The sequence below is a fragment of the uncultured Desulfovibrio sp. genome, assembly GCF_949282365.1.
Lineage (GTDB): Bacteria > Desulfobacterota > Desulfovibrionia > Desulfovibrionales > Desulfovibrionaceae > Desulfovibrio.
This window is the reverse complement of sequence record NZ_CASDOY010000007.1, coordinates 1-57,062: the sequence shown is the minus strand read 5'-3', so window position 1 is coordinate 57,062 and position 57,062 is coordinate 1. Positions and strand designations below refer to the sequence as shown.

Sequence of the window (57,062 nt, the reverse complement as noted above, 5' to 3'; positions counted from 1 at the left end):
ACAGCAACGCGCGACCGAACGGCGGCCCGCAGGGCCGTGCCCGTTGCGACGCAGGAAGCTGCGGGCATCGACAGCAACGCGCGACCGAACGGCGGCCCGGCAGGGCCGTGCCCGTTGCGACGGAGGAAGCTACGGGCATCGACAGCAACGCAAAGGGCTTCCTTCCCTCAAAACAAAACGTCATGCGTCCTGCGCCTAGGCCTGCCCCTGTGCGCGGCCGCGCCGCAGCCGCCGCCAGACAGGCTCCAGGATACCGGGGGCCAGTCTGTAGCTCAGGGGCAGGAAGAGCGCGGCAAAGGCCAGACCGCTGACGGCGCAGGTCAGGCAGGCCTGGGCCACGGACGGCAGGGCCAGCGTGCCCGCCAGGCGCAGCTGTTCCAGCCCGTACTGGGCCGCCCAGGCGGCCGCTCCGCCGGGCAGGGAACAGAGCAGGGCCCGGCCGGACAGGGAGAGCAGGCCCGCGAACGCGCCCGTGCCCTGCCGCCGCGCCCAGATGGCCACCAGCCAGAGCACATAGGCGCTGACGCTCACCGCCGAGGTCAGGGCGATGGCCCACGCGCCCAGGGGCACGGCCCACCAGTAATAGACCGGCAGGGCCAGCAGGGTCATGGCCGTGCCCGTGGTGGCCGGGGTCAGGGTGTCGCCGTCGGCATAGAAGGCGCGCACCAGCACCATGTAGAGGATCCACAGCGGCGTGGCGGCCAGCATGATCTGCAGCAGGGGCGTGCTGGCCACGGTCTCTGCCAGGCCGAAGCGCCCGCCCTGGAAGATGACGGCCATGATGGGCCGGGCGGCCACGCCCATCCAGAGGGCGCAGGGGATGATGAGGCCCACGCTGGCCCGCAGGGCCGCGCTCAGGGTCTGGTCGAAGCGTTCCTTCTCGCCATTGGTCAGCAGGGAGACCAGGAAGGGATAGGAGGCCACGGCGGCCGCCTGTCCCATGAGGCCCACCGGCACCTGCATGATGCGCCGGGCATAGTTGAGCAGGCTCACGGCGCCGTCGCCCGCCAGCGAGCCGAACACGCGCATGAACTGTTCGTCCAGAAAGATGACGGTCTGGCCCAGCATCAGGGGCAGGGCCATGAGCAAAAAGCGCTTGAGCAGCGGATGCCAAAAGACCAGTCCCAGGCGCAGGCCCCCGGCGGCGGCTACCCGGAAGGGCAGCACAAAAGCCCCCAGGGCCGCGCCCACGGTCACGCCCACGCAGTAGCCGGTCATGCCGCCCAGTTCCCATTGGGCGGGCAGATCCATGCCCTGCGTCAGCCAGGGCAGGAGCAGGCCGCCGGCGATGATGCAGCCGTTGTAGATCAGGGGCGCCAGGGCAGGCACGCGGAACTGCCGCCGCATGTAGAGCAGGGCCGTGACGCAGGCCCCGCACAGGAAGAAGACCTGCGCGGGCAGGATGATGCGCATGAAGAAGGCCAGCCGTGCCGTCTGGGCGGCATCGAAGCCCGGGGCCGTGATGCGGGCCAGCTCCTCGGCCCCCAGCATGCCCGCCCCGGTCACCAGCAGCGAGGCCAGCACCATCCAGCAGAAGATGCAGGAGAAAAAGCGCCAGCCGTCGTCCTCGTCCTCCTGGAAGCGCCGGGACAGCAGGGGGATGATGGTGATGGCCATGATGCCGCCGGCCAGCAGGTGGTTGATGATGTCCGGCACCACGAAGGCCGCGAAGTACATGTCAGCCTCGCTGCCCGCGCCGAACTGCCAGGAGATGACCTTGTCGCGCACCAGTCCCATGAGCCGGGAAAGGATGGTGCTGGCGGCCAGGATCAGGGCCGCCGCGCCCATGCGCTGTTTCTGGGAAAAGAAGCTCATGCGCGCCTCCCGCGTCCGGCGGGACGGCGTGTCCCGCGGGCCCCGTCCCGGCGGGCCTGTGCTTTGCCGCGCACGGGACGCTGCCCGTCGCGATCCCGGCCCCGGCGCTGATGCGGCGATCTGTCATGCCGGGCCGGGCCCCTGCCCGTCCGCCCCTGACGGCCGCGCGACACACGTCCGCCGCGACGGGACGCCACGCCCAGTTGCGTGGGCAGCAGGCGGATCTCCAGACGGCCGCTGTGCACTTCGGCCAGCACCACCTCAAGGGACTGGCCCATGCTCCAGCACAGGCCCGAACGCTGTCCCAGCAGGCACTGGCGGCGGGCGTCGAAATCGTACCAGTCGTCGCCCAGATCCTCCACGCGGATCATGCCTTCCACGGGCATCTCGTCCAGTTCCACGAACAGGCCGAAATCATTGACACCGGCCACCACGCCCCGGAAGCGCTCGCCCACGCGGCCCTCAAGGGCCATGCAGGCCAGACGCCGGGCCATCTCGCGCTCGCAGTCCAGGGCGTCCCGCTCGCGCCGGTTGAGCTGGTCGGCCACGCGCAGCAGCTTCTGCCCGGCGGGCAGGGCGCCGCCGTACAGGCCCAGACTGGCCTTGAGCGCCCGGTGCACCAGCAGGTCGGCATAGCGGCGGATGGGCGAGGTGAAATGGCAGTAGGCACGGGACGCCAGACCGAAATGGCCTTCGTTCTCCGGCTGGTAACGGGCCTGCGGCATGGCCCGCAGGCAGAGCCGCCCCACCAGGAACTCGCGCTCCGAGCCCTGCACGTCCCGCAGGATGCCCTGCAGGGCCGGGGCCGCAGGCCGCGCCGGCACCAGTCCGGGGTCGATGGCTTCCAGGGAATCGAACAGGCTCTCCAGCCGCTCGGGATCGGGCTGGGGATGCACGCGGTAGAGGAAGGGCTCCTTCGGGGCCCCGTCCGGGCCGCCGTCGGGCTTCAGGCCGCCCAGATGGCGGGCCACGGCCTCATTGGCCGCGATCATGAATTCCTCGATGAGGCGGTGCGCGTCATGTCGCACCCGGCGGGACACGCGCAGCAGGCGGCCCTTGCCGTCAAAGGCGTATTCCGGTTCCGGCAGGTCGAAATCCAGACTGCCCCGGCGCTGCCGGGCCTCGCGCAGGCAGCGGTAGAGGGCGAAGGCCGTTTCCAGCATCTCCAGCACCTCGGCCCCGCGTTCCTGCGCGGCCAGGGCGGCGCGTGCCTGCCCGTCCCTGTCCAGCAGGCAGGCCTTGACCTGATCGTAGGTCAGACGGGCCGCCGAACGCATGAGCGCCGCCGCGAAGCGCGGTTTGCCCGGCTGCCCGCTGGCGGAAAAGGGGATCTCGGCCAGCATGGCCAGCCTGTCCTCGTGCGGACGCAGGCTGCACAGGCCGTCGCAGAGGGCGGGCGGCAGCATGGGCTCCACCGAGGTGGGGAAATACCAGGAATTGCCGCGCGCCAGGGCCTCCGTATCCAGGGCCGTGCGCGGCCGCACATAATGGCTCACGTCGGCGATGGCCACGCGCAGCAGCCAGCCCCCGCCGGGACGGGCCTCCACCTGCACGGCGTCGTCGAAGTCGCGGGCGTCGGCCCCGTCGATGGTCACCAGGGGCAGGTGGCGCAGGTCCTCGCGCCCGGCCATGTCCGCAGGCCGCGGCGCCGGCGGCAGGGCGTCGGCCTCGGCCTGCGCCCGGGGCGGGAACTCGCGCGGCACCTCATGGTTGAGCTTGACCAGATCCTCCTGCACGGCGATGTCGTCTTCCCGGCCCACGGCCTGCAGCAGGCGCGCCTGCCAGAGATCCGTGGCCAGACGCTTTTCCGGGGCCACCAGGAGCAGGGTCCCGCCTGACGGACGGGGCAGGTCGGCAGGCAGCTCCACGCTGACGTCGAAGGGCATGCGGCTGTCCGCCGGACGGCACAGGGCGCGATGCCCGGTCACATGGATCACATGCACGGGCAGCTCGCGGCAGCCGCGCTCCAGCACCTCCACGATGCGGCCTTCCCGGCTCCTGCCGCGGGCATGCGCGCGCGGCGACAGGACCACGCGCACCATGTCCTGATGCCAGGCATCGCCCGCCTGCAGGGGATGGATGAAGATGTCCGGGCCGCTCACCTGCCCGTTGTCGCCCAGGGGCGTCACGAAGCCGCCCGCGCCGCTGCGCAGGGCCACATAACGGCCGCGCACCTGACGCAGACCGTCGGCACGGGCCCAGAGCCCGCCCTGCAGGTGCACCAGGCGCCCCTCGTCGGCCAGGGCGTGGAGCTGGTCTTCCAGCATCTTGCGGGCCGCGCGCGGCAGGCCCGTGACCCGCAGCAGGGCGTCCAGGCGCAGGGGGCGCTCCTGTTCATGGAAGATCTCCAGCAGAGCGGCGTCGTCCAGTCCGGCCGGAAGATCGAAGTAGTCGTTTTTCTTGCTCATGGATCCCTGCCCGCCGGCAGCGCGGCGGCATGATGGTTGTCAGGCTGTCCCGTCAGTCCTGCATACGGGCCCCGGGCCCGCTTGTCAAAGCCGGCCGCGGGGAGGCCTGCGCACGGACAGGCGGGGACGGGGACGCCGGGAGATCAGGGGCCATACGGAAAGGCCGCGCACGGGGCAGGCGGACGCAAAAGGGGCGGAAGGTCGCCCCTCCGCCCCGCTGTCATATCATCGGGCTGGCCGTCATCCCTGCATGCGACCATCCAGACCCGCCCCTGTCCCTGATGGGCTTCCCCTGCACAAGCAGGGGCGGGCTCCCCGCCTTCCCCCACATGTGCACGTTTTGGGGAAAGAGGGGTGCGGAGAGGCCCCCTTTTTGCCGCCGGCAGCGACCGGAGGCGGCCGCAGGCCGTGCCCGCTGGCGACGCAGGCGCCTTGCAGGCATCGACAGCAGCGCAACGGGCGCCTTCTCCGCCTGTGACCGTATCCTCTCCGCTAGTCGCGGTTGCCGCCGAACAGGCGCAGCAGCATCAGGAAGAGGTTGATGAAGTCCAGATAGAGTTCCAGAGCGCCCAGCAGGGCGCCGCGACGCATGGCCGTGGCGTCGTCCACCGGGGCGTTCATGCCGAAGGCGCGCAGCTTCTGGGTGTCATAGGCGGTGAGGCCGGTGAAGATCAGCACGCCGATGCAGCTGATGACGAAGTCCATCATGCTGTTGGCCAGGAAGATGTTGACGATGGAGGCGATGATGATGCCGATCAGGCCCATCATCAGGAAGCTGCCCATGCCGGTCAGGTCACGCTTGGTCACGGTACCGAACACGGACATGGCCAGGAATGTGCCCGTGGCCGTCAAAAAGGCATTGGCGATGGAGCCGATGGGATAGACCACGAAGATGCTGGACAGGGTCAGGCCGGTCAGGGCCGAATAGACGATGAACACCGCCGTGGCCGTGGTGGCCGACATTTTGTGCACCGCGGCGCTCAGGGCGATGACCAGGCCGAACTGGGCCACGATGAGGGCGATCATGATCACCATATTGCCCAGGATGGTCATTTGCAGGTCCGGGCTGGAGGCCACGGCAAAGGCCGTCACGGCGGTGATGGCCAGACCGGCGGTCATCCACAGGTAGACCTGGCGCATATAGATGGAAACGGCGCTCACAGCGCTTTGCGCAATGGTACGAGCAGTCATGTTTTTCCTCCGGGATTTGTTCGCGCGGCATGCGCGAGCATCTGTTCATTCCTGTTAGCATATAGGGATATGGCGGGCAAAAGCAAGCCCCGCCCCGGCATGGCGGCCCTGGCGGCGGGCGGGCACGGACCGCATGGCAGCCTTGCGGCGGCACTGCCGGTACGGCATGACGGCCGGACGGGCCGGGCCGCGGGACAGCCGCCAGCCCCCGGGCACGGCGGCCGCCCGACCGCCGGTCATGGCCCATCCCGGCGAAACCGCAGGAAAAAACGCCCGCAGGGACCGCCCTGTCCCGCACGGAGCAGGCGGCACCCGTGCTTGCCGCTCCCCCCCGGCCGTGCTACCGTGCGCCTGTCACGCCAGTCCGGCGTGATCCATGCATCAAGGAGAAAACTTCCATGAAGAAATCTGCCCTCTTCGCCCGTCTGCTGCCCGTCCTGCTGCTGGCCTGCGCCCTGCTGGCCGCTCCCCAGGACCTCCGCGCCCAGGGCCCGGACCCCGTCGTCAAACTGGAGACCAGCATGGGCGACATCCTGCTGCGTCTGGACGCCCGCAAGGCGCCCATGACCACGGCCAACTTTCTGGAATACGTCAAGGCCGGTCACTATGACGGCACGGTCTTCCACCGCGTCATCAAGAATTTCATGATCCAGGGCGGCGGCATGACCGCCAGCCTGCGCGAAAAGACCACCCGCGCCCCCATCAAGAACGAAGCCGACAACGGCCTGCGCAACCGCAAGTACACCATCGCCATGGCCCGCACCTCGGACCCGCACTCGGCCACGGCCCAGTTCTTCATCAACGTCAAGGACAACAGCTTCCTCGACCATCGCGGCAAGGACCAGCAGGGCTGGGGCTACGCCGTGTTCGGCAAGGTCATCCGCGGCCAGGACGTGGTGGACCAGATCGCGGCCGTCAAGACCGGCAGCCGCGGCTATTTCGAGGACGTGCCCGTGCAGCCCGTCATCATCAAGCACGCCACTGTCGTGGAATAAAGGGAAGATGCGGGGAGGGGACCTTTTCGGGGCAGATCGCCGAATGGATTGCGACGCAGGCGGGATGCCCTTTTCCCGCAGCTGCCCGAGAGGCGAAAGATGACCGGACTCCTTTCTTGGGTGGTGGGCCATGGGAGCCGCCGCCCTTGCTCTCTCTTCATTGGTCAGCCGGGAAAAGGTTCTCCCCCGTCTCCCGCCCTTCCAAAACTTTTTTCTGATCGGCATGGGAGGTCCCCATCGCCGGATCATGGCCGGAGATACCGGACGCCGGACCTGTTCCATGACAGTCCCGCCCGCAGCCCGACTGCTCTGGAGTCCGGCCTGCCGGGAGCCGTGGCCGTCATGCCTCCCCCGGCAAGCCGAATCCCCCGGCACACCGCGCACAAAAAAAGACGCCGCAGGGCGTCTTTTTTTGTGCGTACCAAAGCGCGTTTGGGGGAAGATGGGAGCTTGGGGGAAGGGCCCCCTTTTCGCGCCGGAGGAAGGGGCCCCTTCCCCCCCAAAAAACAGGATCCCCCGAGCCGCTGCACCGCGAGTCGGCCCTGATGCGCGGGGGGCCCTCCCCCCCAGAAACAGGATCCCCCGAGCCTCAACGCCGGGCCAGCAGCTTCAGGCGGCGCATGGTCAGATGGCAAATGGCCACGGCCAGAGCATCCGAGGTGTCCAGGGCCCAGCCTTCGCCGCGCACGTTGAGCAGGCGGCGCACCATGAAGGCCACCTGTTCCTTTTCCGCGCGTCCGGTCCCCACCACGGACTTCTTGACCAGGGTGGGCTCGTAATCGCTCACCGGCACCTGGTGGGCCGCGCAGGCGGCCACGGCCACGCCGCGCGCCTGCCCCAGCTTGAGCGCGCTGGCCGCATTGCGGGCGGTGAAGACCTGTTCGATGGCGGCCTCCTGCGGGCGGTAGCGGCCCACCACCTCCACCAGCTGCCGGTAGATGACGGCCAGCCGCTGCGAAAATTCCTTTTCGCCGCCGGAGCTGGTGCGGATGATGCCGCAGTCCACCAGGCGCAGCACGCCGGACTGTTCCGCGATGACGCCCCAGCCCGTACGCTGGGAGCCGGGGTCGATGCCCAGGACCACAAGAGGATGTTCTGCCATGCGCCCACCACAAAAAAAGCCCGGCACTCGGGGAATGCCGGGCGAAACAACGCGCATCCGCCGCCCGGAGGGGCGGAGGGCCGCGATTTAGTCCATATCCATGTCTTCGGGGAAGTCGGCGTTGGCGTAGACGTTCTGCACGTCGTCGTTGTCGTCCAGGGCTTCCATGAAGCGGATGACCTTCTGGGCGGCTTCGGCGTCCACCGCCACCAGGTTCTGGGGCACCATGGCCAGTTCGGCGGACTGCATGGTCACGCCGGCGGCTTCCAGGGCGTCGCGCACGGCCGCGAAATCGGCCATGGCGGTCTGCAGGGTCCAGACATCGTCATCGTCGATGACGTCATCGGCGCCGGCTTCCATGGCCACTTCCATCATCTGGTCTTCGGTGTAGGCGGCCTTGTCCACGGTGATGACGCCCTTGCGGTCGAACATCCAGCTCACGCTGCCGTCGGTGCCCAGGCTGCCGCCGTGCTTGGTGAACAGGTGGCGCACTTCGGCCACGGTGCGGTTCTTGTTGTCCGTGGCCACTTCCACCATGATGGCGATACCGGCGGGGCCGTAGCCTTCGTAGAAGCATTCGGTCAGGTCGCCGCCCGCGTCTTCACCGGTGCCCTTGCGGATGGCGGCTTCGATCTTGTCCTTGGGCAGGTTCACGGCCTTGGCAGCGGCAATGGCCGCACGCAGACGAGGGTTGCCCGCAGGATCGCCGCCGTTCTTGGCAGCGATGATGATTTCCTTGGCGGCCTTGGTGAAGACCTTGCCGCGCTTGGCGTCCTGACGGCCCTTGCGGTGCTGGATATTGGCCCATTTGCTGTGCCCAGACATAAAACCTCCCAAACTCGGAGAACGTAAAAGGTGAAAAACGGCGGACAGTCGCGCGGACTGTCCCATCCCTGACAGGCATCCGGGATGCCCCGGCGGCAGGAGCGGCACATCGGGCCTGTGGCCGGCGCGCACGCCCGTACGGACATCGCGCTGCCGCCTGCCCCTGGAGCGGACGGATGCACCGGCGGCACGCCCGCAGAGCGCTGCGGCAGCCGGCTCCCGCTCCGGTCAGGCCCAAAGGGGCGGACGCCTAGCGCGCGTCCGGCTCCTGCCCGGTGCCAGCGGCGGCCGCGGCCGCATCCTGCGCGGCAGGACGCGCCTCGGCCCTGAAGCCCATGCCCACGAAGAAGGTTTCCTTGCTTTCGGCGCGGGAACTCTTGGGCTTGAAGGATTTGACGGCCTTGAAGGCGCGGCGCATGGGCTGGAGCATCTCCTGGATGTCCGGGCCCATGAAAATCTTGACGATGAAGCTGCCACCGGGCTTGAGGTGCAGACGCGCCACTTCCAGGGCCTCGCAGGCCAGCTCGAGCGAACGGGCCTGATCCGTGAACTTGGTCCCGGTGGTGCGGGGCGCCATGTCGCTCATGACCACGTCGAACGGCCCCATCTCGCGCAGGCGCTCTTCGAATGCGGCGGAACGGTCGAAGACGTCCTCCTGCATGAAGGTGACCTGCGGCGGGAAGGCGGTCTCGGTGGTCTGGATGTCGCAGCCCAGCACGAGCCCGCGCGGGCCCACCTTTTCGGCGGCGCCCAGCGACCACGAGCCCGGAGCCGCGCCCAGATCCAGGACGCGCATCCCCTGGCGGAAGAGCTTGAACTTGGCGTCCAGTTCCTTGAGCTTGTACACGGAACGGGCCGGATAATTCTCGCGCTTGGCCTTGAGAAAATAATGGTCTCGATATTCCTTCATGGTGACACCAGCGGGCTTCTATAGCGTTTTTTTTCGCGGGAGCCAAGCCCCGCAGGGGCGGCCCGGCCGATTTTTTTCGTTATGCGGGGGAAAGCGCTCCCGGCGTTGCGGCAACCGGCGGGCAGAAGGCGCGTCCAATCACAGGGATGCGCTATCCGTGCGCGCCAACCGTGAGACGAGCGGCAGGCATCCGGCGCGCAGGGGACCTGCCGGAAAGCCTCCGCAGACGTCGCGAAGGATCTGGCGGATCTGACGGATTTGCGGGTGAAGAAAGGGCACGAGGCCCACGCCGGGACCGCGCGGGCAGTCCCCGCCAGGCCCGGCAGGCACACGGGGCCGGGCCCGGACGCGCCAGCCTGCGTCCGCCCCCGCCCGCAAAAAAGACTTGACCCTGCCCCCTGAATGGCATACATACCACGCTACGCCGCATCGTGGCGTCATGTGGGGAAGTAGCTCAGCTGGGAGAGCATCGCCTTCGCAAGGCGGGGGTCGGGAGTTCAAGTCTCCTCTTCTCCACCACAAGGAATTTAAGGGGTTACGGTTTCAGACCGTGTCCCCTTTTTTGCTATGCAGGACATACGCTATTTGATAACTTGATGCACGGCGTCCTCAAGGCTTTCCTGCTGCCGGCATTGTACTCCACGCCGATGCGCTCTGCCGCCATCCACGGCAGCATCATCTGCCGTGGCCGGGAATACAGCGCCATATCCCCAGAAATCTGCACGGGATGCCAGGGGTGTCTCCCTCCATACGGACAGCGGATGCAGTACTCGGCGCGACATATGCTCCTTTGTCATACCAGCCGGCAAGCCGCGACAAACTCTCCATATCCGCGCTGCAGCACCCATATCTGATCCGGATGAGCAGTGAAACCAGCCCGTAACCAACGGGGACCGCCTGATGACACAGTCTCTGCACAAGGAATATACACCACTCTCCATCGCACGCCAGCTCTATGCCCTGGCCACACCACGGGAACGCCGCCTGTTCTGGTGGCTGTGCCTGCTCAACATCATCATGGGTCTGTTTGAAATCGGTGTGGCGGGCGGCATCTCCCTGCTGGGTGTGGCCATGTCCGCCCCGGAAAGCCTGGCCCGCCTCCCCCTGCTGGAAGAGATCCGCACGGCCCTGCCCTTCGCGCCGGATATCCCCGTGGCCCTGCAGTTCCTGCTGCTGGTTCTGGGCGGCGTGTGCGCGGCCACCCTGCTGAAAAATGCCCTGCTGGGCTATATCACCTGGCTGCAGAACTATTTTTCCCAGCGTATCGCCTGGACCATGGGCAGCGATCTCTTCCGCCGCTTTCTGGCCGCTCCGCACATCTGGCATGCCGGGCAGAACTCGGCGGAGCTGCTGACGATGCTGGGCTGGAAAGGCTATGTTGCCACCTATGCCGCGACCCTGCTGATCCTGTTCACCCAGATGGTCATCGCAGTGTTTCTGCTGGGCGGGGCACTCATCGCCAGCCCCTTGCTTTCCTGTCTGCTCTTTGTGTCTGTCGCCCTGCTGGCCGTAATCATCCAGAAAGGGACCCGATCCCGGATTTATGACCTTTCGAAGGATATTCGTCATTATGACCTGTATAATTCCCGCATTGCCATGCAGGGGCTGCAGGGGCTGCGCGAGATAACCATCTATGAGAAAAAGCAGAATTTCCTGCAGGAATATCAAAAATTCATCGTCGCCTATTCACTGAAAAACAGTTCCCGCAATACCCTGCCCATGCTGCCCCTGTGGGTGCTGGAGGTGGCGGGCATGCTCCTCTTGCTGCTTGTTCTGCTGATCCAGGTGCATCTGGGCAGCAGTGTGGCGGCAGCCACCGGTATGCTTACCCTGCTGGCGGCTGTTTCCTGGCGGCTCCTGCCGGCGGCCAACAAGACTATGAACGCCATCCTGACCTTGCGCTCCTACCAGCCTTCATTGGAAAAACTCCTGGACTTCGTGGCGGAACTTCCCGCGCCGGAGCGCCTGGACGCCCGTGCTGTACGCCACTTCCGGCGTGAGATCAGCCTGCACGATATCAGCTTCATCTATCCCAACGCAGAGCATGCCGCCCTGCAGGATATCTCGCTCACCATCCCCAAGGGGAGCATGGTCGGCCTGATAGGCCTCTCCGGCTCAGGCAAAAGCACGCTGACCTCCCTCATCACGGGCCTGCTGCGCCCCCAGCAGGGACATATCTGCCTTGACGGCGCGGCCTGGGATACCTCCGCCGAACGTCTGAATATCGGCTATGTGCCTCAAAACCTTTATCTGCTGGATGCCACGCTGGCCGAGAATGTGGCCTTCAGCCACTGGGGGGAACCTGTGGACGAAGAGCGGGTACGGGAGTGCTGCCGTATGGCGGCTATGGATTTTGTGGACGAGCTGCCCGAAGGCATCCATACCCCGCTGGGCGAACGCGGCGTGCGCCTTTCCGGCGGCCAGATCCAACGCGTGGGCATCGCCCGCGCCCTGTATGACAGGCCGGAACTCCTTATCTTTGACGAAGCTACGTCGGCCCTTGACGGCGCAACCGAGCGGGCTATACAATCAACAGTCGAAAACTTGCGACAACATGTGACTCTTATCGTTGTGGCCCATCGTCTGAGTACAGTGGAAGGATGTGATCTGCTGTACTGGATCGACAAAGGAACCGTAAAGATGTGTGGTGCGGCGGCAACGATATTGCCTGCCTATGAAAAAACGCTGCAACAGCCTGTCCATGACCTGGCAGGAGGGCACAGCTAACGGATGTGCAATGTTCACTGACAAGACTATCCTGATTACCGGCGGCACCGGTTCTTTTGGCAAGAAATGCATCGAGGTCATCCTCAGGCAGTGGAAGCCCAAACGGCTTATCGTCTTTTCCCGGGATGAACTCAAGCAATTCGAAATGCAACAGATTTTCTCCCCGGAAAAATACGGCTGCATGCGCTACTTCATCGGCGACGTGCGGGACAAGGAGCGCTTGTACCGGGCTTTTCGGGGCGTGGATTACGTCATCCATGCGGCGGCCCTCAAGCAGGTGCCGGCGGCGGAATACAATCCCACGGAATGCATCCGCACCAATATCGGCGGCGCGGAAAACATCGTCAATGCCGCGGCCGACTGCGGGGTGAAAAAGGTCGTGGCCCTGTCCACGGACAAGGCCGTGGCCCCGGTCAACCTCTACGGCGCCACCAAGCTCTGTTCGGACAAGCTCTTCATTGCCGCCAATGCCTTTCTTGGCAACACAACCGTGTGTTCCGTCGTACGCTACGGCAATGTCATGGGCAGCCGGGGCAGCGTCATTCCTTTCTTTATCAAAAAGCGCGACGAGGGCGGCCCCCTGCCCATCACGGATACGCGCATGACCCGTTTCTGGATCACCCTGGAACAGTCCGTGCATATGGTGCTGCGCTCCTTCGAGCTGGCGGGCGGCGGCGAGATTCTGGTGCCCAAGATTCCCAGCATGAAGATCACGGATCTGGCCGAGGCCATTGCGCCGGGCATGGCCACTGTGGAAGTGGGCATCCGGCCCGGCGAAAAGCTGCATGAAACCATGATCACGGCCGAGGATTCCCGGCATACCATTGACATCGGCCGGTATTATGTCATCAAGCCGGAAACCTTCCCTTATCGCGGGCCCGAAGGCAGGCCCGTGCCCGAGGGCTTCAGCTACAATTCCGGCACCAACGAGGCGTGGCTGAGCGTTCCCGAATTGCGCGCCACCCTCAAGGAACAGGGCTTTGCCGTCCAGTCATGAGTACCTCCCGCTTTATTCCCTATGGTCGCCAGACCATCGATGATGACGATATCGCCGCCGTGGTCGAGGTGCTGCGCTCGGACTGGCTGACCACCGGCCCGGCCGTGGAGCGCTTCGAGGCGGACATTTGCGCCTATGTCGGCGCGCGCCACGGCGTGGCGGTGAGCAACGGCACGGCGGCCCTGCATGCGGCCATGTTCGCCCTGAACATCGGCCCCGGCGATGAAGTCATCGTCCCGCCCATGACCTTTGCCGCCTCGGCAAACTGCGTCCTCTATCAAGGCGGCAGGCCGGTCTTTGCCGATGTGGACGCCGGGACCCTGCTCCTTGATCCCGCCGCGGCGGAAGCGGCCATCACGCCGCGCACCAAGGCCATCATCGGGGTGGACTATGCCGGGCAGCCCTGCGACTGGGATGCCCTGCGCGCCCTTGCCGACAAGCACCATCTGGCGCTGGTGGCCGACGGCTGCCATGCGCTGGGCGCAAGCCTTGACGGGCGCAAGGTGGGTACGCTGGCCGACATCACGGTGTTCAGCTTTCATCCGGTCAAACACATCACCACCGGCGAGGGCGGCATGGCCGTGACCGATGACGAGACGCTGGCCGCGCGCATACGGGCCTTTCGCGGGCACGGCATCACGACTACGGCCAGCCAGCGCGAGAAGTCCGGGGCCTGGTTCTATGAAATGACGGAACTGGGCTACAATTACCGCATCACCGACTTTCAGTGCGCCCTGGGCAGCTCACAGCTGAAAAAACTGGACGGCTGGATCGCCAAACGCAATGAACTGGCCCGGTCCTATGACGCCGCGCTGGCGGGACAGGAAGCCGTCCGTCCCCTCACGCATCGCGAAAACGTCCGTCATGCCTATCATCTTTACGTGGTGCGCACTCCCGATCGGGACGAGACCTTCCGCCGCTTGCGCGCCAACGGCATCGGGGCCAATGTCCACTATGTGCCCGTACACCTTCATCCCTACTACCGGCAGGTCGTCGGTACGCGGGAAGGGCTCTGCCCCGTGGCCGAAGCGGCCTATCGGGAAATCCTCACTCTGCCGCTCTGGCCGGGGATGACGGAAATTGACATCGAACGCATCACGAGGAGCTGTATTTATGCGCAAGTTGAATGACCAAGAAAACTTTTGGACGGGAGAGTTCAGGGATAACTATATTGGGCGCAATTCCCTAGAAAGACTCCTTGGTCCCTATACAGCCATGTGGTCAATGATACTCAGGCACTGCTCTTCTTTGCCCATGACGGCCTTTGAAATGGGCTGCAATATTGGGGGGAATTTGCGTGCGCTGCAGAATCTGAGTCCCGCCATTTCTCTTACTGCGATAGAAATCAACGCGAAGGCTGCGAAAATTGCGCAAGAAACGATGGGGCCACACACAGTCATCCACAACTGTTCCATCCTTGATTTCAAGTGCCCAGAAAATTCTTTTGACTTAGTTTTCTCGTGCGGCGTCCTCATACACCAAGATCCGGACTGCCTTCCTGAAATTTACAAAAAACTTTATTCGTTTTCCAAAAAATACATTTTACTCAGTGAGTATTATAATCCAACTCCTGTTGCAATCCCTTATCGTAACCATGAAAATAAACTTTTCAAGCGTGATTTTGCTGGTGAAATGATGGATATGTTTCCTGATTTATCATTGAGAGCTTATGATTTTATCTACCGGCGTGATCCTGTTTTTTCCGTAGACGATTGCACTTGGTTTCTTTTACAAAAAAATTGATATAACTCCTATCCAGCAATCCTATTACTAAAGATAGAGAAAGTATTTATGCATTATTGCACGAAATGCGTTCAACCCGATACGCGGCCCAATGTTTTTTTCAATGAGCAAGGCATCTGCGGGGCCTGTCTTTGGGAAGAAGAAAAGAAAAAAATAGATTGGGCGGCACGCAAACAGGAACTTCGGGATATTTGCCGATGGGCAAAAGATCAAAAGGCCCCCTATGATTGCGTCGTCGGAGTTTCCGGCGGCAAAGATTCCACGTTTCAAGCTCTCTACATGCGGGACGAAATGAAGTTGCGTCCGCTTTTGGTGTGCTCGGAACCCTGCCAGACAACGGAGATCGGCGCAAAAAATCTGGAAAATATCAAAAATCTTGGTTTTGATGTCATTAGCCTCAGCGCCGACAAAGAACTGCTCAAGCATTTCTTCAAAAAAGATTTTTACAGTATAGGCAATCCCAACAGAGCTTCCGAATACTGTCTGCACTCCTCTGTCTTTATCATTGCCGACAAATTTGACATTCCTCTTATTGTCAATGGCGAAAATCCCGGCCAAACGCTCGGTATTTCCGACATGAAGGCTGCGGGAGGCGATGCGACCCAAATATGGGCTACCAATACGGTCAAGGAAAAAGTTATCGATGCCTATGCCGACGATGCCGATCTGGCGGCCCTTTTTCTTTATCAGCCGAATATGGCGTCCATCATCAGAAAGGGCATCAGGGGCGTGTGGTTGAGCAACTATGCTGAGGAATGGGGGCAGTTGCATAATGCAAAATTTTCCATGCGACACGGCCTTTCCATTCATCCTGCAAGCATGGATCCCTATGCTAAAGGTCTTTACAGACGCTTTTATGCCCTGGATCACAGTTTCCGTGAAGTCAATCAATTGCTGAAATATATCAAATTCGGCTTTGGATTTACCACGGATCAAGCCTGCTATGACATCCGCGATGGTGAAATTTCCCGCGAGGAAGCCATCTTTCTGGTTAAGGAACTGGATGGCGGGTGTGGCGAATCCTATATCAAGGCATTTTGTGAAATGATTGCCATTTCTGAAGGAGAATTCTGGGAAGTCGCCAATACTTTCAGAGGGAAAATGTGGTCAAAGGAAAAGGGGAAATGGGTTCTGGATAATCCCATATGGGAACAGGAACCGGTAAAAGGTAATTACACAGTGCGGGGTATCATGAACCGCCTGTCTCTATAAGCCATGTCATCCGTAAGCATTGCCATCATCCCTGCGCGGGGGGGCTCAAAACGCCTCCCCAGGAAAAATATCCTTCCCTTCAGGGGGAAGCCTCTGTTGCTCTGGACATGTGAGGCGGCACGGGATTCCGGTTGTTTTGATGCTGTCGTCGTTTCGACCGAGGATAAAGAAATAGCTGATATTGCGCGCTCCAACGGCTTTGCGGTTGATGAGCGCCCTGTGGCACTGGGATCAGACACGGCGAGTTGTGCGGATGTTTGTCTTGAATATCTGGCCCGTAAGGAGCAGTCCGGCATATACTATGACAGTCTCTGTTGCCTATACGCCACTGCTCCGCTGCGCAATGCTGAGGATATTCGACAGGTCATGACATATCTCACCCCTGATACGGATGCGGTGCATGCCGTCTGTGGTTACACGCACCCTCCGCATCAGATGCTGTACCAAAATCCCGATGGATTTCTGATGCCTGCCTTCCCCTTACTGGTTACCAAAAAATCTCAGGAAGTTCCCGAAGGGCTCATTGGCAACGGCAGCACCTATGCCATTCGCGTTGAGGCGCTCAAGAAATACCGCTCCTTCTACCCTGCGCGCATCAAGGGCTATCGAATGCCGGCCTTGCGCTCCATCGATATCGACACGGCCGAGGACTTCGCTCTGCTTGAAGCCTGCGCTCAGCTACTTGAAAAGGTAGGATTTCACCATGATATTTGATTGCACGTCTTCCAGCTCGAAACGTCCGGTCAGTATTGTCTTTGAGGCAGGCCCCACCCACGACGGGCTTCCCACTGCCAAGGCTCTGGTCGATATGGCTGCAAAAGCCGGGGCTGATGCCGTCAAGTTCCAGATCGTTGATGCAAAAAAAATTGTTCCATCCAAAGAAACCCTGTTCATCTATCAAGTATTGAAAAACAGGGATACGGGCGAAAGAGAAACCGTCACGGAATCCCTGCAGGAAATCTTGTCCCGGCGGGAACTGACGTTTCCTGAATGGGCGGAACTTATTGACTACTGCAAGGCAAAAAATGTCCTTTTCTTCGCCACCATCAGCAACGCGGAGGAGATGGAATTCCTTGCCGGAGCCGGTTGCGCGTGCGTCAAGATATGTTCGGGCGACATCAACTACCACCACCTGCTCAGACTGGCGGCACGTTTTCCTTGGGTGGTGCAGATAGATACCGGCAGTGCGACCATCGGTGAAGTGGAACAGGCCGTGGATGTTCTGGAGCAGGCCGGCTGCCACAAGATCATCATCAACCACTGCCCTTCAGGCTATCCGGCACGTCTTGAGAGCATCAATCTGCGAACGGTGCAGACCCTGCGGCAGATGTTTCCCTACCCTGTGGCTTTTTCCGACCACACGCCCGGCGCAACCATGGACATAGCCGCCGTGGCGTTGGGTGTCGACATGCTGGAAAAAACCATCACGCTGGATCGCTGCATCCGCAGTCCCGAGCACATCATGTCGCTGGAACCGCAAGAAGCGGCGGATTTTGTGCGCACCATCCGCGATGTGGAAACAGCCCTCGGCAATCCTCGACGCATCATGACCCAAGAAGAACGAAATATGCCGCCTGTGGCGCGACGCAGCGTTGTGGCCGCGCGGGATATTGCCGCAGGAGAAGTTGTGACGCAGGAGATGCTCGACTATGCCCGTCCCGGCGACGGACTTCCGGCCCATCTTGATGGGCTTGTTCTCGGAAAACAGGCTCGCAGGGCACTCAGGCAAGGCGAAAAACTGTCCCCATCAGATGTCGAATAGCACTGCCCTCATTATACGCGCCGATGCCGCCCCGCGCATGGGCACGGGCCATGTCATGCGCTGCCTTGCCCTGGCGCAGGCCGCCCGCAAAGAAGGACTGGATGTGCGCATGGTTTGCCGTCTGGGCGTCAGTTGGCTGCGCGAGCGCCTGGCCCGGGAAGACATCCCGCTGCTGGAATTGCCGGATATGCCGCCCGAGACGGAAGAACCGGCAAACCTGCTCGATCAGCTTCAGAGAAAGGACTTTCCTCAGCCCGGCATGACTGATACGCCCATCTGGGTAGCGCTGGATGGCTATCACTTTGATGCCGCCTGCCAGAAAGCCGTCATGGCTGCGGGCTATCGGCTGCTGGTCATTGACGACTACGCGCACCTGCCCGAATATCATTGCGATGTACTGCTCAATCAGAACATCGGCGCTGAGCAATTGACCTATCACGGCTCCATCGGTCGCAAGCTGCTGGGGCTGGATTATGTGCTCTTGCGTCAGGAATTCTGGGATGCCCGGGAAAAGGCGCAGCAGCGCATGCGGCCAACACAGCCGCAGAACATACTGGTAACACTGGGCGGCGGCAATTTTATCGAGCATCTGGAAAAAATTGCTATCGAGATGCGTCAGCCGGAATTGGCCGGACGCACGATTCGGGTCATTCAAGGTGGGATGGATGCGGATCGCATTCGGGCCGCCTTTGCCCGCTGCCCGGCGCAACTGGAGATTCTCCCCCGGGTGGACGATATGTCGTCCCTCCTGCTGGATACGGATTTGTGCATCACGGCGGGCGGATCAACATGCTGGGAATTGTGCTGTCTGGGTGTGCCATTCCTGACGGTAGAAGTTGCGGAAAATCAACATGCGATTGTTACGTTGCTACGCAAGAAACGTATAGCTTTATCCTATACGAGGGAAACCGCACAAACTGCATTAGCTGGCGTGGCCACCTATCCCTCTTTTTCTATTGGACAAAAAATAAATATTCTTACTTTTTTGTTAAAAATACGTTTGCGCCACGTAGTGTATGACGACTTGGATTTTCTTTTCATGCTTGCCAATGACCAAGACGTTCGGAAGTATTCATTCAACACCCAACCCATTACCTTCGAAGAACATTTGACTTGGTTTGATAACATTATAAATTCAAATACCGCTTTTTTCTTAGCAGAGGTTGATAAAGAGCCGTTTGCTTCTATTCGATTTCAAAAGAAAAATAATGAAACGCAGATCAGCATTTCCCTGACAAGAGATACCAGAGGGTTGGGATATGGTGCGTATCTAATCAAGCAGGCGGTAAAAAAATATTTTGGTAATCATTGCAAAGAGGAAATTGTTGCCTATATAAAAAAAGAAAATATTTCATCATTAAAATCCTTCCAACGAGCTTCTTTTCACACAGACAAAGAGGTGGCCGTTGGAGAAACACCCGCAATCCGACTTGTGCTTCCCAATAGGTAGCTTCCTATGCTTACAGCCGAAAATTTATATATTATCGCCGAAATTTCAGCCAATCACAACGGCAGCATTGAACGTGCCGAGGCCATTGTCCGCGCTGCCGCCGATGCCGGAGCCGATGCCGTCAAATTGCAGACCTATACGGCCGACACCATGACCATTCCTTGCGACAACGAATACTTTCGCATCAAGGGGACGCTGTGGGAAGGCAAAACCCTGCACGACCTCTATCAGGAGGCCTGCACGCCGTGGGAATGGCAGCCCCGCCTCAAGGCCTTGGCCAATGACCTGGGCATGGACTGCTTTTCCACCCCCTTTGACGCTACGGCCGTGGACTTTCTGGAAAACATGGATGTACCCTGCCACAAGGTGGCGTCCTTTGAAGTCGTGGACATTCCGCTGCTCAAAAAGATTGGCTCCACCGGCAAGCCGGTCATCATGTCCACCGGCATGGCCAGTCTGGCGGAAATTGACGAAGCCGTGAGCACACTGCGAGAAAACGGCACCCAGGAACTGGCCCTGCTCAAATGCACGAGCGCCTATCCCGCGCCGCCAGAGGAAGCCAATTTGCTCACCATCCCGCATCTGGCCCAGGCCTTCAACTGTGTGGCCGGACTTTCGGATCACACCCTGGGCAGTGCCGTGGCCGTGGGGGCCGTGGCCGTTGGGGCGCGCATCATTGAAAAGCACTTCACCCTTGCCCGTGCCGACGGCGGCCCGGACAGCGCCTTCAGCATGGAACCGGACGAGTTCAGGCAAATGGTGCGCGACATCCGTACCGTGGAAAAGGCGCTGGGAACCGTCTGCTACGACTTGACGCCCAAGCAGAGGGAAAGCAAGGTATTCCGACGTTCGCTGTTTGTGGTCAAGGACATGGAGGCGGGCGAGATGTTCACGGAAGAAAACGTGCGCAGCATTCGGCCTGGATACGGTTTGCCGCCACGGTTCGCACCATTGCTTCATGGCAAAAAGGCTTCACAGAAGATCGTAAAGGGAACACCTCTGAATTTTGCCCATATCAGCTAAAACGGGTTGTACCATGTCGGTGGATATATTAGCGCTCAACACGCATTCATATTTTTCGCGTGACACTGAAGCATTTGTACCTGTTTTCAATTATCTGAGGCTTGCCAATGTAAAAATGATCCATGGCCAAATTCATAATGGCTATTATCTTATTCTCAAGCATCAACCATCTGTTGTTTTTTTAGACTGCATCTTTGGAGGAAGATGGCACGCTGAAATGGCCTTTTTTGCCAAAAAGATGGGCTGCAAGGTTGTCTCGCTCATGGGAGAAGGGGCAAATTTTGCTCGGTTTGTCTCAAATCCCGAAGAAATGTGGGGATGGTTAGCAGAGCAGGTTGTGGTATGGGATGCGTACTTTTTTTGGAATCATTCCGCAAAGCAATTCGTTATAAACAATTTCCCGTTTGCTGAAAAAAACATCTACGTCACCGGCGGGACAGGGTATGACCGCTATCGGTTTGTACATCCTGAGCGAGCTGAGGACATCCCTTCCAAATATCAAGCAACGATTGGAGTAGGATGTTGGGATTTTTCACGTTGCGGAGATTCTGTGTGGAGCGCCCAAAATAGATTGCTTTTTTCCGAAATACTTTTGCAAATTATCAGGCAGAATAGACATGTATTTTTCAAGATCAAACTTCACCCCGGATCCGAAGGAAATATCCATGCCTCCGGGGTAGACACTTGCGCCAATGAAGAAAATGCCAGAATCCTGCCATTGCACACACCCATAATTGATTGCATCGCCGACAGTGACATCTGGCTTACCTTCGAATCCAATACAGCACTGGAAGCATGGCTTATGGGCAAACAAACGGCACTGCTCAATCCGACAGGAACGGATTTTCCCTTTGCGCGCTTATGCACGGTAAACGGGCAGCCCAACTTTGCAGATGCCGAGCAATGGACGAATGCCATAAATTCTTTTCTGGAAACGCGCGAGTTGCCTGGATTCAGGGAACTGGAAAATGAGCGACAAAAGTGCTATGAACAACTTATTGGCCATTCAGATGGATTAAACCATGTTCGTGCTGGAAACATCATACTGGATGTCCTGCAGCAATCCAAAAATCTTGTGGTGGATATTCCCGATCTTGGATGGCGGAAGAAAGCAATAAACGCTTTTATATCATGCAACTTTGGGAAATATATCCAAAAACTTCCAAATTTCCACCCATGGTTGACGGCACTCAAAAAATTCTATTTTGACTATGTGCGTGATTACTCGGAAAAAGAGTTCCAGCAAAATGCTGATATACGCATGAAACAACAAATTGAGTTTTATGCACATAACAGCTACTCGCTTGAATTTTTGCGGAGCATCTATTAGCCTATGATAACAATTACAACTCCCGGAAGAAATTTCCTCCCTGAATATGAATATTTGACACGACTCATTTTCAATGAGTGGCTTGGTATCGAGCCTGTTTTGGAAGTCGGCAATCAGGGAAACTGGTCAATATCTTGTGAGAAACATTCTGCCACTTTTCCCAATATCTTTTTTCCCGAGCAGAGCCCGGAAACCTACTTTGATCCCAGTCGGCTGAAAGGACAGCTCCTGTCGCACAAGATTTGCGATTACGATATGTTTTTTCCCTTTGCAGACAACAGAGGGACTTCGCTCGCTTCAGTTGATATCTTTGGAAGCATTTTTTATTTTCTAGCCTGCTATGAGGATGTATTTTATGACCATAAAGAATTTAATGGAACATTGGCCCCCAGTGAAAGTTTTGCTTATCAGAACTCTCTTCTTGATCGACCTTTCATTGATGAAATGATCGTTCAGTTTGTGAAGCATCTTAACAATCACAACATCAACATCAGCTTCAAAAATCAAGACTATCAGCTTATTTATAGCTGCGATATGGATGTTCCAGCGCAGTGGTACAAGGCATCCCCATTTCTTTTTATCAAATCATCGATTGCCTCAATAATCAAGCATCATTCCATTAGGCGCTTTTTTTCAATATTCAGATCCTACACAAAAGTTGATGATGACATATTCTACACTTTTCCTTGGATACTTACAGAACTAGAGAAAAATTCTCTTGCAGGGTGCTTCAATCTTAAGGGGGGACTGACAAACAAGAGGTTTGACCACTATTATGACGCAAACGCACAATGGATACAGGACATTCTTTTCCTGCTTGCCGCAAACGGACACGAAATTGGTTTTCATCCCAGCTACGACACTCCCGACCATCCGGATTCTTTTGCAAAAGAGCTGGCAATAGTTCGAAGGGCGGCTCCTACACCCGTGCGCGGCGGCAGGCAACATTATTTGCGCTTTATGGGTTGCAGTACCTGGCGGATGTGGGACGACGCAGGGTTGGAATACGACTCCACGGTGGGATTCAACAAGGTTTCCGGCTTCCGACTGGGCACGGCACGCGAATTCCCCGTGTATGATCTTCAGCACAGAAAAGCGCTGAAGTTACGCGAGCGCCCACTTATTGCCATGGACTGCACCCTGCTCGGCTATGAAGGCGCGACGCCGCAGGAAGCCTTTGACCGGGCCTGCGGCTACGCGCAGCAAATCAGGAAGTATGGCGGCAACATGACCCTGCTCTGGCACAACAGCTCTTTGGAAACGCCGGAAAAGCGCGAGCTGTTCTCCCAATTGCTCAAGTACTTGGCCTAACGCTTGCCACGATAGATATGTATTTTGCACCCGCGAGCAATGGGTAAATCTCTTACCAATTTGAATATGCCTGTTTGCAGGATGAGATCTGCACAGACAGGATTGTAATAAATAATGGTATATTCTTTTTCCTTTCGCATCTGATTCAGTATGCTTTCAATGACATCGCTCATAATCTTCTCTCCGAACGGATTGAAGAAATAAATGACGTCGTATTCTCCATAGGCGTCAAAATCTCTGGCATCAGCATTGAACAGCGCAATATCAGTCCTTCTCAGCTGTGCCATATTCCTTTTCAGAATGGAGAAAACATCTTCCGAATATTCGATTCCGGCGATGCGTGCAAAGGGATAGGCTGCCGCCAGATAAAGCACATAGCCCTTGCCGCATCCCACATCCAAAAAATTCAGCTTGTTGTGAAAATCCAATTCGGCGAGAGCTCGTTGAACATATTTTTTTTCTGAAGGCCAGTAATCACGCCGTTCGCCTTCCGCCGCGTACATGCCCGGCAGCGGCGCCGAAAAATCAAGTCCTCGCTTTTTCTCATACTGTTCCTGCACCTTGCCGCGAAGGCGCATCAGAATGCCGGATACGCGGTATATGGTACGCCCTTTGATGGCGTCGCATATCTGGGTCAGGAGGACTCCATCTCTTTTATATTTCAGAATTTTTTCCCATTTACGACGTATGCTGCTATACATGATTTCCCCTATGCCACGCCATATGCTGCCAGCATTTTTACTTCTTCCTTTTCCCAGCACAGCTCCTTTGCCGCCCGGAGCGATGCCATCTTCATTTCGTTGATCTGTTCGCGTGTCAGTGCATTAAGAACCGTAGCCACGGCTTCGGGCGAACAGTCATTGACGCACACGCCGTGCTTGTACGCCGCAACAAGGCGCGACATTTCCCGGGAATTTGATACACAGAGCGCCAGTCCGGCCATGGTGTTTTCAAAAAATTTGTTGGGAAGGCAATATGTTCGTTGCGGCGAAAAATCCGTAAAGACCGCATAGCCGATATCCGCCCGCGCAGCTGTTCTGACGACTTCCGCAAAGGGGACAACCTCCGTAAAATGGACGCGCGCCGACATGCCGCAGCGCTGCGCCAAGGCTTTGAGTTCCGATTTGTATGCCTCTTCTCCCGGCCCGCGAATCTCAACGTCAAATCGCTCGTCCAACAATGCCGTCGCCTTGATCAGCACGTCAAGACTGCGCGAATAATCCACAACCCCGTGATAAAGTATCCTGATCTGCTCCCCGCAGGGGCGAAAAGCGCACTCCTGATAAAAGGGAACACTGCGCACCACTTCGGGCCGCCGGGCAAGCCCGTAATCATGCCGGAGCAGATCGGCAATGCCGTCACAGACAGTCGTGATGCCCGAGGCCAGCGGAAAATAGCGGCGTTGAACGGCATCGGCATGCCGCGCATGGATGTGGCTGTTCACCCAGTCGCGCATCCGCCTGCCTGTGGGACAAAACTGTTCGCGCGCGTACTCATGCACATCAATGCCAAAGGGAATCCCCTGCCTTTCGGCAAGCTCCCGTGCCAGCGGGGCACATTGCCAGTCATGCGCAATGACATAATCAAGATGAGCGGGAAATTCACGCAGCTTGGCCCGGGCGACCCTGTTCTGCGGATGAAGCCGCCACGCCATTTCGGTCGGCAGAACCCAGCGCGCCAGGGCCTGAGGAATTGTCCACGCACGTCTGGGCTGAATTTCCGGCAGGGGAACAATATCGACCCCCTCCAGGGCATCGCCGGGCGACATGAAACCGGCCAGCGTCACGTCCCAGCCCAGATTGCGAAAAGTCCGCACTTGCCGAAGCACGCGCGACTCTGTTACCAAACGCTTGTATGCAATAATGCCAAGATGCATGAGGGCTTTCTCCATGAAACAAGGTTCCCGGCAACTCTATACGCAGTTTCTGACGCAAAATCCAGCCTCCATCTTTCACCAGCCCTGGTGGCTGGATGCAACCTGCGGTGAGCGGAACTGGGATGTGGTATTCGCCCGCAAAAAAGAAAATATTGTTGCCGCACTTCCTTTTTTACGCAAAAAGGGCCGATTTAGACAAGTCATTCTGGGGCAACCCCCCTTCACCCCCTTTCTCGGCCCACTGTATTCGCCGGGGACTGCCCGCTATGCGCGCAGGTTGCAACAGGAACATGCCATTCTTGAAGAATTGATCCACGCGCTGCCGCACCATCACCTTTTTCATCAGACATTTTCCCCGGCGATAACAAATTGGCAGCCGTTTCGCTGGAACGGCTTCCGGCAGTCGACAAACTACACCTATCGACTGTACAATATCAAGAATCATGCCGCGTTATGGCAAGAAACGGAAGACAACATTCGCACGGACGTTCGCAAGGCGCAAAACCGCTTTTGCCTGCGCATTGAACAGAGTGACGATATAGAGGCCTTCCTTGCCGTGTATGCGGGCACCTGGAAGCGTCAGGGCAAGGACATACCCCATGTTTCCCTCATTCGCCGTATCGACGCCGCTTGTGCGCCCCGGGGCTGCCGCCGCATCCTGTTTGCCGTGGATGAAGCCGGACAGCATCATGCGGCAACCTATACAATCTGGGATCAGGACACCGCCTACTATCTTCTGGGCGGGAGCAATCCAGAACTGCGCCAGAGCGGAGGACACACCTTCGTTCTCTGGGAAACCATCCTCAGAGCTTCGGAACATGTAGACATTTTTGACTTTGAGGGATCCAGCATTCGCCCCATTGAAAAAAACTTCCGGGCGTTCGGGGGCAGGCAAACTCCCCTGCTCTGGCTGGAGCGGACCACCCCCCTTTTCCGCAAAATCATGCTGTTGCGAGAGCTGCTCACCGGGCCGTAGAAATAGCGGAGGAAGCCAAATGTCTTCCCCTCCTTCTACTTCACAATACCGATACGCCGCAGGAAGATCTTGAGATTGCGCGCGGCATTCAGCATGCCGGACCAGTTGGGATAATCGCGGAAGCTGTGGTTGGGCAGGGCAAGAAGGCGATCCCATTCCGCTTCCGTCAGGCCCAGACGATCGAGCACAAGAGCCTTGTCCGCACGGAATTCCTCGGGATCGTACAGGGGTTCCTCCAGTTGGGCCAGGGCCTCGGCGCGCGTCATCTGGCCGGAGGCGATAAGACTGGACAGATGCGCACGCCGCTTGTCAAAGCCGAACTTGGTGGGCTGGTAGTAGTTCTGGAAGAACTTGGTAAAGATGGATTCCGAGTGCTTGCGGCCGTAATTCTCCCAGCCGACCTCGCGGTGCAGCACGCTGCGGGCCTCGTCGGCGCTATAGGGCATCCAGTGCAGGGGCGTGACTGCCTTGACTGTGGGGAAGAAGGGGATGTCGTTGTAAAACTTGCAGCAGTCCCAGAAACTCAGGGTAGGGAAGTTGCGCAGGGGGCGCTGGCCGAATTGCCCGTGGATGGCCTTGAGCTGCCGCGAATCCATAGCCATATATTCCCAGGCCCGGGGCAGGATGGATTCCGTGACCAGATTGAAGCCCGACAGCCAGTAGCGCAGACCCATCCTGGCCGCCGTATGGAAGAGCACGGCAAAAAAGGCGTGATCCTGCGGCACATCCTGGTTGGAGAGGCCGGACTGAAGATAGGCGCGCTGCAGGTCGCGCATTTCCTCCCAGTCCACGGTGAAGGTATGCAGCTCGTAGCCCAGATGGCGGACAAGGCGCTGCACATTCTGCGCGGCGATGGGGGAATCCCAGCCCGCGTCCACATGGAAGACCAGCGGCCGCAGGCCCCACTCCCTGGATTTGTACGTCAGCCAGGAACTGTCCACCCCGCCGGAAAGGCCGATCAGGCAGTCGTATTCCTTGCCTTTTCCTGCGCGACGCATCTCTTCGATGAGCTTTTCCAGCTTTTCCTGACCGCGGGCATCAGGCATATAGGACTGTTCCAGCCGCCGGATGGCCTCGGTGCAGTGATTGCAATGGCCTTGGGCGTCAAAAGTGATTTCCGGATCGCTGGTATCCATGACGCAGCGGGTGCATATGCGATAGGTCGAATTCTGCATTGTCTCAGCCTTCCATCAGGGCAAGAAGCGTTTCGCGCAGATGCGCATCGTTGTTTTCCCAGCAGAGCATACGCGCAGCGCTATCCGCATGTTGCTTGTAGCGGGCGATACTGTCCGGGGTAAGGGAACGAATGGCCGCAGCAAAGGCCTGCGGCGTAAAATCCTCGGCGATTACGCCAAAATCGTATTGGCGTAGCATGGCGGACATGTCCGGCAACGGTGTGATGGCCAGCGCCAAGCGAGCCTGAACATACTCGAAGAATTTGTTGGGTAACGCATGGCGATGGTTGAACGTATTGTCCGGCAACAGGAATACTCCCACATCGTGACCGCTGATGCGATGCACAATCTCATTCATGGGCGCGGGATCAAGGAAGCGAATATTGCCTGCGGAGCCGGCAAGTTGGCGCAATTTGTCATAGTAGTCAGGCTCATTGGGAACAAGCATGACATCCAGTGTGGCAACGTCTTCCAGCATGCGGAAGGCCTCCACCATGACTTCCAGCTTGCGGCCGCTGCTGGCCGCGCCGTGATGGATGCAACGTATGGGTCCGCCATGAACCGGTGCGGGCGCGATGTCCTGATAATAGGGACAACTCGGCAGCAGTTCGCAGTCCAGCCCGTATTCCTCCCGATAGCCCTGCGCCAGACCGAGAGAAACCGTGAAGATATGGTCCAACTGCGGAAAATACTGCCGACAGACGTAACGGTTGATGCCGCCCAGTACGCTGCGCCAGATGAAGCTTTGTTCGAACTGGCGGGGATAGTATTCCCGGGCATCCAGGATGACCGGGCAGGGCTTGCCACGATCTGCCCGCGCCTCGCGCACGGCCAGTGCCAGGGGGACCAGCAGGCCTTCCTGACAGATGATGGCCGAAAAATCCTGTCCCCTCAGCTGATCGAGCACGGCCCGCCGCCGCGGCGTCCAGAGGTCCCGTTCATAACGCCGGCAGAGCAGGCCCACAGCCCGCCGAATCTTATGAGGCAGGGAGTCAGGGACCGTGAGGTCAACAAATTCTTCCGGCGGTTCAACACCAGCCAAGGGCGGTGCGGAACAGACAGTGATGGAACCAAGGGTGCGCAGCAGGGAATAAAAACGGGTTGGCCGGGGATCCCGCCCCAGGGAATTGGCAAAAATCTGCAAAAATCTCACAAACAGCGTCCTCAATAACAGCGGCAGCCTGCGACATGCGCGCACGAACTCTGCGTTCCGTCGCTCAAGTGATGTAGTATATGCCTTGCCCTTCCGGGCCGCAAGAACTTTTCCTGCCGGCGCCGGGCTGCCTGCCCGTTTCCATCGGCTTGCCCCGCACGCTCTAATCAGGTATGCAAAGGTGGTTCTCATACTTTTCCTCAAGTACAGGTACGGCACAATATGAAAGTGGTCTCTCTCGTGGGTGCCCGGCCCCAGTTCGTCAAGGAAGCCCTGGTGGGGGAAGCGGCCCGGCGGCTCAATGCCTGGCAGCATGTCCTTGTTCACTCCGGCCAGCATTATGACGGCAACATGTCCGACATTTTCTTTCAGGAGCTGGGCATCCCCCGGCCGGATCATCATCTCGGCATCGGTTCCGGCAGCCATGCCCGCATGACCGCCGCGGCGCTCACGGGCATGGAGGACATCCTGCTCAAGGAAAAGCCGGATGCCCTGCTGGTCTACGGGGACACCAACACCACCCTGGCCGGGGCCCTGGCCGCGGTAAAACTGCATGTGCCCGTCATCCATGTGGAAGCGGGCATCCGCATGTTGCCCAAAACCATGCCTGAAGAAATCAATCGCGTGCTGACGGATCGCATTTCGGCCGTCATGTGCTGCTGCTCCGATCTGGGCCGTCGCAATCTGGCGGCCGAGGGCCTCACCGACGGCGTGTGTGTGACCGGCGATGTCATGTACGATCTTTTCCTGCGCATGCGGCCGCGCTTCACGCCGGAGGAGACCTGCGCGGCCATGTCGCTGCATCCGGGCGAGTTTGCCCTCGCCACCCTGCACCGCGACTACAATGTGGATGCGCCCGCTTCCCTGCGCGGCATGCTGGAAGGGCTGATGGGCGTGCAGGAGGAATACGGAATCCCCGTGCTGCTGCCCCTGCATCCGCGTACGCGCAAGCGGGCACAGGAATTTGACCTCGTCCCGCTGCTGGAGCGCCTGCGGACCTGCGACCCCATCGGCTATCTGGAAGTCATGTCCCTGACCTGTGCATCCCGCTTCGTGATCAGCGATTCCGGCGGCCTGCAAAAGGAAGCCTATTACGCGGGCAGGCGCTGTGCCGTCATGATGCCCGATACCGGCTGGCGCGAACTCACGGACTGCGGCTGGAACGTGCTCTGCGCCCCGGAAAGGGAAAGCATCCTCCAGGCGGCCTCCCGCATCATGACGCCCCTTGCCTGCCCGGAAGGCACCTACGGCGACGGGAAGGCAGCGGAAAGCATCATCGGGGCGGTACGGCGCATGCCCTTTGCCCGTGCCTGATCCGCGACACGAGGAAGCATTGCATGTGCGGCATTTTCGGTTGGATTCCCATGCCGGGACACGCTTCCCGGGATGCGCGTTCCGTGGCGTGTACCCTCCTGGCGGATCTCCGCCATCGCGGCCCCAATGATGCGGGCTGCCTTGTCTTTCCTGCTGATGATCTGTCACATCCGCAGGACGGGCGGGTGCTTTCCGGCGAAACGTCCTGTGCCCTGCTGCTGGGCCAGACCCGCCTGTCCATCATCGATCTTTCACCCGCCGGACATCAGCCCATGCGCAGTGCCGACGGCCGTTACACCCTGGTCTATAACGGCGAAATCTATAATTATCGCGAGCTGCGGCAGGAGCTGGAACAGGCAGGCTGCGTCTTCCGCACGGCCACCGATACCGAGGTGCTTCTTCAGGCCCTTGTCGTCTGGAGGGCGGATGCTCTGCCCCGTCTGACCGGCATGTTCGCCTTTGCGTTTCTGGACGCTGAACGCCGCACCATCTTCTGCGCGCGCGACTGTTTCGGCATCAAGCCCCTGTTCTGGCACGCCGGGGAGGCGGGCTTCTGCTTTGCCTCGGAAATTCCGGCCCTGCTGCATATGCCGGGCGTGCCGCGCCGCGTGAACCCCGCCGCCGTCTACCAGTACCTGTGCTACGGGCAATATGATACGGGGGACGCCACCCTGCTGGCGGCTGTCCACGCCCTGCCGCCCGCCCATTGCGTGGAAATCTCCCTTGACGATCCCGCGCACGTCAGTCCGCGACGCTGGTGGAAGCCGGACATCGCGGACACCTGCCCCCTCTCCTTCGAAGCGGCGGCCGAACGGCTGCGGGAACTTTTCCTGACCTCCGTACGCCTGCATCTGCGCAGCGACGTGCCCCTGGGCGTGGCGCTTTCCGGCGGCATCGACTCCTCGGCCACCACCTGCGCCGTGCGCCTTCTTGAGCCGGACGCGGATCTGCACACCTTCAGCTTCATTGCCGCCGGATCGGATGTTTCCGAAGAGCATTGGGCCACGCTGGTGGCGGAAAAGACCCATGCCATCCGCCATGTCGTCACCGTGGAGCCCGCGGAACTGGCCGCCGATCTGGATGCCCTGCTCCTTGCCCAGGGCGAACCCTTCGGCTCCACCTCCATCTATGCCCAGTACCGCGTCTTCCGCCTGGCCCGGGAGTGCGGCATCACGGTGACGCTGGACGGTCAGGGCGCCGATGAACTGCTGGCCGGGTATCAGGGCTATCCCGGACAACGGATGGTCAGCCTGCTGCGTAGCGGGCGGTTTCTGGCTGCCTGCCGTTTCCTGCGGGCCGCCTCCCGCTGGCCGGGGCGCGGGGCAAGCTACATCCTGCAACGCACCATCGGGGAATGCGTTCCGGCCGGCCTGCTACAGACAGCACTCCGGCTGGTGGGCAGGGATCCGCTGCCCCCGTGGCTGGATATGACACGCCTGATGGCACAAGGCGTGTCCCCTCTGCCGGAGGACAAGCGACAGGAACTCTTTCCGTCCCCGCACAAGGTCAAGCAGAAGCTCGCCACCCAGCTGATCTGGAACGGCCTGCCGCAGCTGCTGCGCCACGGCGACCGCAATGCCATGGCCCATTCCATTGAGAGCCGCGTGCCTTTCCTGACCCGGGAGCTGGCCGAGTTCTGCCTGTCCCTGCCCGAGCACTATCTGGTGGATGATACGGGCTGCAGCAAGAGCGTCTTCCGGCGTGCCATGCGCGGCATCGTGCCGGACGAGATCCTGGATCGTCGTGACAAGATCGGCTTTGAGACGCCCGAACGGCAATGGCTGGAAAGCCTCGGCGACTGGGTGGACGCAACCCTGAAGCAGGCGGACAGCGTGCCCTACCTGCGCATGGACGTTGCCCGCCGCGAATGGCAGGACATCCGCAACGGCAAAAGCGTCTTCAACTGGCGCGTCTGGCGCTGGCTGTGCTATACGCGCTGGGTGCAGCTCTTCGGTATTGCCGCATAGTTCCTCCTTGCCTGCTCCAGTGGAAATGGCTATGCTGTAGCCCAATCCATACACGAGGAGCGCATGCATGTTCCCCACCATCACCGGCAGAAAGATCAAAAATGCCATCATCGGCTGCGGCCGTATCTCCAAAAATCATTTCGGTTCCATCGAAAAACACAGTGAGAATATGGAGCTGGCAGCCATCTGCGACAACAATCCCGCTGTCCTGGCCGCCCACTGCGAACAGTACAAGGTGCCCGGTTATGCCTCGCTCACCGAGCTGCTGGCCAAGTCTGACTGCGATCTGGTGACCATCTGCACGCCCAGCGGCCTGCATCCGCAAATGGCCATCGAGGCGGCCCACGCGGGCAGGCATGTGATGACCGAAAAACCCATGGCCACGCGCTGGAAGGACGGCCTGGCCATGATCCAGGCCTGTGACGAGGCCAAACGTCGCCTGTTCGTCATCAAGCAGAACCGCCGCAACGCCACCCTGCAGCTCCTCAAGCGCGCGGTGGAGGAAAAGCGTTTCGGCAAGATCTACATGGTGCACCTCAATGTGTTCTGGACGCGGCCGCAGGCCTATTATGATTCCGCCAAATGGCGCGGCACCTGGGAAATGGACGGCGGCGCCTTCATGAACCAGGCCAGCCATTATGTGGACCTGCTGGAATGGCTCATCGGCCCCATCGCCGACGTGCAGGCCATGACCGGCACCCTGGCCCGCGACATCGAAGTGGAAGACACCGGCGTACTCAATGTGCGCTGGCGCAACGGCGCGCTGGGCTCCATGGCCGTGACCATGCTCACCTATCCCAAGAACCTGGAAGGCTCCATCACCATCATCGGCGAAAAAGGCACGGCGCGCGTGGGCGGCGTGGCCGTCAACGAGATCCAGCTCTGGGATTTCGCCGAACCGCGCGATTACGACGCCTCGGTGCGGGAAGCCAGCTACGCCACCACCTCGGTCTACGGCTTCGGGCATCCCCTCTATTACAAGAACGTCATTGACGTGCTGCGCGGCGAGGCCGAACCGGAGACCGACGGCCGCGAGGGCCTCAAGTCCCTGGAAGTGCTCATCGCCGCCTATCGCAGCGCCCGGGACAACAGAACCATCTCGCTGCCGCTGGAATATTAGTCCGACACGATGGCGGCCACGGCCGCCATCCTCATTTTTAGCCAGGAAAATTTCATGCAATTCATCGACCTCGCGGCCCAGCAGGCCCGCATCCGTGACCGCATCGACGCCCGCATCAAGGCCGTCCTCGATCACGGCAAATACATCATGGGCCCTGAAGTGGCCGAACTGGAAGAGCTGTTCTGCGCCTTCACCGGTGCCCGGCACTGCATCACCTGCGCCTCCGGTACCGATGCCCTGCTCATGCCGCTCATGGCCTGGGGCATCGGCCCCGGCGACGCGGTCTTCGTGCCGCCCTTCACCTTCTTCGCCACCGTGGAAGAACCGGCCCTGCTGGGCGCCACTCCTGTCTTCGTGGACGTGGATCCGGTGACTTTCAACATGCGTCCCGACCTGCTGGAAAAAGCCGTGGAAGCCGTGCGCACGCAGGATGCCTCCCTCCATCCCCTGCCCGCGGCCGCCCTGGAGAAGAAGCTGACGCCGCGCGCCGTGATCCCGGTGGACCTTTTCGGCCAGGCCGCTGCTTATGAACGCATCCTGGACATCGCCCGCCGTGAGGATCTGCTCGTGCTGGAAGACGCTGCCCAGGCCTTCGGCGGCAGCCGTCACGGCAAAAAGAACTGCGCCCTGGGCTGCCACGCCGCGGCCACCAGCTTTTTCCCGGCCAAACCGCTGGGCTGCTACGGCGACGGCGGCGCGGTCTTCACCGATGACGACGATCTGGCCGCCCTGCTGCGCTCCATCCGCGTGCATGGCAAGGGCGGTGACAAATACGACAACGTGCGTCTGGGCCTCAACGGCCGTCTGGACACCCTGCAGGCCGCCATCCTGCTGGCCAAGATGGAGGTCTTCCCCGCCGAGATCGAGGCCCGGCAGCAGGTGGCCGCCTGGTATGCCCGTGAGCTGCGCGACATGGCAGGCATTGTGATCCCCAGCGTGGACCGGGGCAATGTGAGCGCCTGGGCCCAGTATTGCGTTCTGCTGCCGGAGGGCGTCCGCACGCGGGTCATGGCGCGGATGAAGGAACAGGGCGTGCCCACCAATATCTACTATCCCAAGCCGCAGCACTGTCTGGCCGTCTTCGCGGATCTCGGCTACGCGCCGGAAGACATGCCTGCGGCCCTGCATGCCTCGCGCAACATCATGGCCCTGCCCTTCCACCCCTATCTGGAAGAGGCCCAGGTCCGTCAGGTGGCCGCTGCGCTGCGGGAGGCCCTGGCATGAGCGGAAAAGACTGGTTCGCCCACGAGACGGCCTGCATCGACGAGAACGTCCGCATCGGCGCGGGCAGCAAGATCTGGCATTTCAGCCATGTCATGTCGGGCAGCGTCATCGGCGAGCGCTGCAATATCGGCCAGAACGTGGTCATCGGCCCGGATGCCGTGGTGGGCGACGGCTGCAAGATCCAGAACAATGTCAGTGTCTACAAGGGCGTGACCCTGGAAGACGACGTCTTCTGCGGGCCCAGCATGGTCTTCACCAATGTCTTCAATCCGCGCGCCCATATCCGGCGCATGGACGAGGCCCGTCCCACACTGGTCCGCAAGGGGGCCAGCCTGGGGGCCAACTGCACCGTCGTCTGCGGGACGACCGTGGGCCGCTACGCCTTCGTGGGCGCGGGAGCCGTGGTCACGCGCGACGTGCCCGACCATGCCCTCGTCTACGGCAATCCGGCCCGGCAGCACGGCTGGGTCTGCCAGTGCGGCGAAAAGCTGGGCAAGGACCTCGTCTGCCCGGCCTGCGGCCGGCGCCATGTTCTGGATAGTACAGGAGGCATTCGCCCCGAATAACGCTCGGTACAATTTTCACAAGGGGTCATAGGGTGAAAAGCGTCACGTTCATTACGGGACATTATTATCCGTCCAAGCGGCGAGCCGGATTCCATAATCTGGCAGATGCGGCTCTCAGGCTCGGCTATCATGTCAACTTCGTCACGACAGGGTACAGCCTGCTTTCCTATCTGCGCAATGATTACAGAATCCACAGCGCCGGTATCCGCCAGAACCACAACCGGGTAGTCACGGTGCGCGAACACCTCGACTCCTATGTCTATTTTACCCTGTGGCACCCCATGACGCTCCTGCTTCCCGCGCTCAATCGGGCAAGCATGCACTGGATGGACGCCTACGGGCAGGGCAATCTGGGCGAGCTTCTGCCCATTGTGCAACAAACGGACATCTTTGTCTTTGAAAGCGGTCCCGGTCTGTTCCTGTTCAAGCGCTTCCAGCAGGAGAACCCTACCGCCCGCATGGTCTATCGTGTCTCGGACGACATCCGGATCCTTGGCTCGACCCACCCTCGTCTTGTCGAACTGGAACGCGAAATCGTAGCTGATTTCGACTATATCAGCGTTCCCAGTTCCGTCATGCTGCACATGTTCCCGGGAGTATCTGTGACGCTCGACCGGCACGGACTCGACAAACAGGCCTATGATGCCTGTACGGAATCTCCCTACAGCGCCGGTACCCGGAATGCCGTCTTTGTGGGAACGGGATACATGGATGCGGATTTCCTGCGCGCCGCTGCATCGGCACACCCGCAGTGCCTATTCCACATCATAGGGCCCATGAACGATGAACTGCACATGGGAAATGTCCGTTTCCTGGGTGAGATGCCCTTCAGGATGACCCTGCCCTATGTCAAATTTGCCGATGTCGGCCTGGGGATACGCACGTTCCGCAAGGGATACGCCTCTACCCTGACCGACTCCCTCAAGATCATCCAGTACCGCTATTGCGGCCTGCCCATCGTCTCGCCGGACTTTCTGGATCTGCACCGGGAAGGGGTCTTCTACTACACGCCCGGGGACGCGCCCTCCTGTGCCGCCGCCATGGAACAGGCCCTCCGCCACGGCCGCCATGCGGAATACGCCGCCGAGGTCCGCTCCTGGGACGACGTGGCCCGTGCCCTGCTGGCATAAAGGTGTGTACCAAAGCGGGCGCGACATCCAAGGACGAGCAGGCCCCTCCGCGATGAGCTTCCAGGAAGTTTCTTTCGTCCCACCACAGGCCTCCATGTTCTGAAGCTCCGGCTGTTTTCTGCGCCCCTGCATGAGACATCACCCGTCAGCCCCCCACAGCCTGCTCTCCTCCCTGCATTTCCTCCGCCCCGTCACCTGACTGTAACAAAAAACACCTACACAGAAGATGCTTCATACTCAGACCATGCCGCAGGAGGGCGGGACGTGGAAAGCATCTTTGTACTCATCCTGGTATTTTTGGCCATCCTGGCCGCAGTGGACCTGTTCGTGGGCGTCAGCAACGACGCCGTCAACTTCCTCAACTCGGCCATAGGCTCGCGCATCGCCAGCTTCAAGGTCGTCATGGTGGTGGCCAGCCTGGGCGTGCTGCTGGGTTCCACCTTTTCCAGCGGCATGATGGAGATCGCCCGCAGCGGGGTCTTCAATCCCGGGATGTTCAGCTTCAACGAGATCATCATCATTTTCTTCGCCGTGATGATCACCGACGTCCTGCTGCTGGACGCCTTCAACTCCATGGGCCTGCCCACGTCCACCACGGTGTCCATCGTCTTCGAGCTGCTGGGCGGCGCCGTGGCCGCGGCCCTGATCAAGATCGCCACCTCGGACATCCTGCTCTCCCAGCTGGGGGACTTCATCAACAGCCAGAAGGCCCTGGCCATCGTGTCCGGCATCCTCATCTCCGTGGTGGTGGCCTTCGTGGCCGGTGTGGTGGTGCAGTACGTCACCCGCCTGATCTTCACCTTCCACTATGAGCGCATGTACCGCCGTATCGGCGGCATCTTCGGCGGCCTGTCGCTGACGGCCATCTTTTATTTCCTGATCATGAAAGGCGCCAAGGGCGCATCCTTCATGAAGCCGGAGTACCTGGCCTGGATCAACGCCCATACCCTGCCCATCCTGCTGGTGCTGTTCGCGGGCCTGAGCGTGCTGCTGCACTGGCTCATGGCGCGCCGGGGCGTCAATGTCTTCAAGGTGGTCATCCTGGCCGGCACCTTCGCCCTGGCCTTCGCCTTTGCCGGCAATGACCTGGTCAACTTCGTGGGCGTGCCCCTGGCCGCCTGGGAAAGCTGGCAGCAGTTCAGCGCCAGCGGCATGGCCCCCGACGCCTTCACCATGGAGGGCCTGCGCCGGGCCGTGCAGACGCCCACCTTCTACCTGCTGCTCTCGGGCCTGATCATGGTCCTGACCCTGTGGTTCTCCAAAAAGGCCCACCGCGTGGTGCAGACCTCCATCAACCTGAGCAGCAGCACCCGCGGCGACCAGGAACAGTTCGGCTCCTCCCTGCCCGGCCGCCTCATCGTGCGCGGCGGCCTGCGCGCGGGCCGCACCCTGCACCAGATCCTGCCCGCCTCGCTCTTCACGGCCCTGGAAAGTCGCATGCGGCCCGTGGAGCAGGTCAAGGGCGCCCCCGTGCTGCCCTTCGACCAGGTGCGCGCGGCCATCAATCTGGTGGTCTCCAGCATCCTCATCGCCTCGGCCACGTCCCTCAAGCTGCCCCTGTCCACCACCTATGTGACCTTCATGGTGGCCATGGGATCCTCCTTCGCCGACGGCGCCTGGAACCGTGAGAGCGCCGTCTACCGCATCTCCGGCGTGCTGGCCGTCATCAGCGGCTGGTTCCTGACCGCCATGTGCGCCTTCGGCGCCTGCGCCCTGGTCACCTGGGCCCTGTTCGAGGGCGGCAGCCTGGTGGCCGTGGCCTTCATGCTGGTGGCTGTCGTCAGCCTGGTGCGCTCCAACTTCTTCGGCAGGAAGAAGGAGGAGAGCAGCTTCGACATCGTGGCCGACAAGACCGACAAGGACAGCATCCGGGCCAATATCGACGCTTCGGTGGACGAGAGCCTCCAGACCGCCGTGCGCCTGCTGCGCGACGGCCTCACCGCCTTCCAGGCCGAGGACGAGAAGGTCCTGGACCGCTGCAAGGACGAGGCCGTGACCCTGTTCGAGGACATCTCGCGCTCGCGCGGTTCCTACTACCGCATGGCCCTGCGCGGCGGCGGCGACGATCTGGACAACGAAGCGCGCCACATCTATTACCGCATCTTCAACGGCATGAAGGAACTGAGCCACGAGCTGCGCTCGGTGCTGGGCATGGCCGCCAACCACATCGCCAACCGCCACCGCCCCTACGGCGGCGCTTTGGGCGACAACCTGCGCCAGATGCTGGGCATCCTGGAAGATGCCGCCCGCCACTTCCGCGACTACGCCGGCGGCGAAGGCTCCCGCGCGGAACTCTCGGCCTATGCCGACCACTGCTCCTCGCGCATCAGCAAGATCCAGATCGAGCTTTTGCAGCGCATCGACACCGAAGGCCTGTCCATGCGCAGCAGCGACCTCTACCTGAACTACCTGCAGTTCGCCCGCGCCTTCATCAACCGCTTCACCATCGTGGCCCTGCTGGAACGCGACCTCAACGACGCCTGCCGCCGCAGCGCCGCCCGCAAGGAAGAAACGGCTGCCGCTTCGGCCCGGGCCTGAGACCGGGCACGGACGAAACGGTCAGTGGGGAAAGGGGGACACCTCTGCTCTGCTGTCGATGCCTGTGAGGCCCGCAGCGGCCGTCATCCGCAGAACTCACAGCCAGCACGGCAACAATGCAAAAGGCCGTTATCGACTGGCTGTCGCTGTCCGCAGCTTTCCGCGTCGTCAACGGGCATGGCCGTACGGTCCATCCGGTCGCACCCATGCGAGGGAACTCCCCCTTCCCCGGCGCATTTTTCCAGATGGCACGGCATGCCCGCCCGCTGCGGCATGTGGGCCTCCCTCCCGAGGGCGGTCCCGGAAGCCTGTCCGCCCCATCGGGAATGCCAAAGGCCCTCCGCATGGAGGGCCTTTTTGCTGGCCTGCGGCCTGCCGGAGCTGGACTGCGTGGAGCGGATCCTCGAGGCTCAGGCCACCGTACCGGCACGCCTGATGGAGCCGAGGAACGTCTTGCCGAAACTCCGGCATGGCGTCCGCCTTCCCGACCGGGAGATCCCCGGGCAGGAGATGGGCCGGGTTTTACCTCATACCGGCCAGCCTCCCGACTATCCGGCCCGAAGCCGCACCGGACGACAAACCCGCCCCCAGAGCCCCGCGCGCCATCCCGGAGGCCTCCATCGTCCGGAGCACCGGATACGTCCCAACCGGTTCTTCCGGCAGACAGGAAGCCAGCTCTCCGAATAACGCCCCGCCTCCCGCCCCGCACCGTGTCATGCAGCCCTGTGAACGCCCGTCCCCGCCAGCTTCCCTGCCATCGGGACGAAGGCGCGCGTCCGCTTCCAGACGCGTTGCAACTGCCTGGAACCAGGCAATCTCCAGACACCGTTTGCCCTTCCTGCATGCCTGCCCCTCTGCCCGGCCGTATGGCCCTGCCGGCCAGCCGCCGGACAACGACCGCCAGACAACGACGGGGACCGCCGGCCCGACCTGAGGAAAGTTTTTTCGGGGATGGGGAAAGCACGAGAGGGGAAGGGGCCGTTTTTACAAAAAACGCCCCTGCCCCTCTCGTCCCCCCTGCACCCGCTCCGCGCTTCGTGGACCGCGCCTGTCGTCCGCCCATCAGAGCGCGCCCCGAAAACGCCAAGAGCGGGGACAGTCTCCTGCCCCCGCTCTCCGGTCCCGGCAAAGGACGGCGGTCAATTTTTGTCGGCGCTGTGCTTGAGGCTCTGGCCGTGCTGCATGAAGTAGACCTGCTCCGCCAGATTGACGGAACGCCGCCAGATGCGCGTCAGGGCCCGCACCACCAGCAGGGTATGCATGACCAGCTGGGGATCGGGGCGCTCCGCCTCGTCCTGGCGCAAAAGTTCCAGCAGCTGCTGCACGATGCGCATCTCGTGCTGCAGGGCCTCGTCCTCGCAGTTGCGCAGGGCCAGGGCCTCCCGGCCGTTGCCCTCGCGGAAGCATTCCATGGCCCGCGTGAAGGCCTCGCGCGAGCGCTGCATCATGCCGCAGACCTCGTCCGGCAGGATGCGCCTTCCGGGCACGTCTTCCATGAGCACGGTCTGTTCGGCCACGGTCACGGCCTCGTCGCCGATGCGCTCCAGGTCCACCACCATGCGCAGGGCGGCCACCACGAAGCGCAGATCCCCGGCCACGGGCTTGATGCGGGCCATGAGGCGCAGGCAGAGCTCGTCGATCTCGTTTTCCAGGGCGTCGATGGCCGTATCGCCGTCACAGACGGCGATGGCGCGCACGGCCTCGCCTTTTTCATAGGAACGCGCGGCCTCTTCCAGAGCGATGTCCACTTGCGCATACATGACCAGCAGGCGCGTACGCAGCGTGGCCAGCATGTGCTGGGGGGTGTAATCCTGCAGAACCATTAACCGAACCTGCCTGTGATGTAGTCTTCCGTCTCTTTCTGGGACGGACGGGTGAAGATGACGTCCGTGCTGTCGCTTTCCACCAGACGGCCCATGTAGAAGAAGGCCGTGCGGTCGGAGATGCGGGCCGCCTGCTGCATGCTGTGGGTCACGATGATGATGGTCAGGCCTTCCTTGAGCTCCACGATGCTCTCTTCCACCTTGCGGGTGGCGATGGGGTCCAGGGCGCTGGCGGGCTCGTCCATGAGCAGGACCTGCGGTTCCACGGCCAGGGCGCGGGCGATGCACAGGCGTTGCTGCTGCCCGCCGGAAAGCCCCAGGGCCGAGGAGGAGAGGCGGTCCTCCACCTCGTTCCAGAGGGCGGCGCGGCGCAGGGCCAGCTCCACCTTCTCGGTGATGAGGTCCTCGTTCCTGACGCCGTTGACGCGCAGGCCGTAGGCCACGTTCTCGAAGATGCTCTTGGGGAAGGGATTGGGCTTCTGGAAGACCATGCCCACCTTCTGCCGCAGGCGCACCACGTTGGTGCGGGCCTGGTTGACGTCCTCGCCGTCCAGCATGATGCGCCCTTCCACCCGGCAGCCGGGGATCAGGTCGTTCATGCGGTTGAGACAACGCAGGAAGGTGGATTTGCCGCAGCCCGAAGGGCCGATGAGGGCCGTGACGCCGCCGGTCTCGAAATCCAGGCTGACGTCCTGCAGGGCGTGGGACGCGCCGTAGTAGACGTTGATCTTCTGCGCCGAAAGTGCTGTTGCCATAACTACTCCTGCACGGGCGTCCGGGGGGCGTCCGCGCGCCGCAAGGTAAGGATGATGGCCGTGCTGCCGTCCCCGGCCGGGCTCTCCGCCCAGATGCGGCCGCCGTGCCGTTCGATGACATGTTTGCAGATGGCCAGGCCCAGACCCGTGGAATTCTGTCCGCGGTGGCGCTCCACCTGATAGAAGCGTTCAAAGATGCGCGGCAGATCGTCCGCGGGGATGGTGACGCCGTCGTCCACCACCCGGATCGTCACCAGTCCGCCGTCCGTCTCCTGCCCCCGCACGCGGATGGCCGAGCCTTCCTCGGCATAGCGGCAGGCGTTCTCCAGCAGGTTGCGGAAGACCAGGGTCAGCAGACGTTCGTCGGCCAGCACCGGCGGCAGGCCCTCCAGATGGCTCTCCAGACGCAGCCCGCGTTCCTGCAGGCGGTTCTGGCACAGGCTGCCGGCCTCCTCCAGCGCCAGGGCGCAGTCCGTGGGGCAAAGCTCCAGGGCGCCGCCCTGTCCTTCCAGACGGGCCAGCACCAGCAGATCCTCCAGCATGCGGGCCAGGGAACAGCTGTGGCGATGGATGATGCCCGCGAAGTGCCGGGCCTGTTCCGCGGCGTCCACGCTGAGCAGGGCCTCGGCATAGCCCTGGATGGCGGTCAGGGGCGTGCGCAGCTCGTGGGAGACATTGGCCACGAAATCGCTGCGGATGCGCTCCAGCTGCATCAGGTCGCTGATGTCGCGGAAGACCAGCACCGCGCCCAGACGGGCATCGGCCAGCACGGGCAGGGAAATGAGCACCGAGAAGGTCCGCCCCCCCAGCTGCAGCTGCACCTGGCGCAGGTCACGGGGCACGGCCGGGCCTTCGTCCCCGGCCTCCTGCCGGGCGGCGCGCTGCTCCCGGGCGGAGTGCAGCAGGCCGTCCACGGCTTCCTGCAACTCGGGCGAGGGCACCACCTCGATGACCGGGCTGCCCGCCATGTCCGTCACCTGCGGGAAGAGCCGGGCAAAGGCGCCGTTGCAGCGGCGGATGCGGCCCTGCGGGCCCAGCACCAGCACGCCGTCGCTCATGGTGTTGAGCACGCTTTCCAGCTGGGCGGTCTTGTCCGCGGCGATGCGCATCTGCTCGCCGATGCTGTCGGCCATGCGGTTCACGGCCTCGGCCAGGGGCGCGAACTCCGTGCCGGGCAGACGGCGCAGGCGGCGCTGCATGCGGCCGCGGGAAATGGCCGTGACCACGTCCACCATCTGGGCCAGCGGACGGCGCATGGCCCCGGAGATGACGGCCGCCAGCAGCACGGCCAGCACCACGGCCAGCAGGGCCATGCGGGCGAAGACGTGCAGGCGCTGCTCGATGAGCAGGTTCACGCTGTCCAGCGGCAGGGCCAGACGCACCACCCGCCCGTCGGGCAGGCGGCGGGCCGCATAGGCGAAAGTCCTGTGCAGGGTGCCGCTGGCGCGCAGGGCATAGCCTTCACCCGTGCTGCGGGCCTGCTGCACTTCCGGGCGGTCGGCATGGTTGTCCATGCCTTCGGGGGCCACGCCGCCCGTCTCTTCCAGGACCTTGCCCTCGCTGTCCAGCAGGGAGATGCGCAGATCGGGCAGGTCCAGCATGCGGGCCAGCTCCCCGAGCCGGACATCCCCGCGCAGCAGCAGAGCCTCGGCCACGCGGGCCTCGCGCAGCAGGCCGCTGTGGGTTTCCTCCAGCTGGCGTTCTTCCAGCCATTCGCGCGTCAGCCACAGGGAAAGCCCTGCGGAGAGCGCGGCCACCAGCAGGATGGCCCAGAAGATCCGGGCCCTGAATGAACGGAACAGTCCCGTCATCTTGTCAGCCTCTCAAACGGTAGCCGACGCCGCGCACGGTCTCCAGCGCCGCGGCCTCGTCACCCAGTTTGGCCCGCAGACGGCGCACATGGGTGTCCACAGTGCGGGCGTAGCCTTCAAATGAATAGCCCCAGACGGCATTGAGCAGCTGCTCGCGGGTGCGCACGGCGCCCGCATGCCGCATGAGGTCTTCCAGCAGACGGAATTCCGTGGCCGTCAGGGGCACTTCCTCTCCGTCCAGAGTCACACGATGGGCCTCGGCATCCAGCGTCAGCCTGCCCCGGCACAGGACGCTGCCCTGCCCGGGCCGGCTGCCCCGGCGCAGGATGGCCCGGATGCGCAGGGCCAGCTCCCGCACGCTGAAGGGCTTGACCACATAATCGTCGGCCCCCAGGGTCAGGCCCACGATGCGGTCCACTTCCTCGCCGCGGGCCGTGAGCATGAGCACCGGGATGGAGGCCGTGGCCGCCTGGGCCTTGAGCCGGCGGCAGACCTCGCAACCGTCCAGGCCGGGCAGCATCAGGTCCAGCACCACCAGATCGGGCAGTTCGGCCGTGGCCATGTTCAGACCGCCCAGCCCGTCGGCGGCTTCCAGCACCGCGAAGCCTTCGCGCTCCAGGGTGAAGCGCAGCAGCTGGCGGATGTCGTTTTCGTCTTCGATCACAAGTATGCGCTGCATGAGATGATCCTTTGCCTTGGGCAAGTAGTGCCTGCTCCATGCGCCAGCATTGCGCCCGCAAGGTTACAATTCCGTGACAGCGGCCGGAAAGGCCCGGTTTTCAAAGTGTCTCCGCATCTTCGTCATGGCGTCACGTTCTTGTAACAAAGCCCGGGGAAAAGGAAAGTGCCTCGGGACTGGCCCCGGGCAAAGACATTTTTTTCCTTTTCAAGGAGCCTATTCATGAAAGTCGTCAAAACTCTGGTCCTCACCTGTGCCGCTCTGGGCCTGAGCGTGGCCGCCCACGCCCAGGACATCATCATCAACGGTTCCACCACGGTGCTGCCCGTGATGCAGAAGGCCGCCGAATCCTTCATGGCCATCAATCCCGGCATCAAGCTGGTGATCTCCGGCGGCGGTTCGGGCAACGGCCTCAAGGCCCTGGGCGAAAAGCAGTGCGACGTGGCCATGAGCTCCCGCGACATCAAGGACAAGGAACGCGCCGCCGCCGAGAAGAAAGGCGTGAAACCCGTGCGCATCCCCGTGGCCGTGGACGCCATCCTGCCCGTGGTCAATCCCGGGAACCCCGTCAAGGACCTGAGCCTGGAACAGCTGGCCGCCATCTATGCCGGCAAGGTGCGCAACTGGAAGGAAGTGGGCGGTCAGGACGCCCCCATCGTGGTCATCTCCCGCGATACCTCCTCCGGCACCTTCGAATCCTGGCAGGAACTGGTCATGAAAAAGCAGCGCGTGAGCCCCGCCGCCCTGATGCAGGCCTCCAACGGCACCGTGGTGCAGGCCGTGGCCAAGAACAGGAACGCCATCGGCTACATCGGCCTTGGCTACCTGGACAAGAGCGTCAAGGGCCTGACCGTGGGCAAGGTGGCCGCCAGCGCCAAGACCGCCCTGGACGGCGAATGGCCCATCGCCCGCGAGCTCTACATCTTCACCGACGGCGAACCCAAGGACGGCGTGAAGAAGCTGGTGGACTACCTGCTGGCCGCCGACAAGGGCCAGAAGGATGTCCTGGCCGTGGGTTACGTCCCGCTGCAGCACTAAGCCGCACACGCGGGCAGGCTCCCTTCCTTCCGGGGCGCCTGCCCGCTCCATCAGGGGAAAGGTCCCGCACCGGCCTGCGCCCCCGGGCCGGCGGCCTCCCCCCTTTCCCCTGCACCTTTCCCCTTCCTGCTTCCGCCGGCGGGCCCGCCCCGCAGGGGACCCTTCGGAGAAAAACATGTTCAGCTCTTCCCATGAGCGGGCCATCCGCATCTGCCTCACCGCCATCGCAGGCTCTTCCCTGCTGGCGCTGGCGGGCATCGTCATCTTCCTTTTCATGGAAGGTCTGCCCCTGTTCCGGGATGTGGACCCGCTGGATTTCCTGCTGGGCGACCTCTGGTATCCCACCGAGGACCCGGGCCTGTTCGGCATCTTCCCCCTGCTGGTGGGTTCCGTGGCCGTCACCCTGATCTCGTCCCTGCTGGCCGTGCCCCTGGGCGTCATGACGGCCATCTATCTGGCCGAGATCGCGCCGCCCTTCGCCCGCCGCATCATCAAGCCCTTCGTGGAACTGCTGGCGGCCCTGCCTTCGGTGGTGCTGGGCTTCCTCGGCATGGTGGTCCTGGCGCCCGTCCTGCAGGATGTGCTGGGCGCCGCCACGGGCCTCAACCTGCTCAACGCCTCGCTGGTGCTGGCCATCATGAGCCTGCCCACCATCTGCTCGGTCTCCGAGGACGCCCTGCGCGCCGTGCCCCGCTCCCTGCGCGAGGCATCCCTGGCCCTGGGGGCCACCCGCTGGGAGACCATCGTGCGCGTGGTGGTGCCCGCGGCCCTGTCCGGCATCGGCACGGCCATCATGCTGGGCATGTCCCGCGCCATGGGCGAGACCATGGTGGTGCTCATGGCCGCCGGCGGCGCGGCCATGCTGCCCCAGTCCCTGCTGGACCCCGTGCGGCCCATGCCCGCCTCCATCGCCGCCGAAATGGCCGAGGCCCCCTTCCGCAGCGACCACTATCACGCCCTGTTCGCCACGGGCATCGTCCTTTTCCTGCTGACGCTGGCCTTCAACATGATCGCGTCCCGCATCGCCGAAAAACACCGCCAGGTGGGCTCGGCCAGCCTTTAAGGAGCCATACCCATGCCTCTTGCGACCCCTGATCCGAGCCGCCGTCTTTTCGTCCAGGGCGCCATGCTCACGAGCCTGCGCCTGGTGGCGGCCTGCAACGTCATCCTGCTGCTGGCCATCTGCATCTTCCTGCTGGTGCAGGGCCTGCCCGCCCTCAGCTGGGAATTCCTCAGCACGCCCCCGCGCGAGATGATGACCGCCGGCGGCATCCTGCCCTGCATCACGGGCACGGCCATCCTGGCCCTGGGGGCCCTGCTGCTGGCCTTTCCCCTGGGCGTGGCCACGGCCGTCTACCTGCACGAATACGCGGGCAACGCGCCCTTCGCCCGCATGGTGCGCCTGGGCGTCAACAACCTGGCCGGCGTGCCCTCGGTGGTCTTCGGCCTGTTCGGCCTCTCCTTCTTCGTCACCTTCTGCGGCATGGGCGTCAGCATCCTTTCCGGCGTCCTGACCCTGGCCGTGCTGACCCTGCCCGTCATCATCAGCACCGCCGAGGAAAGCCTGCGCTCCGTGCCCGATACCTACCGCCAGGCCTCGCTGGCCCTGGGCGCGGGCAAGGCCCAGACCATCGCCCGCGTGGTCCTGCCCTGCGCCCTGCCCGGCATGCTCACCGGCGCCATCCTGGGCGTGGCCCGCGCCGCCGGCGAGACCGCGGCCATCATGTTCACCGCCGCCGTCTTCTACACGCCCAAGAACCCGGATTCCCTCCTCAGCTCGGTCATGGCCCTGCCCTACCACATGTATGTGCTGGCCACAGCCGGCACGGACATCGAAAAGACCCGGCCGCTGCAGTACGGCACCGGCCTGGTGCTCATCCTGCTGGTACTGGGCATGAACCTGCTGGCCATCATCCTGCGCGACCACCTGCAGCGCCGCCACCACGGCTAGGCTCGGGACGCATCACGTTTTGCAGTGAGGGGAAAGAAAGCCCCTTGCCTTGCTGTCGATGCCCCTAAGGCCTTGCGGCCAGCGGACACGGCCGGCGGGGCCGCCCTTTGGCGCGCTGTTTGCGGCAAAAAGGGCTTCCTTTCCTCCAAAAACTCCCCATCTTCTCAACAACCAGCCAATTTTTATGGACAAACAGGGACGAGAGCCCACTTCTGAACATGGGTTTTCGTTCATCACAGTCTCCTGATCGGGATATGCCACAGAAACATGGCCCGGATAATGAGTCCCGGCTCCGGTATCAGGACGCATCAGGGCAGGCTCCGCCCTGCCTGTCCTGAAACGCCAACGGGCCGGAAGGCAATGCCTTCCGGCCCGTTGGCGGCAAAAAAGACTGTCCCCTGCGGCTAGGGCAAGAGGGTCACGCTGCCCTCGTGCACGCTGATGCGGTGCACCAGCACGCCCAGCACGCCGGCGATATCCAGATCGGAGGTATCCACGATGACCGCGTCGGCCGCGGGGCGCAGGGGCGCCACGGCGCGGTTGCGGTCCAGCGAGTCACGCTGGCGGATCTGCTCGGTCAGGGTCACCAGATCGGCCTCCACGCCGCGGGCGGCCAGGTCGCGCAGGCGGCGCAGGGCGCGCACTTCGGGCGAGGCGTCCAGAAAGAATTTGAAGCGGGCATCCGGGAAGACCACCGTGCCCATGTCGCGGCCTTCCACCACCAGCGGCACGGCCTCGCCCATGGCCCGCTGGGCCTTGCGCAGCACCTCGCGCACCACGGGCACCGTGGCGATGCGGGCGGCCAGCATGCCCACCTGCTCGGTGCGCACCTCGCCGCGCACGGGCACGTCGTTGCAGAGCACCGTGGAGGCCCGGCCCTTGCCGGCCAGACGGAAGGTCCACTGGCCGCAGCGCTCGCGCAATTCCTCCTCGGGCAGGGTCTCGGCCCCCGGCCCCAGCTTGAGGGCCAGACAGCGGAACATGGCCCCGGTATCCAGATAGGCCACATGCAGGCTCTCGGCCAGCTGCTGGGCCAGGGTGGTCTTGCCCACGCCGGCGGGGCCGTCCAGCGTCACCACAGGCAGGGTCGCGCTCATGCCCGCACCTCCTGCATCCACTGGTCCAGGGCCTGCAGGAAGGCCGTGTTCTCCTCCTCGCTGCCCACGCTCACGCGCAGGTTGTCGGGCAGGTCATAGCTCTTGAGCGGACGGATGATGATGCCGCGCCGCAGCAGGCCCTCGAAGCAGGCCGCCGCCGTGCCGCAGCCCTCGGGCAGGCGCATCATGATGAAGTTGGCCGCGCTGGGCCAGACCGTGCAGCCCAGGGCGCGCAGGCCCTCGCTCAGCTGGCGGCGTCCGGCGCGCACGCAGGCCAGGGTGGCGGCGCGGAAGGCATGGTCCTGCAGGACGGCGATGCCCGCTTCCTCGGCCAGGATGTTGACCGAGAAGGGCAAACGCGCCCGCCAGTAATACTGGGCCAGCTGGGCGGGCATGATGCCGTAGCCCAGGCGCAGCCCGGCCAGACCGTAGCTTTTGGAGAAAGTGCGCATGACGGCCACATTGTCCGGGATCTCGCCGGAGGCCAGCAGGGAGAAGCGGGCCTCGTCCTCGGGGCTGTCGCCGGCAAAGTCCATGTAGGCCTCGTCCACCACCAGCAGGCAGTGGGGGAAGCGCTCGCCCAGGCGCCGGGCCAGGCGACGCACCCCGGCCAGGGGCGGACAGTAGCCGGAGGGATTGTCCGGGGTGGTCACGAAGACCAGGCGGGTGTCGTCGTCCACCAGGGCGAGGAGGGCATCGAGATCGAAACTGTAATCGGCGTTGAGGGGCTGGCGGCGCACCTCCACCCCGCAGACCTGGGACTGGATGGGATAGATGCTGAAGCAGGGCTCGAAGCAGACCACCGAATGCTTGCCGGGCACCAGCAGCATGCGGATCAGCATGTCGATGATCTCGTCCGAGCCGTTGCCCACCACCACCTGTTCGGGGCGGACACCGTGCGTGCGGGCCAGGGCCGCCACCAGGCGGGGGTTGCCGCCCTGGGGATAGCGGAAGGCCGACCCGGCGTGCAGGCCGAGCGCCTCGCGCACCAGGGGCGAAACGCCCAGGGGGTTCTCGTTGCTGGCCATCTTGACGACCTTGGCAAGGCCGTATTTCTCCTGAATTTCGGCAATGGACATGCCGGGAACATAGGCGCTCAGGGCGGCTATCTCCGGGCGCACGGCGCAGGTGTACATACAGACTCCAGATGCAATGAAAAAAGGGCCGCCGCAGCTGCGACGGCCCGGAAAACCATTGTCAGCTTCCGGCCTGGCCGGGATCTACTTCGCGGGGCGAACGGTCAGCACAGGCATGGAGGCGTTCTTGACGACCTTTTCAGCCACGGAACCGAAGAGGATGCGGTCGATGCCCTTGCGGCCGTGGGTGCCCATGACGATGAGGTCGGCGCCTTCGTCATTGGCGCGGGTGAGGATCTCTTCAGCGGCGTAACCGATGAGCACCTGGCCCTTGGCGTCCACGCCGGGGAAGTTTTCGGCCACGAAAGCGTCCATGGACTTTTCAGCGCCGGAAACGATCTCGCCCACAAAGTTTTCGATGGTGTTGGGCGGCACATGGAAGCCCACATACTGGCTCAGCGAGGGAGCCGTATAGACCACGATGACACTGGCCCCCAGGCCCTTGGCCAGCATGGTGGCGTACTCTGCCACGGCCGCGCTGTGTTCGGAAAGGTCAACCGCGCAAAGAATCTTCTTGATTTCCTTCATGGTACGCTCCATTACCGCCCAGACGGACAGAAGTAAGATGGTGAAAATCCAGGTTGCAGTCTGCGAAAGGGGGAAAGCCCCCGCCCCGTCGGCCACAGGGTCGGCGTGGCTCCATTTTTCCTTGCACCCTTAGTATAAGGCCTTTTTTATCATTAGACAAGGCCTTTTCTCCACTTTTGTGCAAAAAAGCACAAAGATTTCCCTACTCCTTGTCCTTGCGGCGCGAGCCGTCCTTGTGGCGGCAGGTCAGGCTCTCCACGTCGATGCGCAGGATGTTCACCCGCGCCAGCATGCTGTCGGGCGCGGGGCGCGGACAACGGGCCTGGAAGCGCAGGCTGATGGCATCCAGGGCGCGGCGTTTCTCCTCCTGGTCGCTCACCTCGCGGATGCGGCCCGTGCCGCACAGGCTGCGGAAATGGGTGGTGGACTGCTCGGGGATGATGCGCACGTCCACGGCCGTGGCAAAACCCACCCGGGCGTCGCGGCGCAGCACGTCGATCTTGCGGCCTTCAAAGGCGCAATGGATGTAGAGGTGCCCGTCCAGCCAGACATGGTTGACGGGCAGCACATAGGGGAAATCCCCTGTCTGGAAGGCCACGAAGAGCGTTTCCGCCCTGTCCAGGATCTCGCCGGGCAGGGCCGGATCGTCGCTCAGTTCCACACGGCTGGGGATCTTTTCCATGTTTCTTCTCTCCTTGATCTCACCGGTACGGCCCGCGGAGCGGGACTGGCCGGGAACGATGACAACTGCCGGGCGCAGCCGCCGCAAGGACGCGGACCGCCCGGGAACGCCGGGACGGCCCGACCTGCAGGCGCCCCGTAGCCTGTCCCCGTCCTCATGAGGGCAGCCCCCTGCCCGCGGACCAGGCGAAAAAATGGCCGCCGGCCAGCTCGCCCGCAGCATCGGCACCGGGCAGGGCCCGGCCCTGACGGCAGCAGTCCCAACAGCGCAGGACCGCCTCCAGATCGGCGGCGTCGGGATGACGGGCCGCCTCGGCCAGCCGGGCCGCGCGCTCGGGCGTCATGGGATGATGCCCCGGCTTGCCCGCCAGGGCCACCAGCCGGGGATCCACGCGCCCCTGGCACAAGAAACCGCCCAGCACCTCATTGCCGTTGTCCCGCAACAGGCGGCGAGCTGCCGCCAGGCATTGGCGGGAATGGGCCGAGCCGGGCCAGGTGCCGTGGGTGCCGAAAAAAAAGACCCGCCTGCCCCGGAGGCCCTGCCACTGGCGCAGGCTGCGGCTGTCCGGCAGGCCGCGACGCACCCAGAAGCCCAGCAGCAGGACCCCGTCGTCCGGCACGGAGGCCGTGCCCACCGGCAGGACAGGGACACGGGCCGCGGCGGCAAGGGCCTCGGCCAGACGCCGGGTGTTGCCGGTGATGCTGGAACAGATGATGCAAGTTGGCATGGAGATACGCTTCATGGTCATGTCGTGTCCATCCGGCCGGCAGGCGCCCGGCGGCGGAGGGGATGCGGGCAGGATGGCCGCGCGGGGCAAGGTCGGCGCGGCGGGGAAGCACGCGGCCCGGACAGGCTGCGGCGCCAAAGGATACGGCCGTGTCTGCCGGCCCGCAAGCCCCTCCCCGGTGGCGGGCCCGCCCGCCTGCCGGCGCCATGTCCCCGGCAAGGCTTTCAAAAATGACGGATCGCGGCAGGATGCCTGCCCGGCCGCGCAAAAGGATCCGGCCCGGGCAGGGCCCTCAGTCCCCGGCCCGCCGCTCCAGGGCGGCCATATCCAGCAGCTCCACCTGCCGCCGCTCCAGACGGATGGCACCCTCGCGGTGCAGGCGGTTGAGTTCGCGGCTCAGGCTCTCGCGGCTCAGGCCCAGCAGACGGGCCAGGAGCTCGCGGGTACCGGGCAGTTCCAGCCGGCGGCTGCCCTCCTCCATGCGCGAGCGGTGCAGCAGCCAGCCCGCCACGCGCCGGGAGACGGAGATCACGCCCTGCGAACCCGCCACCTTGTTGACGAACAGGCGCTGCCGGGCGGCCAGCAGCTGCAGCAGCCAGCGGGCCAGGCGCGGGTTCTCCTCCAGCAGCCGGTCCATGGTGGCCCGCTCCAGCCAGAGCAGGCGCCCCGGCCCCAGGGACACGGCCGTGGCGGGCAACGGAGCCTCGTAGAACAGGGCCCCCGGATCGGGGAAAGCGCCGCCGCGCGTCAGGTGCAGGACGTATTCCCTGCCCTGCGGCCCGGCCTTGACCAGCTTCACCTCACCGGAAAGCACGAAGGGCACATGGCGCGCTCTGTCGCCTTCACGGAACAGCACATCGCCCTGCCGCATCTCGGCCAGGCGGCCAGTGGCCAGCAGCAGGCGACGTTGATCTTCCGTCAGCAGGCTGCCCAGCGGGCTGCGGGCCACCGCGTCCCGCAGGGACTGGGGATCGGGAGGACGGTTCGCGTTTTTCTGATGCATGGGACCTCCAGACGGTCTTCCGCACCTGCCCGCACAGGGCTGCGGACAGGTGCCCCGACCGGCGGGCGGGACGGAAGGACAGGCCGCGTCCGCCTTCTCCGGCGTACGGCGTCGCAAGAGCGCTCGCTGCTGGAAGGGGACCAGCCATGTGATCCCTCCTCCAGGGGATATCGCCGGCTGCCGGAAGCGTCAACGCGCCTGCCGCATGCCGTCCCCTGGCAGCCCGGTACACGGCGCGGGCAGGCAGGCTGCCTAGACGGCCTGTCCCGGGGGAAGGGGCCCCCTGGCGGCGCACAAGGGCCGTTCCCTTCCTTCCCGCCTCCATCCGTCCCCCAACGCGCTTTGCTGTGGAGGATGGAAAGGGACGGACGGGCCAGGATCTTTCCCGGATAAAGGCGCCCGGGGGCGGGCCCGCAGGGCCGGGACCGCCCCCGCAAAACAGGGGCAGACGTGCGTCCCGGTCCGGGACGGCGGCACTTCCCGCCAGCGGCCGGCCTACAAGCCCCGGCCCAGGATGGCCTTGAGGTCCTCGTCGGGCGTGGTCACGGGCATGATGTTCCACTGCTCCACCAGCACCTTGAGGATATTGGGCGACACGAAGGCGGGCAGCGTGGGCCCGAGGCGGATGTTCTTGACGCCCAGGGCCAGCAGGGTCAGCAGGATGCTCACGGCCTTCTGCTCGTACCAGGACAGCACCAGCGAGAGGGGCAGCTCGTTGACGCCGCACTTCAGGGCGTCGGCCAGGGCCAGGGCCACGCGCACGGCGGCATAGGCGTCGTTGCACTGGCCCACGTCCAGCAGGCGCGGGATACCGCCCAGGCTGCCCAGCTCCTTGTCGAAGAAGCGGAACTTGCCGCAGGCCAGGGTCAGGATCAGGCAGTCGGCGGGGATCTTCTCCACCAGCTCGGTATAGTAGTTGCGGCCGGGACGCGCGCCGTCGCAGCCGCCCACCAGGAAGATGTGGCGCAGCTCGCCCCGGGCCACGGCGTCCAGCACGGCCGGGGCCGCGCCCAGCAGGGTCTCGCGGCCGAAACCGGTCAGCACTTCCTTGCCGGGCACATCCTCGGCGAAGCCGGGCAGCTCCAGGGCCTTCTGGATGACGGCCGAGAAATCGCGGTGCGCGCAGTGGGTCAGGCCGGGCCAGGACACATTGCCGGAAGTGAAGACCTTGTCGGCATAGCCTTCGGGATCCTGGATGCAGTTGGTGGTGAAGAGCACCGCGCCGGGGAAGGCGGGCAGCTCCTTCTGCTGGTTCTGCCAGGCCGTGCCGTAGTGCCCGGCCAGATGCGGGAAGGCATGCAGCTGCGGATAGGCATGGGCGGGCAGCATCTCGCCGTGGGTGTAGACGTTGATGCCCGTGCCGCGGGTCTGTTCCAGCAGGGCCAGCAGGTCGGGCAGGTCATGGCCGGAAATGAGGATGGCCTTGCCCTTGCGCCGCCCCAGGGACACCGGCGTGGGCACCGGCGTGCCGAAGGTGCCGGTATTGCCCGCTTCCAGCAGTTCCATGGCGCGCAGGTTGGCCTTGCCGCATTCCAGCACCAGGGCCAGCCAGCCGTCGAGGTCCCGGCTCTCGGGATCCAGAGCGGTGCCCGCGCGCAGGCCGCGGTACAGGAAGGCCGCCACCTCGGGATCGCGCTGCCCCAGCTCGGCGGCATGGTCGGCATAGGCCGCCACGCCCTTGAGGCCGTAAAGCAGGATCTGCATGGCCGAACGCACGTCCTCGTCGTCCGACAGGCGGTCGATGGCCGTATCGCGCAGCTCCAGGGCGGCCAGCGGCGTGGGTACCGGAGCGCCGGGCACGCGCGCGGCCAGGTCCAGCGTGCGCTCCAGGCATTCTTCCTGCACGGCCAGCAGGGCCGTGGGATCGAAATTCACATTGGTCAGGGTGGAGAACAGGGCCTTGAAGGCAAAATCGTCCGTATCCGTATCCACAATGCCGGCTTCGCGGGCCAGCAGGGCCACAGCCGCCAGTTCGCGCAGCTGCCACACCAGCCTGTCCTGCTGCAGGGCCACGGCCTCGTTCTTGCCGCAGACGCCCAGGCGGGTACAGGCCTTGCCCTTGGAAGTTTGTTCACACTGATTGCAAAACATGGCGCACTCCTTGTGCTGATGGGGGATGAGTCGCATTGGCCCCACTAGAACATATCCCGGGCGGGCAAACTGTGATCATCATCACAAAAGGTGCAACATTCTTCCACAGCAGGATGTCCTGCGCGGGACGACACGCCGGGAAGCGGAAGGGGACAGGTACCGGGCAAGGGACGGGATGCGGCTGGCGGACAGGAGGCAGGCAGAGGCGGGAAGCGGCTGGCGGACAGGACCGCCGCAGGATGCAGCCGGACAGGATGCAGCCAGACAGGGAGCCGCCGGACAGGAGCAGACGGGGACGTGATGGAGAGCGTGGACGGGAAGCACGGACCAGAGGCGCGGACAAGGGCCGGAGCGGCTTCCAGCCGGCAGCGCCGCCTCGAGCGCTCCTGCACAGCCCTTGCCGGACCGCCTCGGCCGACGGATCCCCGGCCATCTCCCGAAAGGGACGGCCGTGCAGGGCGCGCTCCGTGCCCCGTACCCGTTCCCGTCCCGTTCCTTGTCCGTCTCCCGGCCATGCCCGGGAAGACGGGAGCCGGAAGGCCGCCGGACAGGACGGCATCTGCGTGTGGCTGGTGCGCGGCACATGCGGCAGCGACACGCATCCATGCCCAGCGTACACGGAGGGCTAGCGCTTCCAGAACGGCCGCCGGGCCGAAGCGGGCGGTGTGGACGGGCCGGACGGGGCGCTGCCGCCATCCTGCAGGCGGCCGCCCAGACGCAGATGGGCATCCAGCTCCGCCAGCCAGGCCACGGCCGCCGGGCCGCGCTCCAGTCCCAGCTCGCGACCGCAGGCCGCCACGGCCTCGTCCTGCCCCCGCCAGAAGTCCAGATGCGGCTCCAGCAGGCGCAGTTCGGGGTGGCGGTCCACCAGCGTGCGCAGCCCGGCGCTCACGCCTTCGGCATCACAAAAACGGGCCAGCTGGCGACGCCGCATCCAGCCCGGCCGCCCCTGCGACCAGATCAGGGCCAGACGCAGGGCGAAACGCTCATCCGCCGTGGCCTCCCGCCGTCTGCCCGGCAGGACGGCGCGCACGGCTCCCAGCACGGCGCTGGTGCCCTGGCCCACGGCGTCCGCCACGGCTCCGGCCCCGGTGCTTACGGCACCGGCCACGGCATGGGCGCCGCCGCTCACGGCATCGACCACCGCACTGCCGCCGCGCAGGACCGCCTGTCCGGCGCTGCCGGCACAATCGCCCACCGTACCCAGCACGGCGCTGGTGCCCTGGCCCACGGCGTCCGCCACGGCTCCGGCCCCGGTGCTTACGGCACCGGCCACGGCATGGGCGCCGTCGCTCACGGCATCGACCACCGCACTGCCCCCGCGCAGGACCGCCTGTCCGGCGCTGCCGGCGCAATCCTTTGTGCCCCGGATCACCGAACCGGCGGCATCCCTGGTCTTTTCCAGAGCCGTGTCCGCCATGTTGCCCACGGTCTCCGAGATCTTCTGTCCCACAGCGCCCGGCAGGTCCGCCAGCTGCTTGCGGAACGCGCCCACGATGGCGCCCACGGTCTCCCTGGAGATCTCCGACAGTATGGCGCCCGTCTCACGAACACAGGCCCGGCGCCGGGCCTCGTCCTGCCCCAGGGCCGCGAAGCGGAAAGCGCTCCGGGTCACGACCCCGGCGCGCACGGCCAGCAGGCAGTTGGCGGCCCCGTCGATGACGGCGGTCGTGCACTGCTGCATCACCGGCCCCATGAAGGGCATGCCGGAGGCCGCCATGGCGGGCGCCACGGCGGGCAGGAGCTCATTCATGCTCTCGGTGATGGTCCGGGGGATGTCCAGGGCGTCGATGGAAAAGGAAATGAAGGTGGCCGAGGATACCGCGCTGTAGACGCTCCAGAGCTCGGCGGGCGTGGGCCGCTGGTTGTAGATGCCGGACACGCGCCAGACCATGCGGGCCAGGGAGACGAAAACGATGAGCGCGTCCAGGCGGCCGTTCTGGGACAGGGCCGTGCCCAGGAAGACCCGCCGGGCATTGCTGCGGATCTCCTCCCCGGCGCGGGCGTCCAGCACGTCCAGGGCTTTTTCCAGAAAGTCGGGCTGCTGCGGGCTGATACCGGCCTGCCGCACATGGCTGTTCTTTTTCAGACGCCGTTCCAGTTCCGCGGCAAAGGCCCGGCGTTCCTCGTCCGTGGGATCGTCGCGCAGCACCAGCCGGGGCGCGCGGGCGAACCAGGAAAGCCCCAGCCAGCAGAAGGCGGCCGCTTCCAGGGCCAGCAGGGTGAGGAAGGCCAGCCAGCCCCAGCCGGGGAACAGGGTCTCCGCCGTCTGGAAAGCCGTCAGATCGAGCTGGAGCAAGAGCATCAGGATGATGCACAGGAAAACGGCCGCGGCCGCTTTCAGCAAGGTCGTCATATATGTCATGTCAGGTTCCTGCCGAATATGAGGATATGGGAAGGCGGGGACCGGCCCCGCAAGATGAACAGAGCACAGGGAGCGTCAGCGCGGCATGAGGAAGGTGCGAGGGGGACGGCTGCCGTCCCCCGGTGCGGGATGGCGCGACGCGCATGCGCGAAGGGACGCCGGCAAAAGCCGGACAGATACGCGGCCCCCGCAGGCGCGGGAGGAAAAGCGGAAGGCCCGAGACAACGGTCGTCGAACTTTCAGAGAGGTGCGGACGCGCCGGGGAAGCGCGCAACTCCCCGCCGGCGTGCGGAAAGCGCAGCTGCGCAGGCCTGCGGGAAAAAGCGGCAGGCGCAGGGCCCGCCCCGGCCCGGTCCAGACCGCCGCAGGCATGAGCGAAAATGCGGCAGGCGCACGCCGTGGCACGAGGAAAGCCCGACCTGCCGGGGATGGCCCTCTCGAACACCGGCACAGGGAGCGCGACGCGCCCCCGGCAGGCCGCCGTCCGCCACGGGCAGGGACGTCAGCCTCCCCTGCCCGTGGCGCAGGACGCAGCCTTCCTCCTCCCGGGTCCGGCTCAGGACGGGCTCCCCTGCCCGTGCTGCGGCACGCCGGGCGGCAAAAGAAGGACGGCAGGGGCTCCCCCGCCGTCCCGGGGATCATGGCAGCCTGTCGATGCGTTCCGCCAGGGCCAGGATGGTGTTGGCGTAGACCGTGGAGTGGTTGTAGCGCATGAGCAGGGCGTGCTGGCGTTCCCGCGGCAGTCCGGCCTTCCAGCCGTGGCGGGCCAGATAATGGGCCAGGCTGGCCACGGCATCGGGCACGGTGAACAGATCCACCCGGCCGTCGCCATCGCCATCCGCCCCGTAGACGGCGATATTGGACGGCATGAACTGGCACAGGCCCACGGCCCCGTAGATGGAGCCGGGCAGATGGTCCGGGGGCACGTTGTCGCGCAGCATGTGTTCCACCAGGGCCCGGGTCTCCTTGTAGGCCCAGTCGGCCCGCTTGGGCATGGTGGCGCGGATCCAGTCCATATGCCGCTCATGGTCGCGCAGCTGCGGCAGCCAGTCGGCGATGCTTTCCGGCGTCCGGCTCACGGCCATGCTGGCCAGGGTATAGAAGGCGTTTTCCGCCGTATCGCCCAGCACCTTGCCCAGACGCGTCTCCACGAAGAGCAGGGCCGCCGCGATGGACGGCGGCACGCCGTAGCGCTGTTCCGCCTGCCGGAAAGCCTTGCTGTTGGCCGTGATGAACTGCTGGCACAGGCGTGCGTTGGCGTCCGTGACCACGCCCTTGTAATACTGTTGCCGGGGCTTGGCCGGGGGCGGCGCGGGGAAGAACTGGCGGTTGTACAGGGCCTTGATCTTGCGGCCCATGGGCGACTGGGAGGGCGTGGCGGGCAGGCCCGCCAGCAGGGCGTCCACCCGCGGCCCGGAGAGGCCGTCGGCCGCCAGACGCTGCGCCAGGTCGCGCCAGGCCGGAGCCACAGCGGCCGGGGCCGCAGCGGCGGACGGGGAGCCTCCGGCGGGGAGCAGCGCGGGCTGCGACGCGGAC

Annotated in this window: 46 protein-coding genes and 1 tRNA gene; 24 read left to right on the top strand and 23 right to left on the bottom strand. The window is 63.1% G+C overall.

The window, feature by feature from the left end:
* Positions 1-195: 195 nt before the first annotated feature.
* The 3 genes from murJ to Q1X76_RS03565 all read right to left on the bottom strand — a co-directional run bounded on the left by murJ (position 196) and on the right by Q1X76_RS03565 (position 5,414).
* Positions 196-1,815 (bottom strand): murein biosynthesis integral membrane protein MurJ, encoded by a 1,620-nt coding sequence (gene murJ / locus Q1X76_RS03575; protein WP_300718154.1) that lies wholly within the window; start codon positions 1,813-1,815, stop codon positions 196-198.
* A complete protein-coding gene (locus Q1X76_RS03570) occupies positions 1,812-4,223 on the bottom strand; it encodes a VacB/RNase II family 3'-5' exoribonuclease (protein ID WP_300718153.1) in 2,412 nt (803 codons plus the stop codon). The genes murJ and Q1X76_RS03570 overlap by 4 nt, the downstream gene beginning before the upstream one ends.
* A gap of 492 nt (positions 4,224-4,715) precedes the next feature.
* Positions 4,716-5,414: a Bax inhibitor-1/YccA family protein gene (locus tag Q1X76_RS03565; protein ID WP_300718152.1), complete on the bottom strand. Its 699-nt coding sequence runs from the start codon at positions 5,412-5,414 to the stop codon at positions 4,716-4,718.
* Positions 5,415-5,812: 398 nt separating this feature from the next.
* Between Q1X76_RS03565 and Q1X76_RS03560 the strand changes: the two genes are divergently transcribed.
* Complete coding sequence (locus tag Q1X76_RS03560) at positions 5,813-6,409, top strand: peptidylprolyl isomerase (protein WP_300718151.1); 597 nt, start codon at positions 5,813-5,815, stop codon at positions 6,407-6,409.
* 589 nt (positions 6,410-6,998) lie between these two features.
* On the opposite strand, the gene ruvC is transcribed toward Q1X76_RS03560, so the two are convergent.
* The 3 genes from ruvC to Q1X76_RS03545 all read right to left on the bottom strand — a co-directional run bounded on the left by ruvC (position 6,999) and on the right by Q1X76_RS03545 (position 9,246).
* Positions 6,999-7,511, bottom strand: a complete 513-nt coding sequence (gene ruvC / locus Q1X76_RS03555; protein WP_300718150.1) for a crossover junction endodeoxyribonuclease RuvC — start codon at positions 7,509-7,511, stop codon at positions 6,999-7,001.
* Positions 7,512-7,598: 87 nt separating this feature from the next.
* Positions 7,599-8,336: a YebC/PmpR family DNA-binding transcriptional regulator gene (locus Q1X76_RS03550; protein WP_300718149.1), complete on the bottom strand. Its 738-nt coding sequence runs from the start codon at positions 8,334-8,336 to the stop codon at positions 7,599-7,601.
* 250 nt (positions 8,337-8,586) lie between these two features.
* Positions 8,587-9,246, bottom strand: a complete 660-nt coding sequence (locus tag Q1X76_RS03545) for an RlmE family RNA methyltransferase (RefSeq protein WP_300718148.1) — start codon at positions 9,244-9,246, stop codon at positions 8,587-8,589.
* A 443-nt stretch (positions 9,247-9,689) separates the two neighbouring features.
* Here Q1X76_RS03545 and Q1X76_RS03540 point away from each other — a divergent pair.
* The 12 genes from Q1X76_RS03540 to Q1X76_RS03485 all read left to right on the top strand — a co-directional run bounded on the left by Q1X76_RS03540 (position 9,690) and on the right by Q1X76_RS03485 (position 22,801).
* Positions 9,690-9,765 (top strand) — tRNA-Ala (locus tag Q1X76_RS03540).
* A gap of 381 nt (positions 9,766-10,146) precedes the next feature.
* Entirely contained in the window at positions 10,147-11,973 is a 1,827-nt protein-coding gene (locus Q1X76_RS03535; RefSeq protein ID WP_300718147.1) for an ABC transporter ATP-binding protein, read from the top strand.
* 10 nt (positions 11,974-11,983) lie between these two features.
* Positions 11,984-12,970 (top strand): UDP-N-acetylglucosamine 4,6-dehydratase (inverting), encoded by a 987-nt coding sequence (gene pseB / locus Q1X76_RS03530; RefSeq protein ID WP_300718146.1) that lies wholly within the window; start codon positions 11,984-11,986, stop codon positions 12,968-12,970.
* Positions 12,967-14,100, top strand: a complete 1,134-nt coding sequence (gene pseC, locus Q1X76_RS03525; protein WP_300718145.1) for a UDP-4-amino-4,6-dideoxy-N-acetyl-beta-L-altrosamine transaminase — start codon at positions 12,967-12,969, stop codon at positions 14,098-14,100. The genes pseB and pseC overlap by 4 nt, the downstream gene beginning before the upstream one ends.
* Positions 14,084-14,713, top strand: a complete 630-nt coding sequence (locus Q1X76_RS03520; RefSeq protein ID WP_300718144.1) for a pseudaminic acid biosynthesis-associated methylase — start codon at positions 14,084-14,086, stop codon at positions 14,711-14,713. Before pseC ends, Q1X76_RS03520 begins: the two co-directional genes overlap by 17 nt.
* Positions 14,714-14,761: 48 nt before the next feature.
* The gene (locus Q1X76_RS03515; protein ID WP_300718143.1) at positions 14,762-15,925 is read left to right on the top strand and encodes an N-acetyl sugar amidotransferase; all 1,164 of its coding nucleotides are present in this window, start codon (positions 14,762-14,764) and stop codon (positions 15,923-15,925) included.
* A 3-nt stretch (positions 15,926-15,928) separates the two neighbouring features.
* On the top strand, positions 15,929-16,639 hold the full coding sequence (locus Q1X76_RS03510; RefSeq protein WP_300718142.1) for an acylneuraminate cytidylyltransferase family protein: 711 nt from the start codon (positions 15,929-15,931) through the stop codon (positions 16,637-16,639).
* A complete protein-coding gene (locus Q1X76_RS03505) occupies positions 16,629-17,687 on the top strand; it encodes an N-acetylneuraminate synthase family protein (protein WP_300718141.1) in 1,059 nt (352 codons plus the stop codon). The genes Q1X76_RS03510 and Q1X76_RS03505 overlap by 11 nt, the downstream gene beginning before the upstream one ends.
* Positions 17,677-19,137 (top strand): UDP-2,4-diacetamido-2,4,6-trideoxy-beta-L-altropyranose hydrolase, encoded by a 1,461-nt coding sequence (gene pseG, locus Q1X76_RS03500; RefSeq protein WP_300718140.1) that lies wholly within the window; start codon positions 17,677-17,679, stop codon positions 19,135-19,137. Before Q1X76_RS03505 ends, pseG begins: the two co-directional genes overlap by 11 nt.
* 6 nt (positions 19,138-19,143) lie before the next feature.
* On the top strand, positions 19,144-20,160 hold the full coding sequence (gene pseI / locus Q1X76_RS03495) for a pseudaminic acid synthase (RefSeq protein WP_300718139.1): 1,017 nt from the start codon (positions 19,144-19,146) through the stop codon (positions 20,158-20,160).
* Positions 20,161-20,173: 13 nt separating this feature from the next.
* Positions 20,174-21,490: a BFO_1060 family glycosyltransferase gene (locus tag Q1X76_RS03490; protein ID WP_300718138.1), complete on the top strand. Its 1,317-nt coding sequence runs from the start codon at positions 20,174-20,176 to the stop codon at positions 21,488-21,490.
* A gap of 54 nt (positions 21,491-21,544) precedes the next feature.
* Positions 21,545-22,801, top strand: a complete 1,257-nt coding sequence (locus Q1X76_RS03485; RefSeq protein ID WP_300718137.1) for a polysaccharide deacetylase family protein — start codon at positions 21,545-21,547, stop codon at positions 22,799-22,801.
* Here Q1X76_RS03485 and Q1X76_RS03480 read toward each other — a convergent pair.
* Positions 22,798-23,502 carry a class I SAM-dependent methyltransferase gene (locus Q1X76_RS03480; RefSeq protein ID WP_300718136.1) on the bottom strand — a complete coding sequence of 235 codons (705 nt, stop codon included), beginning with the start codon at positions 23,500-23,502 and terminating at the stop codon, positions 22,798-22,800. The two genes, Q1X76_RS03485 and Q1X76_RS03480, sit on opposite strands and share 4 nt — an antisense overlap.
* 8 nt (positions 23,503-23,510) lie before the next feature.
* Entirely contained in the window at positions 23,511-24,692 is a 1,182-nt protein-coding gene (locus tag Q1X76_RS03475; RefSeq protein ID WP_300718135.1) for a glycosyltransferase, read from the bottom strand.
* Here Q1X76_RS03475 and Q1X76_RS03470 point away from each other — a divergent pair.
* Positions 24,691-25,653, top strand: a complete 963-nt coding sequence (locus Q1X76_RS03470; protein ID WP_300718134.1) for a GNAT family N-acetyltransferase — start codon at positions 24,691-24,693, stop codon at positions 25,651-25,653. The two genes, Q1X76_RS03475 and Q1X76_RS03470, sit on opposite strands and share 2 nt — an antisense overlap.
* A gap of 35 nt (positions 25,654-25,688) precedes the next feature.
* Here Q1X76_RS03470 and Q1X76_RS03465 read toward each other — a convergent pair whose 3' ends face one another.
* Both Q1X76_RS03465 and Q1X76_RS03460 read right to left on the bottom strand, forming a co-directional pair.
* Positions 25,689-26,828, bottom strand: coding sequence for an N-acetyl sugar amidotransferase (locus tag Q1X76_RS03465; RefSeq protein ID WP_300718133.1), 1,140 nt, complete (start codon positions 26,826-26,828; stop codon positions 25,689-25,691).
* A 4-nt stretch (positions 26,829-26,832) separates the two neighbouring features.
* Positions 26,833-28,173: a hypothetical protein gene (locus Q1X76_RS03460; RefSeq protein WP_300718132.1), complete on the bottom strand. Its 1,341-nt coding sequence runs from the start codon at positions 28,171-28,173 to the stop codon at positions 26,833-26,835.
* Positions 28,174-28,203: 30 nt separating this feature from the next.
* Between Q1X76_RS03460 and wecB the strand changes: the two genes are divergently transcribed.
* The 7 genes from wecB (at position 28,204) to Q1X76_RS03425 (ending at position 37,840) form a co-directional block, all read left to right on the top strand.
* On the top strand, positions 28,204-29,295 hold the full coding sequence (gene wecB, locus Q1X76_RS03455; protein ID WP_300718131.1) for a UDP-N-acetylglucosamine 2-epimerase (non-hydrolyzing): 1,092 nt from the start codon (positions 28,204-28,206) through the stop codon (positions 29,293-29,295).
* A 23-nt stretch (positions 29,296-29,318) separates the two neighbouring features.
* The gene (gene asnB, locus Q1X76_RS03450) at positions 29,319-31,262 is read left to right on the top strand and encodes an asparagine synthase (glutamine-hydrolyzing) (protein WP_300718130.1); all 1,944 of its coding nucleotides are present in this window, start codon (positions 29,319-29,321) and stop codon (positions 31,260-31,262) included.
* A gap of 67 nt (positions 31,263-31,329) precedes the next feature.
* Positions 31,330-32,382 (top strand): Gfo/Idh/MocA family oxidoreductase, encoded by a 1,053-nt coding sequence (locus Q1X76_RS03445; protein WP_300718129.1) that lies wholly within the window; start codon positions 31,330-31,332, stop codon positions 32,380-32,382.
* 54 nt (positions 32,383-32,436) lie between these two features.
* The gene (locus Q1X76_RS03440) at positions 32,437-33,606 is read left to right on the top strand and encodes a DegT/DnrJ/EryC1/StrS family aminotransferase (RefSeq protein ID WP_300718128.1); all 1,170 of its coding nucleotides are present in this window, start codon (positions 32,437-32,439) and stop codon (positions 33,604-33,606) included.
* Positions 33,603-34,172, top strand: a complete 570-nt coding sequence (locus Q1X76_RS03435) for an acyltransferase (protein WP_300718127.1) — start codon at positions 33,603-33,605, stop codon at positions 34,170-34,172. The genes Q1X76_RS03440 and Q1X76_RS03435 overlap by 4 nt, the downstream gene beginning before the upstream one ends.
* Before the next feature lie 32 nt (positions 34,173-34,204).
* The gene (locus Q1X76_RS03430; protein ID WP_300718126.1) at positions 34,205-35,302 is read left to right on the top strand and encodes a hypothetical protein; all 1,098 of its coding nucleotides are present in this window, start codon (positions 34,205-34,207) and stop codon (positions 35,300-35,302) included.
* A gap of 264 nt (positions 35,303-35,566) precedes the next feature.
* Positions 35,567-37,840: an inorganic phosphate transporter gene (locus Q1X76_RS03425; protein WP_300718125.1), complete on the top strand. Its 2,274-nt coding sequence runs from the start codon at positions 35,567-35,569 to the stop codon at positions 37,838-37,840.
* 1,139 nt (positions 37,841-38,979) lie between these two features.
* Here the strand turns inward: Q1X76_RS03425 and Q1X76_RS03420 are convergent.
* Genes Q1X76_RS03420 through Q1X76_RS03405 form a run of 4 tightly spaced genes read right to left on the bottom strand, consistent with a single transcriptional unit; the run spans position 38,980 to position 42,908 of the window.
* Complete coding sequence (locus tag Q1X76_RS03420; RefSeq protein ID WP_300718124.1) at positions 38,980-39,663, bottom strand: PhoU domain-containing protein; 684 nt, start codon at positions 39,661-39,663, stop codon at positions 38,980-38,982.
* Complete coding sequence (pstB, locus tag Q1X76_RS03415; protein ID WP_300718123.1) at positions 39,663-40,418, bottom strand: phosphate ABC transporter ATP-binding protein PstB; 756 nt, start codon at positions 40,416-40,418, stop codon at positions 39,663-39,665. The genes Q1X76_RS03420 and pstB overlap by 1 nt, the downstream gene beginning before the upstream one ends.
* A 2-nt stretch (positions 40,419-40,420) precedes the next feature.
* The gene (locus Q1X76_RS03410) at positions 40,421-42,229 is read right to left on the bottom strand and encodes an ATP-binding protein (protein WP_300718122.1); all 1,809 of its coding nucleotides are present in this window, start codon (positions 42,227-42,229) and stop codon (positions 40,421-40,423) included.
* Between the two features lie 4 nt (positions 42,230-42,233).
* Positions 42,234-42,908 carry a response regulator gene (locus Q1X76_RS03405; protein ID WP_300718121.1) on the bottom strand — a complete coding sequence of 225 codons (675 nt, stop codon included), beginning with the start codon at positions 42,906-42,908 and terminating at the stop codon, positions 42,234-42,236.
* Between the two features lie 222 nt (positions 42,909-43,130).
* Between Q1X76_RS03405 and Q1X76_RS03400 the strand changes: the two genes are divergently transcribed.
* The 3 genes from Q1X76_RS03400 to pstA all read left to right on the top strand — a co-directional run bounded on the left by Q1X76_RS03400 (position 43,131) and on the right by pstA (position 45,897).
* On the top strand, positions 43,131-43,946 hold the full coding sequence (locus Q1X76_RS03400) for a phosphate ABC transporter substrate-binding protein (RefSeq protein WP_300718120.1): 816 nt from the start codon (positions 43,131-43,133) through the stop codon (positions 43,944-43,946).
* A gap of 175 nt (positions 43,947-44,121) precedes the next feature.
* Positions 44,122-45,009, top strand: a complete 888-nt coding sequence (gene pstC, locus Q1X76_RS03395; RefSeq protein WP_300718119.1) for a phosphate ABC transporter permease subunit PstC — start codon at positions 44,122-44,124, stop codon at positions 45,007-45,009.
* A gap of 63 nt (positions 45,010-45,072) precedes the next feature.
* Positions 45,073-45,897, top strand: coding sequence for a phosphate ABC transporter permease PstA (gene pstA / locus Q1X76_RS03390; RefSeq protein WP_300718155.1), 825 nt, complete (start codon positions 45,073-45,075; stop codon positions 45,895-45,897).
* A 404-nt stretch (positions 45,898-46,301) separates the two neighbouring features.
* On the opposite strand, the gene cmk is transcribed toward pstA, so the two are convergent.
* The 9 genes from cmk to Q1X76_RS03345 all read right to left on the bottom strand — a co-directional run.
* Positions 46,302-46,994 carry a (d)CMP kinase gene (cmk, locus tag Q1X76_RS03385; RefSeq protein ID WP_300718118.1) on the bottom strand — a complete coding sequence of 231 codons (693 nt, stop codon included), beginning with the start codon at positions 46,992-46,994 and terminating at the stop codon, positions 46,302-46,304.
* Complete coding sequence (hisC, locus tag Q1X76_RS03380; RefSeq protein ID WP_300718117.1) at positions 46,991-48,130, bottom strand: histidinol-phosphate transaminase; 1,140 nt, start codon at positions 48,128-48,130, stop codon at positions 46,991-46,993. The genes cmk and hisC overlap by 4 nt, the downstream gene beginning before the upstream one ends.
* 84 nt (positions 48,131-48,214) lie before the next feature.
* A complete protein-coding gene (locus Q1X76_RS03375; protein ID WP_300718116.1) occupies positions 48,215-48,658 on the bottom strand; it encodes a universal stress protein in 444 nt (147 codons plus the stop codon).
* Positions 48,659-48,860: 202 nt separating this feature from the next.
* Positions 48,861-49,340: a pyridoxamine 5'-phosphate oxidase family protein gene (locus Q1X76_RS03370; protein ID WP_300718115.1), complete on the bottom strand. Its 480-nt coding sequence runs from the start codon at positions 49,338-49,340 to the stop codon at positions 48,861-48,863.
* Between the two features lie 154 nt (positions 49,341-49,494).
* The gene (locus Q1X76_RS03365) at positions 49,495-50,088 is read right to left on the bottom strand and encodes a flavodoxin family protein (protein WP_300718114.1); all 594 of its coding nucleotides are present in this window, start codon (positions 50,086-50,088) and stop codon (positions 49,495-49,497) included.
* 271 nt (positions 50,089-50,359) lie between these two features.
* Positions 50,360-51,070, bottom strand: coding sequence for a Crp/Fnr family transcriptional regulator (locus Q1X76_RS03360; protein ID WP_300718113.1), 711 nt, complete (start codon positions 51,068-51,070; stop codon positions 50,360-50,362).
* A gap of 495 nt (positions 51,071-51,565) precedes the next feature.
* Positions 51,566-53,161 (bottom strand): hydroxylamine reductase, encoded by a 1,596-nt coding sequence (gene hcp, locus Q1X76_RS03355; RefSeq protein WP_300718112.1) that lies wholly within the window; start codon positions 53,159-53,161, stop codon positions 51,566-51,568.
* A 625-nt stretch (positions 53,162-53,786) separates the two neighbouring features.
* Positions 53,787-55,526, bottom strand: coding sequence for a hypothetical protein (locus Q1X76_RS03350; RefSeq protein ID WP_300718111.1), 1,740 nt, complete (start codon positions 55,524-55,526; stop codon positions 53,787-53,789).
* A 638-nt stretch (positions 55,527-56,164) separates the two neighbouring features.
* Positions 56,165-57,062, bottom strand: an 898-nt coding sequence (locus tag Q1X76_RS03345) for a lytic murein transglycosylase (RefSeq protein WP_300718110.1), incomplete at its 5' end; no start/stop codon positions are given.

Coding starts and splice junctions, on each gene's coding strand:
- murJ (WP_300718154.1), bottom strand. CDS start 1,815: ATGAGCTTCTTTTCCCAGAAACAGCGCATGGGCGCGGCGGCCCTGATC.
- Q1X76_RS03570 (WP_300718153.1), bottom strand. CDS start 4,223: ATGAGCAAGAAAAACGACTACTTCGATCTTCCGGCCGGACTGGACGAC.
- Q1X76_RS03565 (WP_300718152.1), bottom strand. CDS start 5,414: ATGACTGCTCGTACCATTGCGCAAAGCGCTGTGAGCGCCGTTTCCATC.
- Q1X76_RS03560 (WP_300718151.1), top strand. CDS start 5,813: ATGAAGAAATCTGCCCTCTTCGCCCGTCTGCTGCCCGTCCTGCTGCTG.
- ruvC (WP_300718150.1), bottom strand. CDS start 7,511: ATGGCAGAACATCCTCTTGTGGTCCTGGGCATCGACCCCGGCTCCCAG.
- Q1X76_RS03550 (WP_300718149.1), bottom strand. CDS start 8,336: ATGTCTGGGCACAGCAAATGGGCCAATATCCAGCACCGCAAGGGCCGT.
- Q1X76_RS03545 (WP_300718148.1), bottom strand. CDS start 9,246: ATGAAGGAATATCGAGACCATTATTTTCTCAAGGCCAAGCGCGAGAAT.
- Q1X76_RS03535 (WP_300718147.1), top strand. CDS start 10,147: ATGACACAGTCTCTGCACAAGGAATATACACCACTCTCCATCGCACGC.
- pseB (WP_300718146.1), top strand. CDS start 11,984: ATGTTCACTGACAAGACTATCCTGATTACCGGCGGCACCGGTTCTTTT.
- pseC (WP_300718145.1), top strand. CDS start 12,967: ATGAGTACCTCCCGCTTTATTCCCTATGGTCGCCAGACCATCGATGAT.
- Q1X76_RS03520 (WP_300718144.1), top strand. CDS start 14,084: ATGCGCAAGTTGAATGACCAAGAAAACTTTTGGACGGGAGAGTTCAGG.
- Q1X76_RS03515 (WP_300718143.1), top strand. CDS start 14,762: ATGCATTATTGCACGAAATGCGTTCAACCCGATACGCGGCCCAATGTT.
- Q1X76_RS03510 (WP_300718142.1), top strand. CDS start 15,929: ATGTCATCCGTAAGCATTGCCATCATCCCTGCGCGGGGGGGCTCAAAA.
- Q1X76_RS03505 (WP_300718141.1), top strand. CDS start 16,629: ATGATATTTGATTGCACGTCTTCCAGCTCGAAACGTCCGGTCAGTATT.
- pseG (WP_300718140.1), top strand. CDS start 17,677: ATGTCGAATAGCACTGCCCTCATTATACGCGCCGATGCCGCCCCGCGC.
- pseI (WP_300718139.1), top strand. CDS start 19,144: ATGCTTACAGCCGAAAATTTATATATTATCGCCGAAATTTCAGCCAAT.
- Q1X76_RS03490 (WP_300718138.1), top strand. CDS start 20,174: ATGTCGGTGGATATATTAGCGCTCAACACGCATTCATATTTTTCGCGT.
- Q1X76_RS03480 (WP_300718136.1), bottom strand. CDS start 23,502: ATGTATAGCAGCATACGTCGTAAATGGGAAAAAATTCTGAAATATAAA.
- Q1X76_RS03470 (WP_300718134.1), top strand. CDS start 24,691: ATGAAACAAGGTTCCCGGCAACTCTATACGCAGTTTCTGACGCAAAAT.
- Q1X76_RS03475 (WP_300718135.1), bottom strand. CDS start 24,692: ATGGAGAAAGCCCTCATGCATCTTGGCATTATTGCATACAAGCGTTTG.
- Q1X76_RS03465 (WP_300718133.1), bottom strand. CDS start 26,828: ATGCAGAATTCGACCTATCGCATATGCACCCGCTGCGTCATGGATACC.
- Q1X76_RS03460 (WP_300718132.1), bottom strand. CDS start 28,173: ATGAGAACCACCTTTGCATACCTGATTAGAGCGTGCGGGGCAAGCCGA.
- wecB (WP_300718131.1), top strand. CDS start 28,204: ATGAAAGTGGTCTCTCTCGTGGGTGCCCGGCCCCAGTTCGTCAAGGAA.
- asnB (WP_300718130.1), top strand. CDS start 29,319: ATGTGCGGCATTTTCGGTTGGATTCCCATGCCGGGACACGCTTCCCGG.
- Q1X76_RS03445 (WP_300718129.1), top strand. CDS start 31,330: ATGTTCCCCACCATCACCGGCAGAAAGATCAAAAATGCCATCATCGGC.
- Q1X76_RS03440 (WP_300718128.1), top strand. CDS start 32,437: ATGCAATTCATCGACCTCGCGGCCCAGCAGGCCCGCATCCGTGACCGC.
- Q1X76_RS03435 (WP_300718127.1), top strand. CDS start 33,603: ATGAGCGGAAAAGACTGGTTCGCCCACGAGACGGCCTGCATCGACGAG.
- Q1X76_RS03420 (WP_300718124.1), bottom strand. CDS start 39,663: ATGGTTCTGCAGGATTACACCCCCCAGCACATGCTGGCCACGCTGCGT.
- pstB (WP_300718123.1), bottom strand. CDS start 40,418: ATGGCAACAGCACTTTCGGCGCAGAAGATCAACGTCTACTACGGCGCG.
- Q1X76_RS03410 (WP_300718122.1), bottom strand. CDS start 42,229: ATGACGGGACTGTTCCGTTCATTCAGGGCCCGGATCTTCTGGGCCATC.
- Q1X76_RS03405 (WP_300718121.1), bottom strand. CDS start 42,908: ATGCAGCGCATACTTGTGATCGAAGACGAAAACGACATCCGCCAGCTG.
- Q1X76_RS03400 (WP_300718120.1), top strand. CDS start 43,131: ATGAAAGTCGTCAAAACTCTGGTCCTCACCTGTGCCGCTCTGGGCCTG.
- pstC (WP_300718119.1), top strand. CDS start 44,122: ATGTTCAGCTCTTCCCATGAGCGGGCCATCCGCATCTGCCTCACCGCC.
- pstA (WP_300718155.1), top strand. CDS start 45,073: ATGCTCACGAGCCTGCGCCTGGTGGCGGCCTGCAACGTCATCCTGCTG.
- cmk (WP_300718118.1), bottom strand. CDS start 46,994: ATGAGCGCGACCCTGCCTGTGGTGACGCTGGACGGCCCCGCCGGCGTG.
- hisC (WP_300718117.1), bottom strand. CDS start 48,130: ATGTACACCTGCGCCGTGCGCCCGGAGATAGCCGCCCTGAGCGCCTAT.
- Q1X76_RS03375 (WP_300718116.1), bottom strand. CDS start 48,658: ATGAAGGAAATCAAGAAGATTCTTTGCGCGGTTGACCTTTCCGAACAC.
- Q1X76_RS03370 (WP_300718115.1), bottom strand. CDS start 49,340: ATGGAAAAGATCCCCAGCCGTGTGGAACTGAGCGACGATCCGGCCCTG.
- Q1X76_RS03365 (WP_300718114.1), bottom strand. CDS start 50,088: ATGACCATGAAGCGTATCTCCATGCCAACTTGCATCATCTGTTCCAGC.
- Q1X76_RS03360 (WP_300718113.1), bottom strand. CDS start 51,070: ATGCATCAGAAAAACGCGAACCGTCCTCCCGATCCCCAGTCCCTGCGG.
- hcp (WP_300718112.1), bottom strand. CDS start 53,161: ATGTTTTGCAATCAGTGTGAACAAACTTCCAAGGGCAAGGCCTGTACC.
- Q1X76_RS03350 (WP_300718111.1), bottom strand. CDS start 55,526: ATGACATATATGACGACCTTGCTGAAAGCGGCCGCGGCCGTTTTCCTG.